The following is a 57,671-nucleotide window of genomic DNA, read 5'->3' as shown; positions in this document are numbered from 1 at the left end:
ACCGTACGGCCGAGCGTTCGAAGGTGATAAATACATTGGTGAATGCGGCGAAGAATGGGAAAAAAGTAGTTGTCTTATTAGAGCTCTTTGCCCGCTTCGACGAGGAGCAAAACGTGGAATATTCCGAACTCCTGCAAAGGGAAGGCGTAAAGGTTATCCCTGGCGTTGATGGGCTGAAAGTGCATAGCAAGCTGGTGCTTGTAGAACGCAAAGACAAAAGTTATGTATATATAGGTACCGGCAATTTCAATGAAAATACTGCCCGTATCTATGGCGATTTCGGGTTGTTTACCTCCAATCAGCAGATAGTTGCCGATACCCGTGCGGTATTCGATTTCCTGCTCAATACGCACAAGCACTTCAAATGTAAGCAACTGATGGTTTCGCCTTACTATATGCGCAACCGGTTTTATCAATTGATAGAAAAAGAGATAAAGAACGCAAAGAATGGGAAAAGGGCGTATATATATGCCAAATTCAATAGCCTTACGGACGAAGACATTATCGAAATGCTATACCGGGCAAGCCAGGCGGGGGTAGAGGTGCGGCTGATAATAAGAGGTGCCTGCTGCCTGCAACCGCAAGTAGAGGGTGTAAGCGGGAATATAAAAGCGATAAGCATAGTAGACCGCTATCTGGAGCATGCACGGCTTTGTATATTTTGCAACAATGGTGATGAGAAGGTCTTTATTTCCAGTGCCGACTGGATGACCCGTAACCTCGACCGTCGTGTGGAGGTTGCCGTGCCGATACTCGATAAGAAAATCAGGGAAACACTTTGTCGGGTGTTCGATATACAATGGGCTGATAACGAGAAAGCCCGCGATCTGACCGTTTTGGGTCAGAACAACTATGTGCCGAAAGGTAACAACAAGCTTTGCCGGTCTCAGTTGGCACTTTATACTTTTTATAAGAAGATGGAATAATGATATTTAAACAGACTATGAAAACTATGAAAAAGACATTTGTTAAATATTCTATCATATTTCACGAATATATGAAAAATCATTTTGTGTTTACGGCAGGTGTCGGCTATGCATTCTGAAAAATGAAGCGAAATAGGCAATAAGTAATTGAACTCAGTAATAAAAATAGCCTTTCCAATTTGAAAAGGCTATTTTTTATCTTTAGTAAAAAGTTTTGGATTATTCAGTCTTCGATATCGGTATCTGGCGTTTAACTCCCTGGCTCAGTGATATCATTGTTTCGGTAGCTACTACTCCCGGAATATCCTGAATCCTGTTGTTCAGCAAGTCCATCAAATGCTCGTTATCCTTGGCGTAAAGCTTTATCAGGATAGTAAACGGCCCTGTAGTAAAATGGGATTCTACTATTTCTGGGATTTTATTCAATTCCGGTATTACTGATTTATACATCGAACCTTTTTCGAGTTTTACCCCGATATATGTACATGTATTGTATCCCAGTACTTTCGGATTGACAAAATAACCGGAACCGACTATCACATCCATCTCTATCATGCGCTGAACACGCTGGTGTATTGCTGCACGCGAAACACCACATTCCAGAGCTACATCTTTGAATGGGATCCTAGCATTTTGGGAGATTATTTCCAGTATCTTTTTGTCAAGTTTGTCTATTTTTTGCATGATATAAGAGCGTTAAAGATTTATTCTAAATTCAAATATAAGCTGTTTTTTGCGAAAAATAAAACTTTTTGTTCAAAAAAATACGTTTTTGATATTATCCGTCAGCCTAATCCTTACTTTTTGACTTATTTTTTAGTTTCGATGCTTAACAGTTCTACGTCGAATACAAGAGTAGAGAATGGTTTGATTGCACCTCTGTCTTGTCCGCCGTAAGCAAGGTCGTAAGGAATGTATAGTTTCCATTTCGAACCTACAGGCATTAGCTGCAATGCTTCTGTCCATCCTTTGATTACTCCACCTACATTGAATGTAGCAGGCTCTTTTCTTTCTACCGAGCTGTCGAATACAGTGCCATCCAGCAATGTACCATGGTAGTGTACTTTTACTACGTCTGTAGCAGCTGGTTTAGGGCCGTTACCCATTTTTTCTACTTTGTATTGCAGTCCGTTAGGAAGAGTTACCACGCCTTCTTTTGTTTTGTTTTCGTCAAGGAATTTTTGTCCTGCCTCTATTTGTGGTCCATATTGTTTTTTCAGTTCTTCCTCTTGTCTGGCACGCTCTTTTTCTTGTGCTTCCTGCATTTTTGCATTGAATACAAGGTTTGGATCTGCTACCACAAAGTTATCACCTTTCATAGCGGCAGCCATAGCAGCAACGAATGCGTCAGTGTTCACTTTTTCTTTCGAATCGGGACCATATACCTGAGCGATGAAGTTCGGGAACATCATGTTGTTTATCTGGTTACCGATTGCTATACCCATATGGTATGCCGACTGAGATTTTGGTGCTTTGATGCTTTCTTTCATTCCTTTCAAGAATTCAGCAATGTTGCGGTTGTTTTCTTTAGTAATCGAGTCGATTTTGAAACGCATTTCCTTTGTCAGCGAGTCGGTTTTCAATCCGAGGGTATCCATCGCAATTTGTCTTCTGTAGCGCGCACTGATGCTTGCTGTGTCAGATATTAGCCCAGATTGTTGCAAGTGCATAGAAAGCCCTTGTTCGTACAGGCTTGCTCCATATGCATATGACAATGTATCAAGGTCTGTCTTCAGAGATACGTTTGTAGAAACGCTACCTCCACAAGATGTAAAAAATACTCCCATGGCAGCAAATAGGCCGAGAGCAACAACTTGAATTTTTTTCATTTTCTTGTTAAATAAATTAATTAAACAATATCTAAAATTTCTACTTCGAATATCAATGTCGAATTTGGCTCTATAGCCTGTCCTGCTCCTGCTTTACCATAGGCTAGGTCGGAAGGGATAAACAGTTTCCATTTCGAACCTACTGGCATCAGTTGCAGTGCTTCTACCCATCCCGGTATTACTTGGTTTACGCCGAATGTGGCTGGCTGTCCGCGTTCTACCGAACTGTCGAATACAGTACCGTCTATCAGTGTTCCGTGGTAGTGGCATTTTACCTGGTCGGTAGCTTTTGGTTTAGCGCCGTTGCCTTCTTTCAGTATTTCGTATTGCAATCCGCTAGGCAGGGTTACTACACCCGGACGGTTTTTGTTTACGGCGAGAAATTCTTCTCCTGCTTTAAGGTTAATCTCCAGTCTTTCTTCCTGCAATTTGGTGAAATAATCGTTCATCACTTGTTTTGCTTCGTCGTACGACATTGCTGGTTCTTTTTCATCCAATACGTCTTTCAGGCCTTGCAGAAAATCTTCTGCGTTTATTCCTTTGATTCCCGAAGTGATGAAATTGTTTCCAATGCTTAACCCAAGGGCATAGCTGATTTTGTCCATATTCTAATATTATTAATTTAAACTAGCCTTGTAAATCAGATTGATAAATACAGATTGGTTTTAAGGCTAATAGTTTTTGTAACAAGTCACAAAAGTAATTCTTTTAATGATACTTTAATAGATTTTAAGCCCGAAAAAAACTATATTTGTGGGGTATAGTTACATTTTTTAATAGTTTATGAAGCATATCGTTGTTTTAACAGGAGCCGGGATGAGTGCCGAAAGCGGAATTGCAACTTTCAGAGACTCAGGAGGCTTGTGGGAGCAACACTCGATAGAAGATGTTGCCACCCCCGAAGGGTTTTGTCGCAACCCTCAACTGGTACTCGATTTCTACAATGCACGCCGCAAAGCAGCATTCGAAGCCATACCGAACAAAGGGCATACGGGACTGGCGGAAATGGAGCGGGAATATAAGGTTTCTGTAATTACCCAAAATGTAGATAGCCTGCACGAGAGGGCGGGAAGCACAGATGTGTTGCACCTGCATGGCGAACTGGACAAGGTACGCTCTACTGCCGATCCGTCTTTGATATATACTTTGACGGCCGATAATCCCGAAATCCATTTGGGCGACAAGTGCGAAAAAGGTTCGCAGCTGCGTCCTCATATCGTATGGTTTGGCGAGGCTGTTCCGATGATAGAAAAGGCAATGGGTATTGTTCGTGTAGCTGATACTCTTGTGGTTATCGGTACTTCGCTGAATGTGTATCCGGCAGCGGGACTGCTCAATTATGTGAAAAGTGGTACACCTATATACCTGATAGACCCTAACGAGGTAAAGGCTTCTTATCCGGGCGTGCATTTTATCCGCAAGGGTGCATCGGAAGGAGTGGAAGAACTGAGGGGTTTGCTGGAAGGGTTAAAATAAGTCCGATACAGGGAATTGTACCGGACTTATTCATTTATCTTTTCAACTCTAGTAAATACTCAGGGCAAACGCATGAAAAAATGATATTCCAGTTTTGACTACTGTAGGGGCGAATTATCATTCGCCCGCAGATTTTCCCTATTCCGGGCGAATGATAATTCGCCCCTACAAAGTTCAGAATTGAGTTTGGATAAATTTCATGCGTTTGCCCTGAGTAAATAATTGATTGTAGTAAAAATTTCAAGGTTTTTTTTCCCCTTCCCCAAAAGACTTTTCTATAAGTTTTTCATTACAGTAGAGTCTTCGTTTTAATAATCGGGTAAAACCTCATTCGTGAAGTTGATGATATTACAACCACTTCTTTTTCCTGAAATACACAAGAATGGTAGCTACAGCCAACACCATTAATCCTATCGAAAATTCATATCCATATTTCCAATGCAATTCCGGCATAAAGTCAAAGTTCATACCATATACGCTGGCTATAAGGGTGGGTGGCATAAAAATTACCGATATCACAGTAAACATCTTGATTATCTTATTCTGTTCGATGTTTACAAAACCGAGGAATGTATCTTGCAGGTAGTCGAGCCTGTCGAAACTGAAACGTATATGTTCCAACAATGAGTTGATATCCTTTATGAGAATAGTAATCCTTCCATGCAATTCTTTTGGAATAAGCTCGCTTTTCAACATGCTGGAAACGGCACGCTGCTTGTCGATGATGTTTTCGCGGAGCAACATGGTCTTTTCCTGCAATTCCTTGATCTCCATCAAGAGTTCTTCATCGGCCTCCTGTATGCTGATGCTGTTACTCAGTTCGGTAATCTGCTGAGTCATATTTTCTATCATATCGGCATCTATTTCTATCCGGGTTTCCAGAATGGCCACAAAAACATGGTAGCCGGTAGGATAGTTGCGCGGATTGGCCGATATTTTCTTTATCGTATCCTGAAAGGAAGTAAGGTCTTCGCCGCGTACGGTGATCAGTATGTCGTCTTTGAGGATAAACGATACAGGTTCGCGTTCGAAATTGCCCATCAGGAAGTTGGAATTGACAACCAGTGAGTCGCCAGTCTCCATATATCGCGACGACATCTCGATTTCCACCATTTCTTCCTCTTCCTGAATGTATATTTTCAGGTAGTCTTCCAGTTCCGATTCTATTTCTTCGTCTACATTATTAAGGTCTATCCAAAGAAATTTCTTGATAGGTGTAGTCTTTAAAAATTCAATGCTACGGCTCATTCGTATAGCATTGTCTTTGTGGTAAAATAGTTTTACTTCTGACATGAGCTCTCCGATTTTAGGGTTATTTGCTTCCTTTTATTCAGCCTCTTTCACAGGGGCTTTACCACAACCGGCAAGCAAAAACCAGATTCTTAATCTTGTTTCTTCACACTATTACTCCCGGGCAGATGCGCTGCAACAATGTTGGTCAGCTTTTCGAAATCTGAAACCGAGAGCCTTTCGGGTCGTTCGTCGAATATTGGACTGGCATAGGCCTCATTATCCTTCCCTAGTAGTGGCTTTAATGAATTACGCAGTGTTTTTCTCCGTTGGTTAAATCCTGTTTTTACAACTGTCTTGAATAGTCTTTCGTCGCAATCCAGGCTGTTTCGTCCGTTTCTAACCAACTTTACTACTGCCGATTTTACTTTGGGAGGAGGGTCGAATACTTTTTCGCTCACAGTGAAAAGGTATTCAATATCGTACCATGCTTGTAGCAGTACGCTGAGGATACCATATGTCTTGCTCCCGGGGCCGGCAGCTATGCGTTCTGCCACTTCCTTTTGCAACATTCCCGAGCAGCATGGTATCTGGTCTTTATATTCGAGTACTTTGAAGAAAATCTGGGATGAAATATTGTAGGGATAATTACCTATTACACAAAACTGGCCTTTGTATATATCCGATAGGTCGAGTTTCAAGAAATCGGCCTCTACTATCTTCCCTTTCAGTGCAGGATAATGTTGGTTGAGGTATGGGACAGATTCTTTGTCGAGCTCTACTGCGGTCAACTCTTTTTCTTTTTCCAGAAGGAATTGTGTAAGCACGCCCATGCCCGGCCCAACCTCTATAACGGGTACTCCGGCAAAGTCGTCGAGAGTATCAGCTATACGGCGGGCAATGTCCAAATCTTTGAGGAAATGTTGTCCTAAGAATTTTTTTGGTTTTACTGCCGGCATACTTTATTATAATTATCCTTATCTTTACAGCCGCAAAGGTAATGTTTTATTGCCAGAAAATACCTTTTGTTTGCATTATTAAGTAAGAGAAAGTGAAATACATCTCTATTTTTGTCGGAAAAATGGATTTAACAACTATTTGACTTACGAAAAGATAGTGGTAACAGAACCGAAGGTCTTTAATTTAACTACAACATAGATGGAAAATCCTGAAGTGCCTAAAGCGCCTAAGAAATCTTTATTAAATACTCTTGTGAAAATTGTATTGCCTCTCCTTCTGGGGGTGGCTATCGTTTATTACCTGATAAGTAAAATAGACCCTAAGGAATTGTGGGCTGTGCTAAAAAGTGCCAACTGGGCTATTCTTGCGTCTTCGCTTATCTTCGGGCTGTTGGGTAATACGATCAGGGGATACCGCTGGGAGTTGTTTATAAAGCCGCTTGGGTATTCACCTAAGGTGTCGGTTCTCAACTTCGCTATCTATGGCGGTTATGCGGTGAATTTTGCTTTGCCTCGTGCCGGGGAGATATGGAAATGTGGTATAATTGCCAAAGAAGAAAAAATTCCGTTTGTAAAGCTCTTTGGTACAATGGTACTCGACCGCATATTCGATACGGTGACTGTGCTTATAATCTGCCTTGCGGGTTTTCTGCTCAATATGCAGTTTTTTATCGAACAGCTTCAGCATAACAAGTCTACGCTCGATCTTATAATTATGATTCTCAAGTCGCCGGTTTTATATATTGCTTTGGTGGCGGCAGTGATTACAACCTATATTGTATTCAAGTTCTTCAAAGAGAATGTGATAGTCCGCAAGATCAAGGAGTTTGTTTATAGTATGATAAATGATATGAAGGCCATCTGGAAGATGAAAACCAAAGTGCGCCTTTTGCTTTATACAATCGGCATCTGGGGTTCTTATTTCCTGTATTTCTACATAACGTTCTATGCTTTCGACTTTACTGCCGACTTGGGCATTACTGCCGGATTGATAGCTTTTGCTTTAGGTAGCCTCAGTATGGGTATTCCGTCCAACGGGGGGCTTGGTCCTTGGCAATTAGCCGTTGTTGCTGCCCTGATGCTTTACGGGGTTAGCGAGTTGAATGCTACGGCTTTTGCAACAGGGGTATTTGCTGTACAGTCTGTATGGGTTATCCTCTGCGGACTTGCAGGTATAGCTATTCTGGCTCTTAGGAAACAGAAGGCGTAAGGCCGGTTATTCCTTTTCCTTTACATATAAATTGGCTAATCCATCGGAATAAGCTGCTTTGCGAGACTCTGTCATATCTTTTACCACATCTATAAATATATAATCGTAGTCGAGCGTATCAGCACTTACCAGTTCAAACTGGTTTCCATAAGTGATTTTGCTTTGGTCGCTTCCTTCCCTCAGTGCCTCGAAGCGGAAAAACTCCTCAGCCCACCATGTAGAGATATAGCAGCTTTTATGTTCTTCTATTATGGTGTGGCGTATAGCTGTAAATTCTTTACCAAAAGTATGCGCCCTGTAATATTCATGTTTGCCGTAATTGATAAACAGGAATATTTGTAATGCTACTATTCCAGCCATCAAAGCCGTTTTCGGTACTTTGTTGATATAATCGGAGAACGAGATGCCGATAAGGAAAATGATAATGAAGCTGTAATATGCAAATGTCCTTTCGAAAGGGATGACTCCATGCAATATCAGTAAACCAAAAGGAGCAGCAGCCAAAATGGCGAATATTATGAGGTTGGATCTATCACGTTTCTTTATCAATAAGGCTAAAGATACGATAAGGGCAATCAATATTATCCATCCTTTTATCCCACTGGCAACACTAATAAGGGAATACAAAAATTCGGGTAACCTTTTCAATACGGTAAACCTGCCGATAGGACGCACAATGTCGTTGCCGATCAAGACTTCGATGCCATCGAAAATAATAATGGGCAGATACAGCAGAAAGACCGATGTGCCTGTTATGGCATTGTATAATATCTGTTTCTTTATGTTCTTGTAGTTGAATACGAATATGATAGCATTTACTGTAAGGAAAGGGTATAAAAACGAAGGCATAGTATAAAAGCCCAGAATGCTGCTTATCGAAAACATTATCCATCCTCGTCTGCTATTGTTATTCTTTACAATATCGTATGCTGCAAACAGGCAAATAATGAAGAATAGCAAAATAAGATAATATCCCCGCGAAAAGAATCCGAAAGATATGGAAAAAGCCATCATCGGGAATAGTCCGCTAATAAACATTGCAACCTTTTGTCCGTAATATTTGTTTGTGAAGTAATAGGTGATAAGCCATGTGCATATCGAGCCTATAATGACAAATACTCTCAATCTGATTAATGGATCGGGTATAGGCAGCAGGTTTGCCAGATGCATCAACAAAGAGTGTAGGATATGATTGTTGGGAAACGGATAGTGGAACATGCAGTAGTAGACGGGTTTGTCTACAAAATGAAAATAGGTGTACGATTCGTCAAAATTGGTCAGAAGCTTTGCCGCATAATAAATAATTGTAATAGCGGGTATTGTAAATATTAATAGATTGACTTTGTGTGTTTTGATAAACTTCGTGATTTTATTTGTCATTTTTAGTGCGGATGAATAGAGTCTTATATCGTCGGTGCAAAAATACGAAAAACAATCCAGATACATTCCAGGGCGTCTGATATTTAGTCCTTATTTGCCATATTTAAACCTAATTTTAGAGGAAAACTTCTCGAAGCAATCCTTTAATTTATATCTTTGTTAGTAGTAAATACAATAATTTAAAATTCAAATTATGAGTAAAGAAATACTTAATCTAAAGCCGGCGCAGTTGTGGAAACACTTCTACGGCCTGACTCAAATTCCTCGTCCGACAGGGCAAATGCAAGAAGTGACGAAGTTTGTGATGGATTTCGGCAAATCGTTGGGGCTGGAAGTCAGGCAAGATAAAACCGGGAATATCGTTATAACAAAGCCGGCTACAGCAGGTATGGAAAACGCTCCGGTAGTGATATTGCAGTCGCATCTGGATATGGTTCCTCAAAAGAACAACGACGTAAAGCATGACTTTGCAAAAGACCCGATAGAAACAGTGGTTGATGGCAATATTGTAAAGGCAAAATCGACTACGCTAGGAGCAGATAACGGCATCGGTGCTGCGGCAATGATGGCTGTGCTCGAAGACAAAAGCCTGAAACACGGTAAAATCGAAGCCCTGTTTACAGTAGACGAAGAAGTCGGTATGGTTGGTGCCAATGGTCTGGAAACGGGATTCCTGAAAGGCGATATCCTGCTGAACCTCGATACCGAAGAGATCGGCGAGCTTTGCGTAGGTTGTGCTGGAGGGGTAGATGTAAATGCAGACTGGAACTTCAAAGATGCTGAAACTCCCGAAGGCGACATTGCATACAAGGTAACCTTGAAAGGCCTGCGTGGCGGGCACTCCGGTACGGAAATCCATCTGGGCAGGGCGAATGCAAACAAGCTGATGTTCTTCTTCCTGAAAGATGCGGTAAGCAACTACGAAGTGCGCCTTTCTTCTGTAGATGGAGGTTCGCTGAGAAACGCCATTCCCCGCGAAGCTGTTGCTGTAGTGACGCTGCCGAAGGAAGATGAAAAAGACTTCCTCGAACTGGTGAAAGAATACGAACAGATATACAAAGAGGAGTATAAGACTGTCGAGTTCAACCTGTCGTTTACTGCCGAAAAAGCTGAAACGCCAAAGACTGTAATCCCTGAGGAAATACAGGATGGACTGATCAATGCCGTTGTAGGTTGCCAAAATGGTGTTATCAGCATGCTTACCGACTTTGTAGGCATTGTAGAGACTTCGACAAACCTGGCTTCCGTAAAATCAGAGCCGGGACATATCGCAGCTAAAATGCTTGCCCGCAGTTCGTCGGAAACCCGCAAAGATGAGATAGCCAGCAGCCTCGAAAGCGTATTTGCATTGGCTGGGGCAAAAGTGGCTATCGAAAACGGCTATCCGGGATGGCAACCAAATGCTCAGTCGAAAACACTGAATATGATGTCGGAGTTGTACAAAGAGCTTTATAATGAAGACGCCCATGTAGTGGTGGTGCATGCCGGCCTCGAATGTGGTATTATACTGGCCAGTACTCCGGGGCTCGATATCGTTTCCTTCGGGCCTACGATCCTCAATGCTCACTCTCCTGACGAGTATGTTGAAATAGAAGCCACAGAGCGGTTTTATGAATATCTGCTAAAAACATTGGAAAGAATAAAATAGTTGTATCTAAGATTGTAAATGGGAGGTGTCCGCAGTTGAGATACCTCCCATTTCTTCACTAAACCTAAATACCTGATTGATCTTACTGTATTTCAATCTTTTTCACCTTATCTTCTGCTGCTACAGTTTGCTTTGGTAAAGTAACTTGCAGTATCCCATCGTTTTGAGATGCAGAAATATTCTCTATGTCAATATTTTCGGGAATAGAAAAACTGCGGGTAAATGACGTTTTTTTAAACTCGCGACGGAGCACTCTTTCATTTTCGTCTTTCTCTTCGCTATTGGCTTCATGCGCGGCCGAAATCTTAAGCACATCTTTTTCCACCTCTATCTTGATTTCTTCTTTCTTGAATCCCGGAACAGACAATTCGATATTAAAGGCATTTTCTGTTTCCGATACATTTGTTGCCGGAAGGCTTCCTTCTGCTAAATTCTTGAATACATCGTCGTTTATATAATTAAAGAATGTAGGGAAGAAACTTCCGCTTCTGTCAAATCTTCTAAGTTGATTTCTCATAATTTTATCCTCCTTGAATTTAGTTTTACATTGATATATTTTCATATCTGATAGGTAAATTGCTGATTTTTATACGCTTCACTCCATAAACACAAAAAAGGTGTCCTTTCTTACTTTTGGGACACCTTTTAGCTTGCTTTTCTGTAGATATTCTATTCTTCTTCTTTGAACCAACCGGAATACATCAGGTAGTTTTTTGCTATTTTCTGGTTTATTTCCTTTGCCTGATCCGGGTCTACCTTCTTAACGAATTTAGCCGGTACACCGGCATAGATGCTGCCAGGTTCTACCTGCGTGCCACTAAGCACTACCGAGCCTGCGGCAACGATTGCGCCTTCGCCTATTACGGCATGGTCGAGTACAACGGAGCCCATTCCTATCAATGCGCCGTTTTCTATCTTTGCTCCGTGTATCACCACATTGTGACCTACAGATACATCGTCGCCGATTTCCACTACCGATTTTTGATATAGGGTATGCAATACGCTGCCATCCTGTATGTTTACGCGGTCGCCTATGCGGATGGAATTTACATCGCCCCGCAATACGGCATTGAACCATATGCTGCAATCTTTCCCTATTACCACGTCTCCTATTATGGTGGCATTTTCTGCCATATATGTGTTTTCGCCTATTTGGGGTGTAAAACCTCTAACTTCTTTTATCAGTGCCATTTCAGTTTCTCATTCTTTTGTATAGTGGTCGAGTATTTTCAGCATGTTGTCTTTATCAACTTTTTTTGCTATTATCTTTTTGTTTTTGTCGAGTATATATGTAGATGGCACTCCGCTGGTGTCGTAATACATCCAGTATTCGGATTTATGCCCGGCATCAGCGCAATTTATCCAATCCTCAAGGCCTTTTTCTTCGATGAAGTCTGCCCATTTTTTTTGTTCCATATTAATATTAATGGCCACCATCTTTAGCCCTTTATCCTTATATTTTTTGTAAATCTCTTCGTTTATTATAGGCATTTCGGTGCGGCAGTGTCCGCACCCCGGATCGTAGAAGTATAATATAATATACTGTGCGTCAATATCGTTTGTGTGTATAGAGTCGCCGCCGATGGTTTGTAATCCGAGATTGTGGGCAACCATCCCTATGCGGTTGTGTTTGCCATACTCGTACATCCGTCCCAATTCGGTCATCTGTTCGGTAGTGATCCATTCTACTTTTTTCCCGATTATGTAATCTTCGTACAGTTTCATCCAGACGTTTTCATCACCCATTACCTTGCTCGCAAGCGATTTGTTCATTAGTTTCGATAACATTTCTTTGTAGCAAAAATCATTGCCCTGTGTCTTCGATACCAACCTGCTGGCAGCTACGGGGATGGAGTCGAAATTCGCTTCTACCCAATGTTGCATATAGGTATCTATATAGCTGTTGAAATAATTAGTATTCCAGAAACGAGGGTCGGTTAAGTCTATATTGTCGAAGAAATGGTTCTTGCCATATTGTATGTTCTCTTTATATTCCTCTAGCGTAGTTACTTGCGGATGAAGCAACTTGACGGGCTGCATTCCTTTTATGAAAGCACTGGCCCACGTGCCGGCATTGACTTTTATCAGGTTTTCGGTAAATTGTGCCGACTGCCCTTTTGCCTGTTCTATTTGTTTTTCCAGATTATCTACCTCCATGTCGGTAAGATTCTTCCTGTTCTTCTGTTCTTTGTACAGGGTGTCCATCTTCTGGTTAAGGGCATCCATGCCATGCAGGTATTCCCAAAGAATCTTGGTGTCTTTACTGCCTTTTACTTTGTTTTGCAAAAGGTTGCCTGCCTTGATCTGTAGTTCGATGTCATTTTGCTCTTCTCCTATAAGTATATCTGCCCTGAAATCGGGTTTTATATACAGAAAGTATTGTCCTTCAGTCAGTTTTGTTGGCGAAGCAAAATGTCCTGCGCCATTTTTGTCCAGTAGTATAGAGTCTATGGCATAGGTTGTTTCTTTCCAGTATTGCCCCAGATATAATTTTTTATTTTTTTGTGTAGGGATTTCTACTTTCAGGCTGAATGCGTCTGTTTTGTTTTGAGCCTCCATTTTCGCAAGGAATAGGAGGCTCATTATTATCAGGATATTATATTTCATTTGTCTTTTCTTTTAACCATTCTTTTTCTTCATTGTCCAACAGCGGCGACAAACGGTCGTAAACCAGTTTGTGGTAGTTGTTGAACCATGAAATCTCATTTCCGGTAAGCATTTCCTTTATTATCGGAGCTTTGTCTATCGGGCATAGGGTCAATGTCTTGAATGAATAAAATTCTCCAAATTCAGTGGTTGTTTCATGCTGGGTAAGCACAAGGTTTTCTATGCGTATGCCATATTTATTAGCCCTGTACAGCCCTGGTTCGTTGGATGTTACCATACCTATCTGAAGCGTAGTAGGGTTTTCGTTCATCCGTATATTTTGCGGCCCTTCGTGCACATTGAGGAAATGGCCGATACCGTGACCTGTGCCATGCAGGTAATTCAACCCGTTGTCCCATAGAGCTTTCCGGGCTAGGATATCCAATTGGCTACCTCGTGTACCCTGCGGATAGATGGCTGTAGCTATGCCGATATGGCCTTTGAGCACCATTGTATAGTCCTTTTTCATTTGTTCGGTCAATGGCCCTACGGCTATGGTGCGGGTGATGTCGGTAGTGCCGTCGAAATACTGCGCTCCCGAGTCTACCAACAGAAAACCTTCCGGTTTTACGGGCAATGCGCTTTCCGGCGATACATTATAATGTACAATAGCCCCGTTTGGCCCGTATCCCGATATGGTATCGAAACTTTCGCCCACATAATTTTGCTGCTGGCTTCTGTACTCAACAAGCTTGCCCGGGATGTCAATTTCTGTGATATTGCCTTGTGGCACAGCATTCTCCAGCCACATGAGGAATTTGACGAGGGCAACGCCATCGCGTACCATCGCATTGTCGAATCCTTGTATTTCGGCACTGTTCTTTATGCTTTTCATCAAGTCGGCAGGGGAGGGCATGTCTACTATCCGTATCCCCGTCGGTATGGTGTTGTAAAGCTTGAAAGTAATCTTGCTGCCATCGAGGCAGGTCGGAGCTTGTATCTTTGCTGCATAATCGAATATTTTTTCATATTCGGCAACTATTACTCCTTCTGCTTTCAGGTAGTCTGCTACCTCTTTGGTTATCTTTTCGGGTTTTATAAATAATATCGTTTCTTTCCTCGATATGTATGCGTATGCTACGGCTACCGGATTGCATTTTACATCGTTTCCGCGTATGTTGAATGTCCATGCGATAGTATCCAGCGAAGCTATCAGCAGGGAGTCGGCGCCTTGCTCCTCTACGGCATCGCAGATGCGCGCGATTTTGCTTTTGGCCGATTCGCCGGTATATTTTTCCGGTAGTGCGAATATTGGGTTCTTCGGGATTTCCGGCCTGTCGTGCCATATAGAAGCAAAAGGATCGTAATCGGTTATTACATGCAGGTTTTTCGCATTCAGCTTGTGTATAAGGTTAAATGCGTCTTTCGAAGCATACACATTGCCATCTATACCTACATTCTCACCTTTCCCGAGTTCGGATATAAGCCATTCTTCGATGGATGGTGTTGCAGGCAGCCCTTCTTTGAACAGTTCTATTCCTGAGCCTTCCAGCTGTTGTGCTGCTTGCAGGAAGTAACGCGAGTCTGTCCACAGCCCTGCTTTTTCGCGGGTGATAACTACAGTTCCGGCCGAACCTGTAAACCCGCTTATCCATTGCCTTGCAGCCCAGTGCGATGCCGGGTATTCGCTCAGGTGAGGGTCGGTACTGGGTACTATGAATGCGTGTAATTCTTTTTCTTCCAGAAACTTGCGGAAGTGATTGATCCTTTTGTTTATAATATTACTCATTTCTTTATTATGTTTTTTAAAGAGAAATGGCAATGCTGCATTGTCTGTTAATTAATCGAGAATGGAACAGCTGCCGTTGTATTTAGCACCCGATTCTATTTCTATCGTACGGGTTTTTATCTCTCCGTTTATGTTTGCTCCTCTTCTTAGTACAACATTTCCCGAACACGAAATGTTGCCTTTCTGGTTTCCCAGTATTTCGATGTTCGAGCAATTGATATTTCCTGTTACAAGTCCGTTGGCTCCGATCACCAACTTTCCTTTGCAATTTATTTCGCCTTCTATTGTGCCGTCTATACGGATATCGTTTTCTGCAATTATATTACCTTTTACCTGTGTGCCTAATGCAAGTGTGCTGTAAGAGTTTGTTAGTGTAGACATAGTTTGTTTTGTTTTTGTAATGTTTTATATCAGTTGAATATTTGTCTTTTTTCGATACGAATTGATAATATGAACTAGCCTATTTTATTATCGGAGAGCAAACTTAGCGAAAAATAAGGAAAAATTAAACAGTTGTAAATTTAAAATAACCAATCTTTATGGTTTTTATTATCTGACGCCAATCAGTAGTTAAATTATACGCTCTTTTCTATAATATTCATTTTGGCATTGTTCCTGACAGTTACTAAGGGGGTAAAAGGACAATAGGGCATAGAAAATTCTTTAGTATAGTTCTTAGCAACTTTTTTATGCTCTTTTTAGCGTATTTTCCACATTTTACTCTCGGTTTAGCCCGCTAAACCAGCGAGCAAAACACAAAAAATCCATCTAAAAACAGCTATAAAAAAGATTTGCTATAAAATTTAAACAGACTCTAAATATTTATCTTTGTCCTTTCAAAAAAAAGAAACCGATTTGATTATGGAAAGTTATATCCTTTTAGAGAACCTCAAAATATTTGCCCGTCATGGTGTTTTGCCGCAGGAAACGCTTGTGGGAAACGAATATATCGTAAACCTGAAATTGGCGGTCGACCTGTCGAAGTCGTGCCAAACGGATAATCTCGACGATACTATTAGCTACGCTGAAGTGTATGAAATAGTGAAAAAAGAGATGGAAATACCATCAAAACTTTTGGAACATGCAGCGTATCGCATTATTTGTAGTCTAAAGAATAGGTATGTTGAGATTAGCAAGGTGGAAATAAAACTATCGAAGCGCAACCCTCCCATGGGTGCCCAGATGGATTATGCCAGCATTGTATTGATTAAGTAAACAGACTATAACTAAATGAAGGTAAAAAAGATAACGGAACTGAACCGGATTTCTGTAGATGAATTTAAGGCGAAGGAAAAACTCCCTTTGGCTATAATTCTCGATAATGTGAGAAGCCTGAATAATATAGGCTCGGTTTTCCGGTCGTCAGATGCCTTCCTTGTCGAGCATATATATTTGTGTGGCATCACAGCTACGCCGCCCAACCCCGAAATACATAAGACTGCCCTGGGGGCAGAAGATTCCGTAGGTTGGTCGTACGTGGAAGATACGAAAAGCCTTGTAGGCCAGCTGAAGCAAAACGGCTATACCGTTTGCGCACTCGAGCAGGCACAAGGTAGCATTATGCTCGATAAACTGGCTCCCGATAAAAGCAAGAAATATGCAGTGATACTGGGAAACGAGGTGAAAGGAGTGCAGCAAGACGTAGTGGATATGTGCGACTGCTGTATCGAAATACCTCAGTTCGGAACAAAGCATTCGTTGAATGTCTCGGTTGCCGGAGGTATCGTTATCTGGGATTTTTTTTGCAAATTAACATAATACCTGCTGGATTTTTGTTAGTTTTGCACAATATAACTTAATATAGTAAGCTATGATTACAGAGTCGGATTTGCTTCTGCTTGAAAAAAAAGGAATTACACCGGAAGAACTTCAACAGCAATTAGATTGTTTCGAGAAGGGTTTTCCATATTTGGATATTCTTGCGCCGGCTTCTCTCGAAAGGGGTATATTGAAGATAACCCCCGAAGATGAGCTGAAATATATAGGTGAATGGGATGCATATAAAGATTCGGACAGGCGGATAGTAAAGTTCGTTCCCGCTTCGGGTGCAGCCAGCAGGATGTTTAAAGACTTGTTCGAATTTCTAGAAGCCCCCTACACAGAGCCGGCTTCGGATTTCGAAAAGAAGTTTTTTGAAGGCTTAGCTAAATTTGCTTTTTACGAAGACCTCGATGAAGCCTGCACAAAGAACGAAGGGAAAGGAATAGCATCGCTGTTGTCGGAGGGCAACTGCAAAGCCGTTGTTAAGAACCTTTTAGATAAAGATGGGCTTAATTACGGAAGCCTCCCGAAAGGATTGCTGAAATTTCATAAATATACAGGGTATTCGCTTACTCCCCTCGAAGAACATCTGAAAGAAGGCGTGTTCTATGCAAAGAATGAGAAAGGGGATGTAAATATACATTTTACAGTATCGCCTGAGCATAAAGCCCTGTTCGAAACACTGGTTGCCGACAACAAGGAGAAGATGGAAGATAGGTTTTCCGTAAAACTCGATGTTGCTTTCAGCGAACAAAAACCAAGCACCGACACCGTTGCAGCCGATGCCGCCAACCAGCCTTTCCGCGAAGATGGCAAAATGGTGTTCCGTCCCGGAGGACATGGCGCATTGATCGAAAACCTGAACGACCTGGATGCAGACATTATATTCATCAAGAATATAGACAATGTTGTTCCCGACAAATATAAAGAGACTGAAACCAAGTATAAAAAAATATTGGCAGGAGTGCTTATCAGCACCCAGGAGAAGATATTCAAATATCTGAACCTGATAGATTGCGGTAAATATACACACGACGAACTACTCGAGATACTCTATTTCCTCCAAAACGAACTTAACATAAAGAACCCGAATACAAAGCTGCTCGAAGATGCAGAGCTCGTCCTTTACCTTAAGCGTAAACTCGACCGCCCTTGCCGTGTATGCGGTATGGTGCGCAATATCGGAGAGCCAGGAGGAGGCCCTTTCCTGACGATGAATCCGGACGGGACAATATCTCCACAGATACTCGAAAGTTCGCAGATAGATATGAGCAACCCCGAGAAAAAAGAAATGTTTCAGAAAGGGACTCACTTCAATCCTGTCGATATCGTTTGCAGTGTAAAAGACTACCGGGGTTACCATTTCAACCTCAAAGACTATGTAGATTATAATGCCGGCTTCATATCCATAAAATCGAAAAATGGAAAAGAACTGAAAGCTTTAGAGTTGCCGGGATTGTGGAATGGCGCAATGTCGGATTGGAATACAATATTTGTAGAAGTGCCTATAAGCACGTTCAATCCGGTGAAAACTGTAAACGACCTGCTTCGCGAGCAGCACTTGCAGTAAATGATGAGATAAGGGAGGCTGTTAATTTCAAATTTGAGATGTATTAAAATATATTTCAAATTTGGTAGCTACTGAAAAAAGAAATATCTTTGTGGCACATTTTTTATTGAATTTTAAATAACATGGGTTTGTTGAGGAATTTAAAGTACAATAGAATAATATTATTCTTATAACAAAACTTTTACAAAAACTACCATAATGAGACTTTGTTTAATTTCTGCTATATTCCTTCTGATTCCGATGCTGCTTTGGGGGCAGGTGGAGAAAAAGGGAGAACCGCGCTCGGGAGTAGTGTTCTACTCGCAGGCACCTATGTATGTCGCATATAAATCCGGTGAAACAAATAAAGGTAATGCATCTTCTACAGCTATGTATGTAGAAGGTTCTATGCGTTATGTTGACAATTCTCGTATCGACCAAAAAGGACGTACGGTTTTGACCGGTGACTTTGTTATCTCTAAATCTAAGGCCGAGGATGCTGCTTATAAGAACCTATTTATAAATGTAGGTGCCGAAGGTGATATTGCAGAAGGAGTTGTCGCTTTTATTGGCGGTGGCGAAACTGTTAAGGTAAACTCTGTTGATACAGAGCGGGGAACTCGCCAATGGATATATTACACTCCTCTTACCGCAGCGGCAGCAGATAAGTTTGATGCAAAATCAAATCCGATAAAGTTTCCGACATTGGAGGTGAATAAAAATTACGGTTTGAAATATAATACTGAGCTTTGGGATCGGGCGAATGTAGTGACTGTAGATACATCTGCCGCCGTGGAAATGAATTACCTGAAGATTAATACAGACCTTACATCGGATGGTTCAAGTGCAGGAAAGAGAAATCGCCTGGAAGTGATGACTAAGTCGACTGGTAACAGAACGGTAAGTGGATATCTGAAAATTAATAATACAGTACAGGGCGTAGAAGGCGGTTCGGTAAATGACGCGGTATATAGCCAGGTGAATTTTGCAGTATTCGATAATGATAGTGAAAATATAATTGTTGATAGTCCGAGAAAGGTGCGTCTGGTAGGTTTCTCTCCTCCATTCGAAGAACTGCCTGCCGACTATATGTTTTATCAACTTTTGCTTCCGGGTGTAAATCTGTTTTTGCCGGATGGAAAGATGGATGTAGATAACGACCCGCGTACAAAACTGCAGAAAGGTCTTGGCTACTTTATTGCATCAGAGGTTGTTACGGATGGGGATCAAGATGCGACTGCTGGGGATTCTATAAATATTACACCACGTTATAGCTTTTATAATAGTGGCAATATTGAGAAAAAGAATAGATTCAAGGGGAATTATTTATTTAACCGGATGGTATTCCACGATAATCTGTCATATCCATATTATGCTGCTAATAATTATAACGCTCAGGATGTAATCGCTCGAAGTGTTGGAGTAAAAGCTGGTTTTAGCCGGCATACATATAAAACATTTGCAGATAACGCTGTTGTATTCGATGCAGGTTTGGTAACAGGATATAAAAACAACGGTAGTGGAATAGCTGATCTGTCAGATCGTTTGTTTGGAGGACTAACAAAATCCGGTTGGGATGCAGAAAAAAAAGAACGTTCGAAATTTAAAATGTCTACCGCCGAAAAGTTTAATATACAGCCGGTTGATATTACGATAAATGATGGATTCAATTTCTTGGGCAATCCATTTATGTTTCCTATTTCCTTAAATCCACTGCTTGGGTTCGAGCCGGGAACAGAAAATAATATAGCTTCATATGCTACTTCTTCTGACGGAGCGACTCCATATGATGTCAGCGAATATTTTGGAACGGGTTTTTATGCTGTGAGGCCAACTGGCGCGCCGCCTGCAGATAAAACCTGCCTAGCAGCGAAGTATTGGGTTATCAATAATGCTACGGTAGAGTATTTAGGGCAGGATCCTAATATTGCCGGTAGGGCTAAATTTAAGTATGAAATTTCTTACGACTATGTAACAAGAGGTGCTGGGGCGACAGTTATTTCTTCTGCAAATATTGCAAATCCGGCAACTTATGTGATTTCTCCTATGCAGATGTTTGGTATAGAAGTGTCTATAAAAGGAGCAACATCGACAACTATGACTTTGGATCCTAGTAAGTTGGTTGTTTGGAATCAGAGTGCATTACCAAAGAGTAGTACAACAGAAGTATCTGATATGTTGAGAGACTGGTTTGTGGTAGAAGCATACGACCACGAAACTAAGGTAGGCGACCGTGCAGCAGTTGTCTTCAAAAGTGATGCCCGTTCAGACGCTAATGACCCTTATTACGATACAGGAAAAGGTGTAACACGTACTATAGCCGACTTTGAAAGAAAAATAACAGATACTAAGAGTTTTACGAAGTTGAGTGATGTTGAAGAAACACTTCCGGAAGGTTTGATATATACAAAATCGACTGACAACGTATCTTTGTTAGGTAATGGTGTTCCGTTGAAAACAAAAGAGATCCCATTGTTCTATGATGCTCCTTCTACAACGAAAGAAATTACATTAAATTTCTATGGGGTAGAAAATATGGAGTCTATCGATGGAATCTGGCTTACAGACAGGAAGTTGAATAAAACAATGCAGATCTATCCGGGAGATAACTATCCGTTTGTTTCGGAGCCGACAGATAATGAGTCGGTAGTGGGAGGCAATCGTTTCATCCTTCAGTTTTACGAACCGGATATTATTGACGATAATGATGATGGTGACGGTGCCATGGAATCAATCTATTCTTATTACGCAAATTCGACTTTACATATTAAAGGCTTAAACGAAATAGATTTAGGTAGTAATGTGTATATATATGATATGCAAGGCCGTCTGATGGGACGTACCAAAATTGACATTGTAAATAGTGGAGAGAAAACATATGCAAAACCCCTAGGTTTAGGAACATATATTGTGAAAATCGTAGGTGCTCGCAACTATACTGCAAAATTTACAAATTTGAACCGATAATATAAACAAAACTGCGCCTAAGAAATATAGTATAATGAAAGCTAATAAAAAGATATTATTTTTATTCTTAATATTGGGTCTGTTTGCCCTCCCTTTTGTTTCGGCTGAAGCGGAAGAGACAAGCCCGCCGTCTACAGAAGTCGGATCGTCGCAATTACCTTCAGTAAAATATTTGCAGGAGGCAAAGCGATCTATGGCTACTACGACTACCACTTCATCTTCGGCATCGTCTGCTCGTGCGATTGCGCCGCACTCGATATCTACATGGGCAGGACCTCCTGGTGGGGGGACTGGTGGCGGAACAGAAGTCGGTGGTGGTGAAGGAGATCCAACACCTCCAGAACCAGGCCCTATAGGAGATGTTTCTATTCCTATTCTCTTTTCCATATTGTTGTTGTATCTGTTTTATAGGAGGACAACAACTTCTCGAAACCGTAGCTTGTAATAAAAATACGCAAATTATAAAAAGAGGCTATCCTAGGAATGGGATAAGTCTCTTTTCTGTGCTTTTATCCGGAGATTCTCGTATTTAAATCATAGGGGCAATGATTATATCTCTAATTTATATTTAGCCGACAACAACCTTAAGAACGAAGAGATTTGCGAAATGGCAGCCTGTGTTTCGCCAGAAATTTCTTTATTTTGCAACTTCATCAACAAATATCCATAAAGGGCAGAGAAACAGGTTTCTATCTCCGGCACATCTTTTTCCGGCGATTTTGACCTGAGTTCGACAATGAACGGGAGAGTCTTGTAATAAGTTTGGCTATACTCTGTTTCGTTTGCCGAGCGAAGTAAATTCTGATGAAGATCGGTGAGTGTAATTATAACATTCTTATTTATTTGCAAATGCCCTTTCTCTTGGATGTTCTCACGCATCATCATGTCTATCAGATGCATATACCATTCCCTGATTTCTTTTATAGTTTCTTCTGGTTGTACGAATTTCGATATTAGGTTTTTATCTATAGCGTCTATATCGAATTTGTAGGCACGTATCATATCTTCTATCTGCCACATATAGAGCAGGTATTCGCCGATGTTTTCTTCTTTTAATTGTTGAGCAATAAGCATATTCATAAAATTAATTCTATACAAAAATAGCTAATATCCCTATTATTGTTGGGAGAATAGTATCTTAAAATACGATTGATTGTTAAAATAATAAGTAATAATTAGTTTAAGGTGTGAACAAAACCGGAGCCAGCCTTGTTTAAGTATCAAAGACAGGCACGAATTTACTTTTTTCATAGTGTGTTAGATAGATTGTTTAGTTGATTTTTTGTACCTGTTTTTTATCATAGTATATGTTAGTTTTATATTAGTGTTAAGGTCCGGGAAGAGATGGTTGTGAAACCGTCTCTTCTTTTTTTTAAGCCGTCTCTTTTTTAGCTTTTGGTCAAAATTTGCATAACTATTCCCCATTGTTTGTATATTAGCACTATGTTTGACATAAAAATAATAAACACAGGCTTTATTATGGCCGATGGCGGGGCGATGTTCGGAGCTATACCCAAAAGGGCATGGCAAAGGAAGTATGGTGCTGACGAGGATAATCTATGCCGGTTGGCCTTGCGTTGCCTTTTGCTTATTTCCGATAGCAGGAAAATATTGGTAGATACCGGGATAGATCCCAATCGTTTACATGAAATCCCTTATTACCAACCCCATAATAATATAAATCTGTCTGACGAATTGGCTGCATATGGGCTAAAGAATGAGGATATAACCGATGTCATACTTAGCCATCTGCACTTCGACCATTGCGGCTATGTATGCCATAAGGAAGCCGATGGCAGGATATCTCCTTCATTTCCTAATGCTAGGTATTGGTTGAGCCGGAAACAATGGGATAATTGTTTGAACCCAAACCGGTTGGAAGCCGCTTCTGTTTTTAAGGAAGACATACAGTTTCTTTCCGACAATAACAAGCTTGCTCTTATCGACGAAGATGTCCTGCTGGACAAGAATATTCATCTAAGGCTGTTCGACGGGCATAGCCAGGGGCAAATAGTGGTATATGCAAATATGAACGGCGAGGTATATACTTTCCCCGGCGACTTAATACCAACTGCTGCCCATGTTGCCCTGGAGTGGATTTCAGCCTATGATATTTGTGCTTTATCCTCTTTGAACGAGAAACTTAGGTTTTTGTCGGAAGCTGCTGATAACGGATATACTCTTATTTATTGCCACGATGTAAGAAAAGAGAAAGGCAAAGTGAAAAGATTAAATGGCAACTTTATTTCTGTTTAGGATCAAATTGTGTATTTTTACTTCTCTTAATAATCAAAATAAAAGGATTGAATGAAAACACTGGGAAATATTATATGGGTTATATTCGGAGGTTTTATGATTGCGCTAGAATATTTTATCGCAGGCTTTCTCTTGTTGATAACTATTATAGGCATACCTTTTGCAATTCAGGCATTTAAGCTGGGCGTACTTGCCCTGTGGCCTTTTGGTAGTAAAGTTGTTGAAAGTGAGACGTCATCGGGATGTCTTAGTCTGGTAATGAATATAATATGGATTGTTATAGGAGGATTTTGGATAGCTCTCACTCATCTATTCTGGGGTGTACTCTTTTGTATAACAATAGTGGGTATTCCATTTGGTAAGCAACATTTCAAGCTGATTCATCTGGCTTTAGTACCTTTCGGGAAGAAGATTGAAAATGTCTTTGGTTGATATATTACAATGATTTAACACAAACTATACTTTTACGGAATGAAAAACTGGAAATTTTACATTTTGTCTTTCTTTGCCTTGTCCCTTGCATGTAAGATAACCGGGCAAAGCAGGATGAACAACAATCCGCAGTTGCAAATAACAGCACAATCGGAGAAATTGCGCAGTGCTACAGGATGGAAACAGGATATAACAGGTAATTGGATATCCAATGCAAATGTGATTTCGGATAGTCAGGTGAATGACGCTAACAGAGGCCGTATTCCTCAGAATTTCAATTGGCTACAGTTCGTATCGCTAAAGCATAACAACCGGATTATATACGCTGTGTTGTATGAGAATGCGATGAATGTATCTGAAACAAAGAACGAGCGGCGCGTACATTTCTTCTTTATCACCGAAAAAGATTATGCCGGGCTTGTAGCCTCAGTAAAGAAAAAAAATGCCGAGACAAAGGCGATATCGTCAACCTATTACGGATATATATCAGATAACGACGGTGACTTTACTCCCCAGAAGCTATTTAAGCAAATGGTACAAATATTGTCTGCAAGCAACCAGCAGCAATATAGCTTTGCCGTCAATGCCCAACATGTAGACAACGAAGATGTAGTCCGCTTCCGTTTGCCGGAACAATTCTCGGAGACGAAAGGGAATCTTCTGGATAATTATTTCGAAGTGAAATATATTGATTTCGATAAAATATTGTTACCAGCCCCATCGGTTGCAGAAGAGAAAGGAGAGTTTGATCTTGGTGCGGTAGCTCCTGTAGCCACTGTTGCTCAGGTTGGCAATACAGTTTTGCCACAACAAGGCTCCCGAGAGGATGATATTGCCGACCGGTCGGCTAACGTAACAGAACCGGATGATACAACTACTCCTATCAGTGTTTCGCAAGCAGATGCCGGGCAGGCATTGTCCGATACTATTGTAGAGGAGGAGCTTGTTTTGGACAGGAAGAACAGGGAAAGAGCCCGCCTGTCTGCTCCTATTGCTGCCTTGGGAGGGATTCAGGGTTGGTATCATACCCCCGACGGAGATTGGGTGAACGATAAGAGCCACCTGTACGATTTCGAAACAGTAGGACGCTACGAAATGCGCAACCTTACTTATAAGGAGAATAATTATGTATTGATAGTAAGGCATGAGAAGTATGCCGGAGAGGTGTATTATCTGGTGTCAAAAGACGATTACCTGCAAGCTGTAAACAATTTGGAGTCGTCTTCTATGCTGGAATTGCCTGTTATAGCTTATGCCGGTATAGGCAACAGGCTCGAAGATGTAGTTGAGATATGCGAGAAAGCTATTGATGCACCGCAGAAAGAAGATGCTATTATCTTTAACGACAAATATCTGGTAGTGCAGTACCGCCTGTCGGCAGCTAAGAATATTTCCCGTTTCTTTATCTTCCTGAGGGAATGTTCGCGTTATGGGTCGGCCGATGCGCCCGAAAATTGTTTGAACAAGGTTTCGATGAATGTAAAATATGCTGATGAGCATTTATTGATGACCGATCAGCTATTTTCGAAGATGTATTACGAATCGTCTTACAACAACTTTATAGGTTTCTTCAGGAGGCCATTGAAATGAAAAGTTGATAATAGCAAGAGAAAAGACCCGGATGCCATTCCGGGTTTTTATTTTGCCTTAAAGCCATCCTGCAAACTTTCTCCCCGGGCTTCTATTTCGTCTAGTCCGAGATATTTCATCGATATCGGAGTCTTTTCTACCGTGCAGGGAAACGGCTCGTCGAAGCATACAAACCTGCCGTACGGCAGTTCCGGCGATTCGCTGATGTATATGGTCAGTCTGCCCAATTGATAAGGATAAAAGGCATCTACATAAGTGTGCTGCGACTTCAATAGCTCTTTATACGGGTACTGTCTGATCAGTGTATTCCACATAGGGCGGGCATCTTGCCGGTCGTTGCTGAGCGAAAACATTTGCGTAAAGCGCAGCGTACGTGTTACAGGCCAGTAAAGCATTATCAGCGAAAAAACGGTAAGGACCAAAATACCTGTTTTCGGGCATCGTTTTTCTTCTTTCAGTGATAAAAGCAGGAAGATGTCGTAGAAGATGACGACAAACAGGATGCCGCCCATAAAACGCGGGTCGGGTCCTCCGGTATACCACAAGCCGAGCAATGCCAGCAATGTGAGGTAAATGAAAAAAATATTCCTGCTCAAATACCTCTTTTTCACAAAAGCATATATCGTAAGAAATGGAGATATAGCTATCCCTCCTATATACAGGAAGCACAACAGCCACTCTTTCAGCCCCGACAGGCAGAATTGCCAGTTTATAAGCCATTCCAGCATATCGTTGAAAGAGCGTACGCCACACCAGTATATAAAGTCGCGTTCGGCAATCAACACATCCTCCGGTACTTTCCAGTCTACAGAGAAAAGGTCGATTTGATGGAGCGGAAATATCAGATATCCTGTTATTATTACATTCCGTATCAACCACAATGCAATGACTATAATCGACGACGGTAGTATGAAAGAAAGCTGCTTGTAATCTTTACCTTTCAGTAAAAGGTATAAAGGGTATAAAGACAACAGGCACAATGGCAACATCGACAACTTGAAAGTTACCATTGCCACCGGTACAAAAATCAGAAAAAGTATATCTTTTTTCAATCTTTCGGGATACAACAAAAGCTTTGCTATCAGGTAAAAAGCAACTACATTGGGTATTGCATCGGTCGATGTAGCTGTAAATGTATAGCCGAAAGTGAATATATAGGCTGTCATTATCAGTAAGAGGGCAACACGCCTTATCTCATATCCCGATTGTATTATTTCCTTTATTATCCAGCACAAGACATAAACCAACACCAGCACATGCAGGCTATACACAGCCTCACTGAAAAGGAATCTGAAACTGAAAAGGGCAGATAGTAACAGGTAATTGGAGTTGAAGCCATAACGGTGTTCCAGATTAGCCAGCCCCGGTACTGCGGAATATTCTTCATTCCACCGTATGTTTTGCTGATGGTAATATAGCGAGTCGAATACTCCCACCTGCCACACAATGACCAGTATCAGGCTTACGATTGGTATCAGGAAAACAAGCCATTGCAATATACCGTAGTGTTCCTTTTTCTCTCTTATGCTGTCCCATAACAGCCGCAGGCGATTTCGCTTCACGATGCCATATAGCAGGCCGAAAAGAACGAATGCCAACAGTGTATATTCATTGGTAGGCAACCACAACGACAATAATGAAACAGGTATAAGCGCAACACACATTCCCACTACGAAAATGTCCGTCAGTCCGTATTCCTCGTGTCTTTTGCAAAGTTTGTTATAGAGTGAAATGAACAAGTCTCCCACCGAAAGGAATACTATAGAAATAATTATCCACGATAATATTACAGCAAGCATTTATCTCCGAATTATCCTGCAAAGATAAGCATTTTGTTTCATATACTTACTGGTTGTAGTCGCACACAAAGAAAAAGGTGTGGTCGCCTACCGTTTCCGGCTCTACATTGAGCCATTTTATAATCCCCTTTGCAGGCTTGGTTTTAGTAATAAGCTTTCCCGATGAGTCATAATCCTCTACACTCAGTATCCTGAACCGCTTGTTGGTGCATTCGTACAGGCAGTCGTATATGCAATAGCTGAAATCGTTCCATTTTTCGGCTTTTTCGGCCTTGTTTATTTTTGCTAATTCATACCTTATCCTGTTCACATATGCTTTTCGTCCTTTAGATGTAATATACACCCTCTTTTCCCGGGCATACGATATTGCACCTTCCTGCCGTATATTTGCCGTATCGACGTATATTTCTTCCGATCCGGTTACTGCTACATTAAACCATTGGGCAATGTTTTTAGCATTGCTTTTTGTCTGTACCGATTTGCAGCCTGTGGCTAAGATTAGCGAGCATGCAATGAAGTATAAATATTTTTTATTCATAATTTACCGGTTAATTTAGTTTACTGAACAAAGATAGAGTTTAATCCTATTTTTTATGAGAAACTTTATAGTTAATATTATTATCTTTGTTGGAATAAAGAAATAAAAGTGAAAAATATATCTGTATTTTGCGGTTCATCGTCAGGTTTCGACCCCATATTTATGCAACAGGCTTCATTATTGGGGCAATGTGTGGCACAACGTGGATATGGTGTTGTATATGGCGGTGCGAGCGTTGGGCTGATGGGTGCAGTAGCCAATAGTGCAATGCAGGCCGGAGGTAAAGTCATAGGGGTAATACCGGAGTTCCTGAAAAAGAAGGAAATTGAATTTGACGGTTTGAGCGAAATTCACGTCGTAGATACCATGCACGAACGTAAGGCATTGATGCACGAGCTTTCTGATGCTGTAATCGCACTGCCCGGAGGATATGGTACGCTAGACGAACTATACGAAATACTTACATGGGCGCAACTGGCGCTTCACAAGAAACCTATCGGGCTATTGAATGTGAAGGGCTACTACACCCCTCTGGTAGAAATGACAGCAAAGATGCAGGACAACGGATTTTTGAGAAATGATTACCAAAATCTACTGATAGTAGAAGATGATATAAGCAGGCTTTTGGACAAACTGGAAATGTTTGAGCCGGTAGAGAACGACAACTGGTTTGAAGCGATAAGCTGATTTCCTTTTTTTTGACGATATTAAGAGCCTGTTTAAATTTTAGCGAAAATATTTCTTATAGGTTCTTTAGTATGATTCTTAGCAACTTTTTTATGCTCTTTTTAGCGTATTTTCCACATTTTCCTCTCGGTTTAGCCCGCTAAACCAGCGAGCAAAACACATAAAATCTATCTAAAAATAGCTATAAAAAAGATTTACTATAAAATTAAAATAGACTCTAAAATAATAATACAAACGACAGACGACATGAGATTACCTTTGGTTTTACTTATTACCCTATTGGGTATTGTGGGGCCTATGCACGCCCAGAAAACAGAGAGAGTGACAAAAAAAACAACAAAACGTAAAGCTGTCACGAGCAGGGCATCTTATACTTTCTACATAATGGACAAGATAAATGAGATGGATAGCATATATAGTGAATACGAAAACGCCGTTCAGGTAGTATGGTCGGAAAGGCTCGACCATAAGATACTGAACAAAAGTGCCGCCCCTTATTTAGAGCAATTGACACATATCAAAGAGTTGGTTTCCAGACAAAAACCATTTGCCGATGGCGAAGAGTACAAGCAGGCGACTTTGACTTATCTCGAAGCTGTACGCGAAAAAGTGGAAACGCTGGAAAAAATGGGAGTCTTGGGAGCCAATGCAAATTCAGACCTGAACGAATATTACGATGCTTACCAGGCATTTAATGATGCTACCAACAAGGGAATAGAGGCACGGAATCATTTGCGGCAGGTAAAATATACATACGAAACCGGGAAGCCGGCGAGAACAGGTATGCAGTAAAATAAAAACAAGCTATAAAACAATGGCGTTGAAGATAGGAGACAAGATACCCGGTATATTAGGTAACGATCAGGACGGGAACGAAATAAAAGCATCGGATTATGCCGGTTCCAAATTAGTGCTGTATTTTTACCCCAAAGATAATACTCCCGGATGTACAGCCGAGGCTTGCAGTTTCAGAGATAATTTCTCATCTTTGCGTAAGGCCGGTTATCAGATATTGGGTGTAAGTGTCGATGATGAAAAATCGCACCGCAAGTTTATCGAAAAGCAGCAATTACCCTTTCCGTTGATAGCCGATACCGACAAGAAACTGGTAGAGACTTTTGGCGTTTGGGGCGAGAAGACACTTGCCGGACGAAAGTATATGGGCACGTTCCGTACCACCTTTATCGTCAACGAATCGGGCATTATAGAAGACATTATCGGGCCGAAACAGATAAAAACAAAAGAGCACGCTCAGCAAATATTGCAACAATCGTAGAATTACAGAAAATAACAACAGGTAAAAAAAAGAATGGCAGAAGAAAAAGAGAAAGAAAAAGCAGCGCCTAATGCAGAGAAAATGAAAGCCCTGCAAGCTGCAATGGACAAAATAGAGAAAAGCTATGGCAAAGGCTCCATCATGAAGATGGGTGACGACAAAATCGACGAAATAGCTGTAATACCAACAGGCTCGATAGCCCTGAATGCAGCACTTGGAGTAGGGGGGTATCCTCGCGGAAGGGTGATCGAAATTTATGGGCCCGAATCGTCTGGTAAAACCACCTTGGCAATACATGCCATAGCAGAAGCCCAAAAAGCCGGAGGTATAGCAGCCTTTATTGATGCAGAACATGCTTTCGACCGCTTCTATGCAGAAAAGCTGGGTGTAGATATCGAAAACCTATGGATTTCGCAGCCCGATAGTGGTGAACAGGCTCTCGAAATAACAGAACAACTGATACGATCGTCGGCCATAGACATTGTAGTTATCGACTCGGTAGCTGCCTTGACTCCTAAGGCTGAACTCGAAGGCGAAATGGGTGATTCTAAAATGGGATTGCAAGCCCGCCTTATGTCACAGGCTTTGCGTAAGCTGACAGCAGCAATCAATAAGACAAGCACCACTTGTATATTTATCAACCAGCTTCGCGATAAGATAGGTGTGATGTTTGGTTCGCCGGAAACAACTACTGGGGGTAATGCCCTGAAATACTATTCTTCTGTACGTCTCGATATACGCCGTATCGGGCAGTTGAAAGACGGCGACGAAGTGAAAGGTAGCCAAACAAGGGTGAAGGTAGCGAAGAATAAAGTAGCACCTCCTTTCCGCAAAGCAGAGTTCGATATCATGTATGGCGAGGGTATATCCCGTGCGGGCGAGATAATAGACCTGGGAGCCGATCTTGGCATTATCAAGAAAAGCGGTGCGTGGTACAGTTACAAAGATACAAAGTTGGGGCAAGGCCGCGAAGCAGCCAAAGATACGGTAAAAGATAACCCGGAACTTGCCGAAGAGCTTGAAACTTTAATATTTGCAGCACTGAAGGACAAAAAATAGAACTTGCCATCGCGCAAGGCTAAGTATTGAAATCTTTTCAAACTATCTATCCGTAAGAGGTAGAGGTTTGAAAAGATTTTTTATTTGTTGTTATCCTGCTTTCGGTCGAATATTTTTCTGCGTATGAGGGTATCTCCCATCAGTAGCAACATGCATATTGCCCCAATGGAAGTTATCAGTGGGTCGAAGTGCAATGACGGTATGCTTGCGGTTAGTTGTTCCCAGTGATCCGGATCTGTATTGACCGATAAATCGAAGAATGAGAAAATAGAAACTGTAACTATTATCGCTGCGGCTATACCTCCCGTGGTAGCCAATATGTTTACTATCAGCTTCTTTCTCTTTTGTTTCTTTGATACAATACGGACTTGTTTCATCAGCCTGCTTTCGAAGCTTGCAGAGGGCTCATCCAGTTCGGTATGTTCGAATAAACTCTTGAATATGTCTTTGTCGTGATCTTTCATTGCTGTATGAGTTTATTTAGTTCAAAGTTCATTATTTTTCTTATCCTGTACAACTTTATCTTGGCATTCGATACAGATAGTCCCGTGATATCGGCTATTTCCTGCATGCTTTGGTTGTTCATGTAGTACATTGTGATTAGTAACGCATCGCCGGGTGGTAGTTTTTTGAGTATGATGTCGAGATATTTCAGCAGTTCCTCTTTCGATGTTTCTCCGGTATTATATGAAGTATCGTCATCGGGAATATTTGCCGAGTTGTCTTCTAAAGTAGCAAAGTGAAATTTCCGTTTCCTGAGTTCCGATATGGTCACATTATAGGCTATACGATAGAGCCATGTGGCAAAACTCGATTCTTCGCGAAACTTATCCAGCGACTTGAATACCTTTATAAATACCTCCTGCGTAATATCCTCGGCTTCGGTTCGGTTGGCAACGATTTTATTGACAATGGTAAATACCATTTTCTCATATCGGCGCACAATATATACAAAGTCGTTGGTATGCCCATCTATGACTCTGCGCACGTGGAGAATGTCGTTGAAATCAGTCATACCTGTATGACGCAGTAATATAACATAGGTTACAAAATTATTAAAAAAAATATTTCTGCAATTTTTTTCGGAAAAGTTTGTAACCATCGGGTAGATGCTGCGTCAAAATAGGCAAAGAAACAAAACAGATTGTATAACTTTTTAAATATTTACAGATATGGTTAATTTAATTCCTATGGTTGTTAGTGTTGCGTTCTTTTACTTTACCTACAAGATATTCGAACTGATTGTAAGACGTAAGGAAAGGATGGCGATGATAGAAAAAATGTCGGAAGGTTTCAATTTTTCAGCATTAGGCGATATGAAGTCCGTGCCGTTTTTCAGGACAGAATCCGGTGGTTCGTGGACTATCCGTATCGGGTTGCTGCTGCTTGGCATAGGCTTGGGCGTTACCATTGCATCTGTTGTCGATATGGTAGCTACCCCGTCTTTGATATTGGAAAAAAAACAATACCATGATTTCCGCAATGCTATTGCTGTGCTCTATCTGGCATGTGCATCTGTATTCGGAGGTGTAGGCCTGGTCACAGCTTATTTCATAGAAAGACGGAAAGCGAAGTAACGATTGTTTATTAGGTTTTTATTCCGAGAGTTACCATGAAAAGTGGTAGCTCTTTTTTTCTGTTTAAAAAATATCTGAGGTAAAAAGATTGTTTTTGTTAAAAAAAACGAAAAGCAGAGGTGGATAGTGATAAAAAACTAATAATAGCGTCAAGTGTGAATAAGTAACTATAATTAATGCGCACAATCCTATGAAAATTCGTATCTTCTTATTGGTCGTATTGATACTTGGCGTATCAATAGCCAAAGCCCAGCATTCTGTGCCTGTCAGTGTACAGGTAAAGGGGCAGGTGATTGACTCTCTTACCAGCGAAACCATTCCTTTCGCTACTATCAAAGTGATGGATAGCAACAAGCCCTCGGTGTTGGCGAAAGCCGTTGCCGCCGACGAAAATGGCAATTTCAGCTTTTCCCTCAACAAGCAGGGCAACTATATTCTCCAGGCAGAGTATATAGGAAAGAAAACCCTGGTGCAAAATCTGGAAATAGGCACAACAAAGACTATAGACCTGGGCAAGTTGCTGCTCGCCGACGATAGCAAAGCCTTGTCGGAGGTGGTTATTACAGCACAAAAACCTTTGGTGAAAGTAGACCTCGATAAGATAACATATAGCATGGAAGACGATCCCGAATCGAAGACAAATAATGTGTTGGATATGTTGCGCAAAGTACCTATGGTGACTGTCGACGGAGAAGATAAGATACAGCTCAAAGGATCGTCCAATTATAAGATATACCTCAACGGCAAGCCCTCGAATATGATTTCGAGCAATCCCACCGATGTGCTCAAAAGTATGCCTGCCAATACCATAAAAGATATAGAGGTGATAACCGATCCCGGAGCAAAGTATGATGCAGAAGGCGTTGCCGGGATAATAAACATCATCACGCAAAAAAACACGTCGATGGGAGGCTATACAGCCACTATCAATTCGCGTGTCGACAACCGTGGAGGATTCGGGCTGGGAGGCTACCTGTCGATGAAGGTAGGCAAGATAGGCTTTACAGGCAACTATAATTATTATAAATGGCGTATGCCCCAAGCCGATTATAAATCATATACCGAGTTCTTCGATGCCGGCATGGACGACGGTAAATACTTTACTCAAAACGGGGCTTCGAAGAGCAATGGAAACGGGCAGTATGGCTCAGGCGAATTGAGTTACGAAATAGATACCCTCAACCTCATTAATATCGGCTATAACCGTTATGAAGGAAGTTCGCGAACCCGTTCCGACTGGTTTAACCAAATGCTCGACAGCAGGCGCGACTTGCTGTATAATTACAGGCAGCAGGGCAAAAGCAAGAACGTATATGGAGGTACGGACGTAAATGCCGATTACCAGCGCACTTTCAAGAAGAAAGACCAGCTATTGACCGCTTCGTACAGGTTTAGTTACAGCCCGAGCGATTCGAATGCCGATGTAGAGATAAAGGATGGAGAGGGCGAGCTTCCTGCCACAGCCGTTACCAATAGCCAATATACCGATGCCGATATGAAAGAGCATACCTTTCAGACCGATTTCGTTACTCCGTTTGGCAAAGTGCATAATGTAGAAGCCGGGGTTAAATATATTATCCGCCTCAATCAGAGCAATAGTGGCTACGATTTTCTGGGGGCTTCGGGTTGGGAAACACTGCCCAAAGGAAGTTCCAGCGAATTTGAGCACAGGCAGGATATCCTTGCCGCCTATGGTGGATATAGCGCCAAGTTTAAGAAATGGGGAATTAAAACAGGCTTACGCTACGAAGCAACATGGCTTAATGCCGAATTTCCATTAAGTGCAGAACAGAATTTCAAAACCGACTATTCCAACCTGGTTCCTTCGGCTACGGTTACCTACCAGCTAAAACCGGCACAAAATATACGGTTGGGCTACAATATGCGGATTTCGCGCCCGGGAATAGGGCAGCTGAACCCATACGTCAATTCGTCCAATCCCAACTTTATAGTTGTAGGTAATCCTGAACTGGATGCTGTGAAAACCCACTCGTTGAACGTAAACTATGGTTATTTCAGCAGGAAGCTCAACCTGAATATGAATATGTCGTACAATTTCAGCAACAATGGCATAGAAGACATCACCACATCGGAGGGCGGGGTGAATACCACTACATACGGCAATATCGGCGAGCGTAAAAACGTTCAGTTGTCGGCATATGTGAACTGGTCAGCGACCGACAAACTGCGTATTTATTCCAATCTGTCGGGAGGATATGTTGATATACAGACAAACAAAGATGCCGCACTGCCACAAAATAAGGGAAGCTTGTCTAATAATGGCTTTTCGGGCAATATGTATGCGGGAGTGCAGTATTCGCTGCCTAAATCGTTCCGTATATCGGCCAACGGAGGAGTATTTAGCCCATACATCAGTTTAGAAAATAAGGGATCGTCATTTACATTCCATACCTTATCACTCTCCAAAGGCTTTCTCAACGATAAACTCACAATACAGGCGCATGCCCGCAACCCTTTTATGGGAAAGAGAGACTTCAAGAATGAACGCCATGCCTGGAACCTGTATTCGGAAAATACTAATACACAGCGTATGAGGGCGTTTGGTATCTCTATCTCGTTCCGCTTCGGGGAAATGAAGGCACAAATAAAGAAGACTAAACGCAGCATTAACAATGATGATGCTATGTCGTCGGGCCAGCAAAGCGGGCAAGGCGGAGTTCAGGGAGGAGGACAAGGACAGTAGTAGGTAATACCTTTAACAAAAGTCAGGGAAGCTCTTATTACAGAAAGGGCTTCCCTGATTTTATTTGTCAAAAGCTGTTATTCATCTATCCGGCCGGTGGCTTCTTGTTCCGAAGGAGGTATTGGAGTGGTATCTGCGGCTTTCGCAGTTTCGGTTTCGGCATCTTTTGGCTTATACCATTCTACCTTGCGCAAAACAAACATCACGATTGCCAAAGCGACAAACAAGCCTACTGCACCAAACAACAGAGCCATATTTTCCTGTTGCAGTATTATATACAGGTAGGTATAAAGCCCGACGAAAAATATGCCCATAATCATAGTCTGCTTCAGGTTTTTGAACATTGTAGACGAATATGCAGTTACCAATATCGTAGTAGCTGAGGCCGATATCAAATACGAGAGCGAAAAACTCAAATGCTCCGATATAGCCAGTAGCAAGCTATAGAACAGCACCAAGGCACAACTTACAAGCAGATATTGTACTGGATGAATCCGGCGTTTGCTCAATAGTTCAACAAGGAAAAACACAACAAATGTCAATACAATAAACATAATGGCATATTTCACCGAGCGCATCGTCATCTGGTATTTATCTACGGGGAATTTAAATTCAAGGCCTAATGATGAGCCTGTTAATTGATCATTTGTTCCTGTCCACATTTGCACATAGTTGCGATTGTAATCAAACACGTCCCAGCGGGCATCGAACCCGTTTTTGTCTATCACCCTGTTGGTCGGCAGGAAATCGCCATCGAACGAAACCGTATTCCACAGGGACTTGAGATGGACGGTAGTTTCTTTCCCTATCGGAGAAATATAGAACCCATCCGAGCCATTGAGGGCAAGGTTGAAGTCGAACTTGTATTCTTCTGTATGCGGATTCAACGCGACATTTACGGTTAAGCCCGATTCGATGACCGAGTTAGCCTTTACTCCCGGTTGCACCATCTGAGGTTGCCCGTTTACATTGAATACAAGCTTGTTCTTTACCCCTTGCAGATAGGGTATCCCTATCAGGATGAAAGCATTGTTCCACATGACAGCGTCGTCCTTTATGTTCAGTTTTGTATAATCGGGCTTGGTAAAACTTCCGCTGACTTTGAGATCCGACTGATATACTAATGTCTTGAACAAAGAGCGTTTGCGTTCTTCTGTCTTCACATCGCCTTCCACATGATAACTTTCGGGCAGGAAATAAGCATAGCCTATTATCGGAGCCTGGTTCTTGTCTGTGCCTGCGCGATATGGCAATACCAGTACAGGGCCTGTCAGTTTTTGCACTCCTCCCCATTTTGTGTTTATATCGTCCTGGGCTACTTGCTGATTCTCTTCGCGTTCTTCTATCAGCGATTGTATCAGGTTGATAGGTAGCAGCATAAGCACAGCCATGATAGCAACTACAATAATTTTGACAAAAATCATGTCTACATTTGTTTTCATAAAGCTTAAAATTTAATATGTAAAAGTTCTTTGAGTTTCAAAGTGTGTAAATAAAAAAAATTATGATAAAGGATTAATCAATCTTTCCAGAGCGTCGATATGTGCTTTAAAAAGCTTTTCGCCTAACTGTGTTACCTTGTACGATGTATTCGGTTTCCGCCCTATAAACTGCTTCTTCACCTCTACAATGCCTTCTTTTTCCAGAGCTTTGAGATGGCTGGCCAAGTTGCCATCCGTAACATCCAGCAATTCTTTCATCGTATTAAAATCGACAGCATCGTTGACCATCAGCACCGACATGATACCTAGTCGTACACGGCTGTCGAAGACTTTGTTAAGTCCCGAAATCAAATCTTTCATAGTCAACCGTTTTTAACCGACTTCATGTCATATTTATAATACATAATTATGCCATACAATATATGTAGTACGCCAAATCCCAATGCCCAGAATAACAATCCGTTGTAAACAAAAATGCCGGCAAAGAGCCCCAGTATTATTTCGCATGCTCCAAGCATCTTTATATCCCTGTATGTGCGTGCCCCTGCATATATCAGCGACAACCCGTAGAAGATAAGCATGGTAGCTGCAACCATGCGCGTCGCGTTCTGGAATATGAGGATGATGCAAAACAGTCCGCCGACAACCATCGGAACTCCAAAATCCTTCAATATCTGGATTGTTACAGGCATCCAGAATTTAGAGCCGTCTGCTTTAGCTTTTTTCAGGCTGAAATACAGTCCTGAGGACGTTGCTAAAACCAGTACGATCACTGCCAGTATGATGAAATCGTAGAGCAGCGAGCCTGTGAAAGTATATACTTTCGACAAGATCAGATGCCCCACGCCGGCGCCCAATAAGGCGAACAATCCTGCCGAAACCCCCGACATGCCGCTAAGCGACAGGAATTTACTCGACCGTTCCATCATAGAACGGATATGCTTTATATCGTCTAGCTTTGTTTCCATAAACATCTACTTTGAAATGCAAAGTAAGTGTAATAATTTGAATAATACAATAGTCTATTCTTATTATTATTGCGAATCAGCAGTTGGGATCTAATAGTAAAATCGTTTTTTTATACTGCATAAAAGCAATTTTGAGTTAAACATTTCATCATTAGCTCATCCTGCCGCGCCCTCCTGGGCTTGCCCTCCCTTTTGGCATTGCCCAAAAGGGAGCAAAAGGCTAGTGCTTCGTTCCTCGGCGACCTGCCATCGGTTTGCCGGCTGAAAGGGATAAACGGGCTTTGCCCCATCCCTTTCTATGCCGCCTTCACCGGACAGGTTCCCGCCTGCGGAACTAATGCACATCCGCTGGCGCACGACTAGAATTGTCGCAAACCCTTGTCTGGCGTCAGCCCGCGCCATTAGCTTTGCGTACGGGGCACCCACGCGATGCAGGCGGCGTAGAATGAAGTGGGGGTGCTGTTATGCAACTTTGCTAAGCCAACAAAAGGCTTGCTGTTAGTTCACTTCATTCAGCCGGCAAAGCGCAAAGTGGGTCGTACGGCTAAGCGAGGCGCAAAAGAGTTTTTGGTTCCTTTTGGGGCTTAGGCCAAAAGGAACGCAAGCAATCTCTGATTGCGCGCAGTATAAAAAAGAACATATAATTTAACTACTGATTGACATTATTATTGCATTTATGCTTTCCGACCGATATCTTACCCGATAATTCTCCACAAACTTTATCTATAAGATTTAGTAATAATGCAATATACAAAAAGTAACAGTGCGAAAACCGGTAAAATGTGTTACCTTTGTTACCTTTTTAATATAAGTCGCTGATTACAGGGAAGCAAACCTGCAAGCAAGAGCGAAAAAGTAACAACAGATAAATATGGAAAAAGTGTTACTTTTGTTACTTTTTCCGGAAAAACAAAGTAAAGTATGGCAGATTCGAATTTTATAGACTACGTCAAAATATACTGCCGCTCGGGTAAGGGCGGACGCGGTTCAACCCATTTCCGTCGTGAGAAATATATCCCAAAAGGCGGTCCCGACGGGGGTGACGGAGGACACGGGGGCGACATCATCCTGCGTGCCAACCGCAATATGTGGACGTTGCTCCATCTCAAATTCCAGCGCCATATTCTTGCCGGACATGGCGAAAGCGGGTCGGGTAGGCTGAGTACCGGAAAAAGCGGCGAATCGAAAATCATAGAAGTGCCGCTCGGAACGGTTGCCTACGATGCCGAAACGGGCGAATACCTTTGCGATGTAACCGAAGACGGGCAGGAAGTAGTACTGTTGAAAGGTGGTCGCGGCGGACGTGGCAACAACCATTTCAAGACTCCGACCAATCAGGCTCCGCGCTATGCCCAACCGGGTGAACCGTATCAGGAAAGGCGGGTTATCTTTGAGTTGAAAGTACTGGCAGATGTCGGCTTAGTTGGTTTCCCGAATGCAGGTAAATCCACATTGCTTTCGGTGGTCTCGGCTGCAAAACCGAAGATTGCCAACTATCCGTTTACTACATTAGAACCAAAGATAGGAATGGTAAGCTATCGCGATTACAAATCGTTTGTAATGGCCGACATTCCGGGTATTATAGAAGGGGCGAGCGAGGGCAAAGGCTTAGGGCTTCGCTTCTTACGCCATATAGAGCGCAACTCTTTATTGCTGTTTATGGTTCCTGCCGATTCGGACGATATACACAAGGAGTACAGGATATTGCTCAACGAACTGGCACAATTCAACCCCGAGTTATTGGACAAACGCCGAGTGTTGGCAATAACTAAAGCCGATATGCTCGACGATGAGTTGATGGAGGCTCTCGAAGAAGACCTGCCGCAAGTACCTCATATATTCATTTCTTCTATAACAGGATACAACATCGTACAACTGAAAGACCTGCTTTGGCGCGAGCTGAATGCTGACGGGGAATACCAGAAGTCGTTTACCATCTCGCACCGAAATCTCGACATCAAATCGCTCGGTTTCGAAGGTGGTGATGACGAAGACCTGCCGGAAGATGATTATGAAGAAGAAGACTGGGACGAGGAAGAAGAAGGTTTCGACCCTGAGTTTTACTACGAAGAGGGAGAAGACTTTGCTGGTGATAAGGATGATGAATGATGAGAGCCATCGGGTCTGACAATCTTTTAAGCTTCGATAAGCTATCGGAATATCCATCTTTACTACATTTTACAACAACCGTAGAGGGTGGGGTAAGCGGTGGCAACTATGCGACCTTCAATCTGGGCATGTATTGCGGCGATGATATAGATCATGTTGCGGAAAATAGGGAGCGTTTAGCCGGAATAATCGGCATAGGGGAGGAGGACATATATGTTCCTTATCAAACGCATGAGGATAAGGCGGTTGTTATCAATGAGGAATTTCTGCAAAAGAGCGACCTCGAAAAGATTCAGGCTTTGAACGGTGCTGACGCCCTGATTACCAATCAAAAGAATATCTGCATTGGTATAACTACTGCCGACTGTGTTCCTATCCTTATTTACGACCCTGTGCAGAATGTATTTGCCGCCATCCATGCAGGGTGGAAAGGTTCGGTGTTGAAGATAGCCGGAAGTACGGCAAAAGCAATGGTTGAGCAGTTTGGCTGCAAGGAAAGCGACCTACTTGCAGGTATTGCCCCGTGCATATCACAGAAGCATTTCGAGGTGGGAGAAGAGGTTGTAGACGCTTTCCTATCTGCCGGATTTGCATTCGAAGACATCGCTTACCGAAACAAGGATACAGGCAAAGCCCATATAGATTTGGAGAGAGTGAACGAACTCACGTTGTTATCTGCCGGTATTCTTCCGGAAAATATAGAGAAAGCGGGGCTGTGCACATACTCAAACCCCGATAAGTTCTTTTCGGCACGGAGGCAAACCGTACACTCCGGCAGGATGATTACGGGAGGGGTGTTGGTCGGTTGATATTATTCGGTATATCGGGTATTCAATACCCAGTTTAGAACCATTTCTCTGTCGAATATTTTCCCTATTATCTTATATTTGGAGTCGTTTAGTGGATTCCTGCCGATCAGCGGTTCCGACATAACGCCGGTTTTAGGTTTGTAATAGTTGGAATGTACAAAAGACATCTTGCCATCGCGATAGTAGATATAGCCCACGTGGCAATCGAGCCCGACAATATACAGGCCTTCGCCTTTTTGTTTCAGGTAATCGACTACTTCGCTCATCGGACTTTTGTGGAAACGCTTTATATCTTTTTCCGCAGAAAGCTTCTTTACCATATACTCCGATGCTTGCTGCGCCCACTTTATACGGGGGATATTGAACCCCATATCCTGGAGGGTGGTAGAAATGAAATAGCCACAGGCAATAGCCCCGTTTTGCGGAGTGCGTGTATGCCCGTTGAAATCCCAAGGAGTATTGTACCACGAGTGGAAGAAATCGTCGGAAATCGCCAACAGGTACATTTGGGCTTCATTTATTATGCTATCCTTATTATTCGTTTTTTGATAGGCTGAATAGAAAGACTTCCTTTTGTTGGCAACCTCCTCCTTTAATGCAGGGTATGGTTTCAGAAGCTTTGTGGATATTGCTTGCGATTCAATGGATAGTGCCTGTGCGTTTGAGTAGTACGAAAGTGTTAAGAGAATGAATAATAAGGGGGGTAGTTTTATCATTATGGTGTATGGGTATTAGTGTCAACCGGTATTTGTGTTTTTTATATAAAAGAACGTTTTTACTGTTAGATTCCAATTGCTGATTCGGATTATGAATAAAGGGTTGTTTTGTAATAGAGTATTTTCTCACCAAAATCCATAAAAAAAGGATGCTTTATTAAAAAAAACATCCTTTTGTGGTTATTTTATCCTGAATCAATATCTGTAGTGGTCGGGTTTGTAAGGGCCATCTACGGGAACACCCAGGTAATCAGCTTGCTCCTGAGTCAACTTGGTGAGTTTTACTCCGATTTGCTCCAGATGCAGGCGTGCAACTTCTTCGTCGAGATGTTTTGGCAAGCGATATACGTTGATGTCATAATCCCTGATCCAAAGTTCGATCTGTGCCAAAGTCTGGTTTGTAAACGAGTTGCTCATCACAAACGAAGGGTGGCCGGTCGCGCAACCAAGATTCACCAGGCGGCCTTCTGCCAACAGGAATATCGAATGTCCATCGGGGAACGTATATTTGTCCACCTGTGGCTTGATATTGATATGTTTGATGCTAGGGTAGTTAACCAGCTTGTCCACCTGTATCTCGTTGTCGAAGTGGCCGATATTGCAGACGATGGCCTGATCTTTCATCCGCGACATGTGACCAATGGTTATGATGTCCTTGTTTCCGGTTGTGGTAACGAAGATATTGCCTTCCGATACGGCATCTTCCATTGTTGTCACTTCGAAGCCTTCCATCGCAGCCTGAAGCGCGCAGATAGGGTCTATTTCGGTAACCAGTACCCGTGCACCGTAAGAGCGCATTGAATGAGCACAGCCTTTGCCTACATCGCCATAGCCTGCTACTACGACAACCTTGCCCGCAATCATCACATCGGTTGCCCGTTTGATGCCATCGGCCAGAGACTCGCGGCAGCCGTACAAGTTGTCGAACTTAGACTTGGTAACCGAGTCGTTTACATTGATGGCAGGTACGAGCAGTTCGCCGCGTTCCATCATCTGATAGAGGCGATGCACACCTGTTGTAGTCTCTTCCGATACCCCTTTCCACTCGGCTACAGTCCTGTGCCAGCGGTTCGGGTCTTCTTTCAGGATGCGGGAGAGGGTATTTAGTATGACGTGTTCTTCCTGGCTGGATGCTTCTTTATTGAGGAAGTCGGGATTTTCTTCAGCTTTATAGCCCCAGTGGATCAGGAGTGTGGCGTCTCCGCCATCGTCTACTATAAGGTTAGGGCCTTTTCCTCCTGGGAAGTTGAGTGCTTGTTCTGTACACCACCAGTATTCTTCCAGCGTTTCGCCCTTCCATGCAAAGACAGGGATGCCTGCGGCGGCGATTGCGGCAGCGGCATGGTCTTGTGTAGAGAAGATGTTGCAGCTAACCCAACGGATATCTGCTCCCAATTCTTTGAGTGTTTCTATCAGGACTGCTGTCTGCACTGTCATATGCAGCGAGCCCATAATACGGGCGCCCTTCAATGGCTTTTCTTTGCCATACTTCCGGCGAAGCGCCATTAATCCGGGCATCTCGTGTTCGGCTATTTCAATCTCTTTCCTGCCGAAGTCGGCAAGGCTGATGTCTGCTACCAGGTAAGGCAGGTTGGGGATAAGTTCTTTCGACATTATGTATTTTGATTAGATGTATTCGTCTCCGTATTTGAGCTTCACGTCTGTAACAAACTGTTTGATACGTTGTTCTTCTTCTTTCTTGCATATAAGCAAGACGCCATCGGCTTCGGCAACTATGTATCCTTCCAGTCCTTGTATCACGGCTAGTTTTCCTGCGGGCAGTGTAACTACGTTTTCCGAGCTGTCAAAGTATAGCGTATTGGCTATCAGGGTAGCATTTGCATTCTCGTCTTTGTCGGATATTTCATATAAAGACCCCCATGTGCCCAGGTCGGACCATCCGAAGTCGGCAGCTTGTACATAGACATTGCCGGCTTTCTCCATAATGCCGTAATCTATTGATATATTGGGGCAGAAAGGAAATGTTTCGTTTATGAACTCCTTTTCTTTGTCTGTTCCGAAAAGGCTCTTTCCCTGATCGAACCGGTTGGTTATTTCAGGCATATGTTGATGGAAGGCTTTGAGTATGGACTTGGTGTTCCAGATAAAGATTCCTGAGTTCCAAAGAAATTCTCCGCTTTCGTAGAATACTTTAGCCAGTTCAAGGTTTGGCTTCTCGGTAAATACTTTAACCTTGTTTACGTTATCTAGCTTTTTGTCGCTCATTTGGATATATCCATAGCCGGTTTCAGGCCTACTTGGACGTATTCCTAACGTCAACAGCGCATCGTTCTTTTGTACGAAGGAGAAGGCGTTCTGTATGATAGAGAGGAACTCATCTTCTTTGAGAATCAAATGGTCTGATGGTGCTACGACGATGTTGGCATCGGGGTTGAAGGAATTGATATGATAAGTGGCAAAGGCAATGCAAGGAGCGGTGTTTCTGCGCATTGGCTCAAGAAGTATTTGGTTTGGCTTCAATTCGGGAAGTTCGTCCATTACCATCTGGGCATATTCGTTGTTGGTCACTATGTATATGTTCTCGGGTGGTAATATCTTCTTGAAGCGGTCGACTGTCATTTGTAGTAGCGAACGGCCTGTCCCAAAGAAATCGAGGAATTGTTTCGGGCGAGCTTCGCGACTGAAAGGCCAGAAGCGGCTGCCGATGCCTCCGCTCATAATTACACAGAAATTGTTTTTGTTGTCCATATCTGCTAGAATTTATGCAAAAATACATTATACTAAGCTATAAACAAAACAAAAGAATAACAATAACTCTAAAAAATAAATAACTATTTTTCAGAAAAAACTCGTTGAAATGTTTGATATCAAAAAAATATATGTACTTTTGCATCCGCAAGCCCAGATGGCGGAATTGGTAGACGCGCTGGTCTCAAACACCAGTGGATTCATTTCCATGCCGGTTCGATCCCGGCTCTGGGTACTGAGGAGGAGAAAGTTGAAAAACTCTCTCCTTTTTTAATTTCTATACCTCTTAACTCGTTGGTTTGGGATCAATGTAAAAATTTGAGGGATTTAGCTAGCCTTGTTTCGATATGTGCACGATTAGGATTTGCAAGTATATTTATTCTTCCTTTTTTGAAAATACACCACATTTGCACCACATCTTTTTGGCTCACCCCGAAAACTACATCTTCATCCCATTCATCCCACATTGTAACAGTAAACGTTTTTTTTGTTATTACATCAAATAAATTCATCACGATATGCCTGCTTCTGGTTAATAACTGTTGGCGGGTATCTCCGTTTTTCAAAGGCCTTAAGAATATATTTGCGTTTTTCTATTTTTGCTAATGCCATTACTTTATTGTCCAGATCAAGAGTAAATTGGCTATCTTTTAAACCGATCTCGAACTAACCTTAACACTGCATGATTAATGCATATTTTTGTCTGATAATCCATATTTAACCTTTAAATAATCATAAAAATAATTTAAAGAACCTTTATTTGCACTACACAAAAGTTGCTCTATGCCGATTTGTTCTTTCAAGATAATTAAATAATAATAAATATTCATAAATCTATGCCAATGAAAAAAGGAATATTGCTAATCCTTATTTTCTGTAGTGCTTTTATTTATGTAAAAGCAAATGATTATCCGGTAGATTACGTAAACCCATTGATGGGAACATTATCTAAACATTCGTTATCAACCGGGAATACATATCCGGCCATTGCTTTGCCGTGGGGTATGAATTTTTGGACTCCTCAAACAGGTAAAATAGGTGACGGATGGGCGTACACTTACGATGCAGACAAAATAAGAGGATTTAAGCAAACTCATCAGCCAAGCCCTTGGATGAACGATTACGGGCAGTTTGCTATTATGCCAGTTACAGGAAAGGTGGTTTTCGATCAGGATGAAAGAGCCAGCTGGTTTTCGCACAAAGCCGAAACTGTAAAACCTTATTACTACAAAGTCTATCTGGCAGATCATGATGTTGTGACAGAAATTACTCCAACTTCCAGATCAGCTATGTTTCGCTTTACATTTCCTGACAATGACCAATCATATATTGTTGTAGATGCATTCGATAACGGTTCGTATGTAAAGATTATACCTGAAGAAAATAAGATTATAGGTTATACAACCAAAAACACAGGAGGAGTACCCGACAATTTTAAAAATTACTTTGTAATCGTTTTCGACAAACCCTTTACATATACAGCTTCCGTATCAAAAAATAATATTAACACTTCTGCCAAAGAAGTAGCCAGCGACCATGCCGGAGCTATCATCGGCTTTGCTACAAAGAGGGGTGAAAAAGTACATGCACACGTGGCGTCGTCATTTATCAGTTTCGAACAGGCCGAACTCAATTTAAAAGAATTGGAGAATAAAACATTCGAAGATATAAAAGAACAAGGCAGGAATGAATGGAACGGGGTATTAGGTAAGATTGTAATTGAAGATGACAACATTGACAATTTAAGGACCTTCTATTCCTGCCTTTATCGCACAGTGCTCTTCCCTCGAAGTTTCTATGAAATAGATGCTCAGGGTAAAATAATGCATTACAGCCCATATAACGGAGACGTTTTGCCGGGCTATATGTTTACCGATACAGGCTTTTGGGATACATTCCGTTCCCTGTTCCCTTTTCTCAACCTGGTATATCCTTCGATGAGCGAAAAAATGCAAGAAGGTTGGGTCAATACCTATAAAGAAAGTGGCTTTCTGCCAGAGTGGGCAAGCCCTGGCCATAGAGATTGCATGGTAGGCAACAATTCGGCCTCTGTAGTTGCAGATGCTTACCTGAAAGGGCTTCGCGGATATGATATCGAAACTTTGTGGAAAGCTGTCGTACACGGAGCAAACGATTACTTAGATCGCACAGCATCAGGGCGTAAAGGTTATCAATACTATAACAAACTGGGATATGTGCCATATAATGTCGGCGTTCACGAAAGTGCAGCACGCACGCTCGAATATGCTTATGACGACTGGTGTATCTATCAGTTGGGCAAAAAACTGGGGAAACCTAAAAAAGAAATAGACATATTTGCCAAACGCGCAATGAATTATAAAAACATCTTTGATCCGAGCCATAAATTGATGAGGGGTAAAAACGAAGACGGTGTATTTCAGTCACCCTTCAATCCTCTAAAGTGGGGTGATGCTTTCACCGAAGGCAATAGCTGGCACTACACATGGTCGGTATTTCACGACCCGCAAGGATTGATCGACCTGATGGGAGGAAAAGATGGCTTCAATCAGATGATGGATTCGGTATTCAATGTGCCACCTTTGTTCGACGAAAGTTATTATGGCGCAGTGATTCACGAAATACGTGAGATGCAAATTATGAATATGGGCAACTATGCACACGGCAATCAACCGATACAACACATGATTTATCTATACAACTATTCAGGTGAACCCTGGAAGGCTCAATATAGGTTGCGCGAGGTGATGGATAAACTTTATACTCCTACTCCCGATGGTTATTGTGGCGACGAAGACAATGGGCAGACCTCAGCCTGGTATGTGTTTTCCGCTATGGGATTTTATCCGGTATGCCCCGGGACCGATCAATATATATTAGGCTCTCCTTTATTCAAAACGATGACTGTTCATCTCGAAAATGGAAAGAAAATAGTTGTTAATGCGCAAAATAACGGCAAAGATAAACGCTATGTAGAGTCTCTCGATATTGATGGAAAAACCCATAATAAAAATTATCTGACACACGATTTGTTAATAAATGGAACAACTATAGATTTCACAATGTCAGCTACAGCAAACAAAGGCAGAGGCACTAACCCAAGCGATTTCCCTTACTCTTTTTCAACTGCGAAATAAAACTATAAAACAGAAAGAAAAACAACATAACTGTAAATCTCTTTTATGTACAATAAAACACAAAATATTGCTCTAGTCTCACTCTCTTTGTCTTCTGAAAATTTGGGAGTTAGATATATTTTTATTAGAGAGAGAAAAAGAAAGAGAGAGAGAAACCAGTTAAATTACAAAAAAGCACTAATACAGGCAATAGGAAAATTCCGTTGCCACAGGGTAAATATTCGTTTACATTCATAACTGCATGGTTATGAATGTAAACGAATATTTGTTTTTTTAAGATAAGTCAATTCTTAATTTACGATTTAAAAGATATGCATGGTTGACAACCATCAATTTTACAACCGATAATCAATACTAAATAGCATTAAATCCTACACCTGATAATTTATTAAAAAACCTTTATTTAATCTCTTTAATCTTAATAATGCAGATGACATGAAAAGAATTAGAATCTTAAGAACTTTTATGTTCGCTTTTTTGCTGGGTACTATAGTGTCCCTTGCAAGTTCTTGTAGTGATGACGATGACTCTACAATAGTAGGTTATGGAACTGTCAGCGGTACTGTTACCGACCTGATGGGATCGCCTATTTCGGGAGTCGAAGTTACTATTACTGATGTGGAAGGATCCGCAACAACCGGATCTGATGGGAAATACACTTTTTCTAATGTGTCGATGGAAAAGCATGCTGTATCCTTTGCAAAGGAAGGCTATGTAACAATTAGTGCTACGATTCTGGCTAACTCGTTTGACGAGAACAAAGTAGCATCTATAAGCCTATCGATGGTGGATGCCAAATCTAAAATTATAGGTAAACTGTTAGATGGCAACAATAATGGCCTGCCTCTTGCCGGAGTTACCGTAAGTATTAGTGCCGAAAAAACTATGGAAAGTGCCACTGATGGTACGTTTGCTCTCGAATATTTGTCAGTAGACGACTATACAGTAACATTCACCAAAGCTGAATACGTAACAGTGAAAAAAACGGTATGTAAAGCCGATTTCGTAAATAATGTGGCTGACCTGGGAACCATATTGATGAGTGGTTCTGAGCCTTTGCCGGGATTAGGTATTAACGATTTGCAAAATGCAGATAAATGGTACTACAATGAATACCGTGGTGGTGGTAACGCCGATGCTTATCCGCATTGGGATTGGGCTTGTAACTATTTCTGTTCAATGACATTTGTTGGTAATTGGGAAGAACAATGGGAAGGTACAACATTGCGTATCCAAAATGATGGAAAGCAACGAGAAAACCCTGCTAACCTAGATACCTTCGATTCATTTACATATGGTAGTAAGCTAATTACAGAAGATAACAAAATCCTTTCATTAAGAGTACGTACGCATAATGCAGATGCAGCCTCTCCTGCATACTTTGGTGTACAGGTAGTGGATCTTAGCCAAGCAGAACCTACAGCTAAAAAAGTTGGTGATACTAAAACTTATGGATCGGGTGATTATACTGATTTTGACTTCGACTTGAGTGAATACGTAGGTAAAGAAGTTGTTATAGCTATTGGTATATATCGTAAAGAAACAGGAGACTACTGGAAACAACTGGTGCTTCGTGCCATCCGCTTTGCTAACCAAAGAGTAGAAGGCTGGGGTTGGTTGCCAGAAAAAGAAGTTGTAGATGGATGGAAACTAACTACAGAAATGGTACGTTCCACCATGGTACATACTAAAAAATCATTTACAGGTATTAGTCCGAAGGGAGCTGGTAGAGACGTAAATATGTCATCAGGATACCCTGCGGCTTATCAATCATGGCGCGCAGTGTCACATATCGGACATGAGTGGGCATATATGCCTCTTAATAAAGACCCTGAAGTGACCCCATCCGAAGGTTATTTGATTAAAACAAAAGGTGGAGATGGTGTTGTAAATACCAAAGTACCGGAATCTTACTTCTATTCTAAATATGCTATAGCAGCAGGAAGTAATAAACTGACACTTAAGACCCGTAATTTTGGTAGTAACTATACTTACTTCAAAATATCGGCAGTTGAAGAAAATGGTACTGTCACCCATCTATCGCCGGAATCAAACACTGCGACAGAAGCAGCGGCTGCTGCGGATGGATGTTGGAAGTTTAAACACGACAAGGGTGGAAAAGATAATCCTAATGATTACGCCTCATTTGTTTACGACCTTTCGCAATTCGACGGAAAGAATGTAGTACTGACCTTCGGTGTGTATAAAGGTGAACAAAATGGAGACGAAAGTAAACTTGTATTTTATAGCGTTGATCTGAATTAATAAAATAATATTGCTCCCTGCGGGTCTTTTGTTCACTGGTGTATGCAAAAGACTCGCAAAGGGAACAAAAATACCCCAATAATATGAAAAAAATAGTAATTACAATCCTTTGCTTCCTGTTCGTAATAAGTGCTTGCAGCGACTCAGACGATGGATCGGGTAGTGGAGAAAAACCGGGAACTGCTGCAACCCTTGCCGAACAGAATATCCTTCGGGCAATGGAAATAGTAGATAATGCTGTGGAATGCTACTTTGAGGGAGCGGGAATGAAGATGGCACGATATTATAACCCATACACCGGGTTGCGCTCCGAAGAGGTTGGCAGTGTTTGGATGTACACCAGCTCTATAGAAGCAGTAAACGCAATATTACATGGACTGAAAGCCCATAAAGAGCTTGGCAACGCCGAACTTTACAACAAGCATTTCATCCGTTACACCGAACTATTGCAAACGTTGTACGAAAATGCAGCTTATTACAAAGGGACGTATATATTGACCTCATATACACAAACTAAACAATGGTCGGTATATGCTGTACCCAGAGGGGGCGACAAAGGACATGCCGATGTAGTAGGCGACAAAAACAAGAATAATGTATATGACGACCAACAATGGCTGATACGCGAACTATTGGAAGCGTACAAATTGACAGGAAAGGCTGATTACCTAACAGAAGCCGAATACCTTACCGACTATGTGTTGGATGGCTGGGACTGTACCTTGGATAACAATGGTAAAGAAAATGGCGGAATCACATGGGGCCCCGGTTACGTAACTATGCACTCGTGCAGCAATGGCCCAATAGTAAGCCCATTGGTATGGTTACACGAATTATATAAAGGCAAAAACGACGAAATTACATACAGGTACATCGCCGCCGACAAAAGCCGCAAAACGGCATCTGTGAAAAAAAGTGATTATTATCTGGAATTTGCCAAAAAAGTATATGAATACCAAAAAAGCCATTTGTTGCGCCCCGATGGTGTATACGACGATATGATGGGTGGCTGTAGCAGCGGAGATGTACTTTATGAAACTATAGATGGACGAAAATACCGTGCCCATACACAGCTTCGCGATCGTGTAGGACCGGCAATTTCATACAATAGCGGAACAATGCTGTCGGGAGCAGCAGACCTGTACCGGGTAACCGGCGATAATGGGTATCTCGACGATGCAAAAAAACTAACAGACGCAAGTTTCTCACACTTTGCAAAAGCCGAACCTTCTAAACCGGGATGTTACACTTATGATATAAATGGTTTCAGCAATTGGTTCAATGGAGTGTTAATGCGTGGATATGTAGATGTATATCCGTCATACAAAAATGCAGCAACAGCAATTGGAAGTTTTCAGAAGAACCTTGACTATGGGTATGAAAATTTTGCCTATAAAAGCTTTTTGCCTACGAATTTGCTGGTAGGCTGGAGTCGTGACAAAGGCAACAACAAGTCGGAGGCTATGTTTACATTTGCCTATGCTGCAGAGTATGCCACGTTAGCACGTTACGAATTGGAAAAGGAAAACTAACTTAAATTATTATTATTATGATAGAAACACGACAAATGAAAAAAATGCACTCCTTGTCTTCTTGCATTTTATTGGTGCTATTTCTTGCATTCGCACCTGTATCGTTGTGGTCGCAAAATAGAACCATATCGGGTGTAGTGATGGATGAAACCAACGAGCCCGTTATTGGTGCTAGTGTGGCGATTAAAAACACGACAGTAGGTGCCATTACCGATATTGATGGCCGGTACACAATTGAAGCGCCATCCGATGCTGTCTTGGTTTTCAGATTGTTGGGTTACACCCCAAAAGAAGAAAAAGTGAATGGACGCAGCCAGATCAACGTAACAATGAACGTTGACGAAACTACTCTCGACGATGTGATAGTAGTTGGTTACGGAGTACAGAAAAAAGTGACCTTAACAGGAGCAGTTGCTGGTGTCAAAGGTGAAGAAATGATAAAGACCAGGAATGAAAACCCTCAGAACATGCTTACCGGAAAAATTGCCGGGGTACGTGTATGGCAAAAAAGCTCTGAGCCGGGATCGTATAAAAACAATTTCGATATTCGCGGTCTGGGCGCGCCACTGGTTGTTATCGATGGTATTCCCCGCACAACAGATGATTTCCAAAGGTTGAATGCCAATGATATTGAAGATATCTCTGTGTTGAAAGATGCCTCTGCCGCTATCTATGGGGTACGTGCAGCTAACGGGGTGTTGCTGGTAACTACGAAAAAAGGATCGAAAGACGGGAAAACAACAGTTACTTACAATGGCTCGTACACCCTGCAAGTGCCATCAAAAATGCCAGAACTTGCCGACCCGTACGAAACAATGATATTGTATAACGAAAGGAACAATAACATAAAGAACAATGGTGCTTATGCGCCTATGTATGACGAAAGTTGGTTCGAAGCCTTCCGCAACGGAACAAAACGTACCACCGATTGGAACTCGTTGATCTTTGCCAGCAGCGCACCTCAAACCCAACACGATATTAGTATTTCCGGCGGAAATGAAAAAACTCAATATTATATTGGTGCCGGTTATCTATATCAGGAAGGTTTCTTCAAAACAGGGGATTTGAATTATGAAAAGTTCAATGTCCGTTCTAATATAACGACTAAAATAGCCAGAGGATTGACTGCCGAACTTAACCTGAGCGGCGTTTTGGACGAACGCAATAGCCCATACGAAGAATCGCATCAGATCATCCGTTCTTACTGGAGGCAAGGCGTACTATTTCCAGCGTATGCCGACCCGGCAAATACGATGTTGAGCTACGTAGGATTGGAAGAATACGAAAACCCTGTGGCATGGATTGATTCGGAAATGTCGGGTCATCGTAAATATAAGCAAAAATACTTCCAGTCTTCGGCATCTGTTACTTACGATCTGGGAACTATAACTCCGGTATTAAAAGGATTATCATTGAAGGGGCTATTTAGCTACGATTACCGTATGGATAATAATGAGAGGTTCCGTAAGGAATACTATCAATATGCCTATGACGAAGCTAATGATGTATATAACAAGCAAATATATTCAAAAGGTTCTCCATCCCGTATGCGCCGCGAAATGTATGATAAACAACAAACCTTGGGGCAATTTCTGATCAACTACAACCGTACATTCGGAGAACATACTGTAAGTAGTGTATTAGGCTGGGAAGGACAAAAACAAACCGGAGATAACTTCTATGCTCAACGCGACCTTGCTTTCGGAACACCATACCTGTCTTCGGGACATGACGATGATACACAAAAAGGTGGTATGTCCAGCGGCAAAAATGATGTTTATGACCATACTTATTCTGCGTGGATTGGCAGGTTGAATTATGCATACGGAAGCCGTTATCTGGCCGAAGTTCAGTTCCGTTACGATGGCTCATCCAAGTTCACTCCGGATAACAGATGGGGATTCTTCCCTTCAGCTTCTTTAGGCTGGCGCGTGTCGGAAGAACCTTTCTTCAAGGAAATAGCTGCACTCTCTTTTGTAAACCAATTGAAATTCCGTGCAAGCTACGGGGAAATGGGATACGATGGTTCGTTGGAATATGACTGGGCAACGGGTTATGAATATCCTGCAACAAGTCCGAACGGAGAAAAGGGATACTATGCAGAATGGGCACCGGGCTATATATTTGGAGGTAACTTTGTAACAACTTATAACCCTCTGGCTCTGCAAAATCTTAACTCTACATGGTTTACAGCAAAAACATTTGATATTGGTGTCGACTTCGAGGGATGGAATGGACTATTCGGATTCTCATTAGATTACTTTAATAGAAAGCAGGAAGGCCTTTTCGCCCGTAATACAGGAGAACTCCCAACAGTGGTAGGTGCTAGAGCTCCGAGAGAAAACCTTGACAGCGAACGCCATTTCGGTCTCGACCTGGAAATGACACACCGCAACAAAATAGGAGACCTTTCGTATAAAGTGAAAGCCATAGGTACAATTACCCGTCAGAAACGATTGGTTGGCTCAGAAAAAGGCCCTTGGTCAAACTCTTATGACCGCTGGCGTAACGATAACCTGAACAACCGTTACCAGGGAGTACAGTCTGGTTATGAATCTGCCGGACGTTACCAAAGCTGGCAAGACATATGGACATATCCAATCTATAAAGAAAGTGCCCTTCTGCCAGGCGACTATAAATATCAGGACTGGAATGGTGACGGCCAAATCAATGGTTTAGATATGCATCCTTATGCTTTCGACCAAACGCCGTGGTTGAATTTCAGTTTGGGGCTTGATTTTGCATATAAAAATTTCGATTTGAATATCTTGTTCCAGGGTTCGGCTCTTGGTTCTATGATATACCAAGAAGCCCTGCGCGACATATGGGGTAGTAACGGAGGAGGTGCTCTGAAACAATACCTTGACCGTTGGCACCCTAAAGATCCTAATGCGGATATCTATGACCCTAGAACCGAATGGGTCAGTGGGCACTATAAATATACAGGACGTCCTTCTTCTGACGAAAATTCAGAGTTTAATCGTGTAAGTACAGCATATCTGCGTCTCAAAAGTATTGAATTAGGTTATACTCTTCCTAAGATTAAAGCATTGTCGTCGATGAATTTACGCCTATTTGCCAATGCTTACAACCTATTTACTATAACAGGAGTGAAATTTGTTGACCCGGAACATCCTGATGATGAAAAAGGAAGGTTATACCCTCTTAACAGGACCTATACAGTAGGTATGTCTCTTTCATTCTAAGAATTTTATTAAAAGTTACAACTAATAAACTTGATATATATATGAAAAAAATATTAATAATATCCCTGCTCGGTTTACTTTGTTTTACCGCTTGTGTGGATTTAGATGTACCGCCCAAAGGCCTTGTTACAGACGAAGACCTTCTTACAAACGATGCCGGTATGGACATTTATATGGCGCGTATGTACAGTAAAATGCCATTCGAAGAATTCAAATATATGGGAGAATGGGGATTCAGGTTCAATTCATGGCTGGGAGCTATGGGTATAGAAGCTACAGGCGAAGCCCTAAACAGAGATGGTATCTGTAAAACCTTTAATGGTGAGGCAGATGCATATTGGGGTATGGCATTCGAACAATTGCGCCTAGCTAACTATTTGATTGAGAACCTTCCGACCTACAGAAGTAACTTTGCTGAAGAAACCTACAACCATTACATGGGAGAAGCGTATTATGTACGGGCATTTACATTCACGGCTATGGCAAAACGCTTTGGTGGTGTGCCGTTAGTAACCAAAGTGATCCAATATCCGGCAGACAAATCAACCTTGGAAGTTCCTCGTTCCAGCGAAGAAGATACTTGGAATCGGATACTTGACGATTACGATCAGGCTATTGGACTAATGTTGCCGGCAAGCCCTAAAAGCGGATATTCTAATAAATATGTAGCATTAGCATTTAAGGCAGAAGCTATGTTGTATGCTGGTAGTGTAGCCAGATATAACGAAACTGTAAGCCAACGCCTGACCGGTTTGGGTAAAAAAACAGGTGTACGTGTTATGGGTTTTGCCGAAGACAGATGGCAGGCGGCTGCTAAAAAATATTTTGAAGAAGCATATAAGGCAGCCAATGCGATTATTACTGATGGCAAGTACGAGCTTTACAAGAATAAATGGGAAGCTAATAATAAAGAGGCTCAGTACCAGAATATGGTAGACATGTTTACTGATAAGAACAGCAAAGAGAATATCTATGTAAGGGAATATATGTATCCTACCCTTACTCACGGATACGATGCTTATAGCCAGCCATTACAATTCCGTACGGCTCTGTCTTCCGGCACTTGCCCTACATTAGACTTCCTCGAACTGTTTGAAGGGTTTGACCGCTATCCTAACGGTACCGTAAAAGTTACCACAGGTAGTTCAAACACACAAGGAGAATACATTATGTATGATAAGCCTATGGACTTTTTCAAGAATGCAGAACCTCGTTTGCGCGCTTATGTAATCTTCCCTAGCGATATGTTCAAAGGGCAGGAAATTGAAATCAGGGCAGGTGTATACACTGGTTCAACCCCTGTAAAACCCTTCTTCGACGACTATTCGTACTCTTCTGCTGAAAGGACATATTCTCATTTGAATATTGCCAATAACGCACCTAAAACATTATATCTAAGCTCTACTCTGGAAGGGCAAGTGACAGTGAAATATGATGGTAAGGAAATAACAGCAGCAGGTAAAAATGGTCCATTCTACTCTCAGGGAGAGTGTGCAATGACCGGAATGTATGGACGCAAATGGCTTAATTCTGATCCTTCTTTTATTTCAGGTGAAGGAAAATCTGAGCAACCGTTTATACTGATACGTTATGCCGATGTACTTCTCACTGCCGCCGAAGCTGCCGTAGAACTGGGAAGGCTTGGCGGAACATCTCCCGACGGAAGTAATATGTACGATGTTGCAACCAAAGCAATAAACGACATCCGCGAACGTGCCGGGGTGACAGAAAAGGTTGCTACCCTTAAAGCTGACGAAGCCAGCCGTAATATTGTACGTAAAGAAAGACGTAAAGAATTGGCTTTCGAGCATAAAACAAAATGGGACTTAAGGCGTTGGCGTGTACAACATTACGAAAACCGTAGCGACTTCTGGGGCGAAAAGAGGGATAAAAGCATTTTCTCTGGTCTGGACGGTTACCGCTTCCGTGGACTTTATCCATTCTTCTCTACACAAACAGGTAAATATTTCTTCGATGCGCGTTTCCAGATGGTAGCTTTGAAAACATTTAACTATACCCCAAGAGATTACTACTTCGAAATTCCAACAGCAGAAGTAACTAAGAGCCCTGTAATTGATCAGCAACCAAACAGATAATGATAGAAGAACAATTAATAATTAAGAATATAAAGAATATGAAAAAAATAGCATTTTGTACTTTGTTTTGCGCGCTGTTTTCATTCAGTTCCTGTGGTTTGTTTGAGGTAGACAACTATGATGAACCGAAGGAAACACTGTGGGGAGAAGTAGTAGATGTTGCTACCGGAAAACGTGTACTTACCGACCAAGGAAAAGACGGAACTTATATACGCCTGACAGAACTTAGCTGGGGCGAAAATGTTCAACACAATCCTGATTTCAACTGTATGTCGGACGGAACATTCCAAAATACAAAAATATTTAAGGGGTTATACCATATCGATGTTGTCGGAGCCTTTATCCCTTTATTAAGGGAAAATGAAAATGGTACGCCTCTTGCCGACGATACCCAAACGACGGAGATAAAAGGGACTACCAAAGTGAGGTTTGAGGTACAACCTTTCCTTAACATCGAATGGGTAGGTGAACCTACAATAAGCAATGGTAAAGTTACAGCCAAGTTGCGTATTACACGCGGAGTATCAGAGGAAGAGTTTCGCAGTAAAATAGAACCTATGGGCGGTTACGAAAGTAATTTCCTTAATGTAACCGATGTCCGCCTATTTGTTAGCTACTCGTCGAGTGTTGGCTATGGAACAAGCATGGATAATGATGAATTCGACCCATGGTCGGGAGAACTTAAGTATTCCGGATCTGAGTTTAACCCATCGTTGGGCGAAGTTATCACTATCGAATCCAAAGGAAGCATCCCTTCGGGGCGCACAGTGTTTGTCCGTGCAGCAGCACGTATCAACTACGCAACTCCTAAGGGCAGTGGTACAAAACGTTACAACTATAACGAAGCCAAGGAGCTGATGGTTCCGTAAATCAGCATATTCTTAAGGTTTAGAGCTATTCTCAAAATAGCTTTAAACCTTAATTTCCTAGCAGTTACTTTAATTTTTGGTAATCAATCGCCCATGAAAAAAAATCTACTAATCATCTGTCTTTTGGCTTTGGCTATTCTACTCGAAGCTCAAACAAAAGACAATATCAAAACAACATTCCAAACCTCCCGCGAGTGGAGGCCCACTATCGACAACAGGGCCGATGCCGTTATGGTATATGGCGTAGGCGGAAACCCTTCCGACAAATCGAAAAGAATCTCTTTTGAAGAACGTGTAAAATCCTGGCGCGACAGAGGCTACACCGTTCATTTTATGACGGGTATAGCGTGGGGCGAATATCAGGATTATTTTACCGGACAATGGGATGGCAAATGGCATCTCGACGAAGGGCAGGTAACACAAAAAGGAGATACGATATGGCACGGCCATATGGTGCCCTATATTGTCCCATCAAGAAACTTTCTGAAATACCTCAAGGAAAAGCATGTTAAAAGGGTTATAGATGCCGGTGTTGATGCCATATTCATGGAAGAACCCGAGTTTTGGGCACGCGCCGGATATAGTGATGCCTTCAAAAAAGAATGG

51 protein-coding genes and 1 tRNA gene (2 of these 52 cut by a window edge) are annotated in these 57,671 nt (G+C 41.9%); 29 read left to right on the top strand and 23 right to left on the bottom strand.

Annotation, left to right across the window (positions count from 1 at the left end; translation table 11 throughout):
* Positions 1–926, top strand: the 3' end of a protein-coding gene (ppk1, locus tag D0T57_RS01435; protein ID WP_163270129.1) for a polyphosphate kinase 1. The gene continues 1,108 nt to the left of window position 1, outside the view; 926 of the gene's 2,034 nt are visible here — the last part of the coding sequence; its start codon lies beyond the left edge, outside the window; its stop codon occupies positions 924–926.
* Positions 927–1,145: 219 nt separating this feature from the next.
* Here the strand turns inward: ppk1 and D0T57_RS01430 are convergent, their stop codons facing one another.
* The 3 genes from D0T57_RS01430 to D0T57_RS01420 form a co-directional block, all read right to left on the bottom strand.
* Entirely contained in the window at positions 1,146–1,610 is a 465-nt protein-coding gene (locus D0T57_RS01430) for an Lrp/AsnC family transcriptional regulator (protein ID WP_163270127.1), read from the bottom strand.
* Positions 1,611–1,735: 125 nt separating this feature from the next.
* Positions 1,736–2,755: an FKBP-type peptidyl-prolyl cis-trans isomerase gene (locus D0T57_RS01425; RefSeq protein ID WP_163270125.1), complete on the bottom strand. Its 1,020-nt coding sequence runs from the start codon at positions 2,753–2,755 to the stop codon at positions 1,736–1,738.
* A gap of 20 nt (positions 2,756–2,775) precedes the next feature.
* On the bottom strand, positions 2,776–3,360 hold the full coding sequence (locus D0T57_RS01420; RefSeq protein WP_163270123.1) for an FKBP-type peptidyl-prolyl cis-trans isomerase: 585 nt from the start codon (positions 3,358–3,360) through the stop codon (positions 2,776–2,778).
* A 178-nt stretch (positions 3,361–3,538) separates the two neighbouring features.
* On the opposite strand from D0T57_RS01420, the gene D0T57_RS01415 reads away from it, so the two are divergent.
* Positions 3,539–4,231 carry an NAD-dependent deacylase gene (locus tag D0T57_RS01415; protein WP_163270121.1) on the top strand — a complete coding sequence of 231 codons (693 nt, stop codon included), beginning with the start codon at positions 3,539–3,541 and terminating at the stop codon, positions 4,229–4,231.
* Between the two features lie 348 nt (positions 4,232–4,579).
* Here D0T57_RS01415 and corA read toward each other — a convergent pair whose 3' ends face one another.
* Both corA and rsmA read right to left on the bottom strand, forming a co-directional pair.
* The gene (gene corA, locus D0T57_RS01410) at positions 4,580–5,524 is read right to left on the bottom strand and encodes a magnesium/cobalt transporter CorA (RefSeq protein WP_163270119.1); all 945 of its coding nucleotides are present in this window, start codon (positions 5,522–5,524) and stop codon (positions 4,580–4,582) included.
* An 89-nt stretch (positions 5,525–5,613) separates the two neighbouring features.
* Positions 5,614–6,420 carry a 16S rRNA (adenine(1518)-N(6)/adenine(1519)-N(6))-dimethyltransferase RsmA gene (gene rsmA / locus D0T57_RS01405; protein WP_163270117.1) on the bottom strand — a complete coding sequence of 269 codons (807 nt, stop codon included), beginning with the start codon at positions 6,418–6,420 and terminating at the stop codon, positions 5,614–5,616.
* Between the two features lie 199 nt (positions 6,421–6,619).
* On the opposite strand from rsmA, the gene D0T57_RS01400 reads away from it, so the two are divergent.
* On the top strand, positions 6,620–7,630 hold the full coding sequence (locus D0T57_RS01400) for a lysylphosphatidylglycerol synthase transmembrane domain-containing protein (protein ID WP_163270115.1): 1,011 nt from the start codon (positions 6,620–6,622) through the stop codon (positions 7,628–7,630).
* 6 nt (positions 7,631–7,636) lie between these two features.
* Here the strand turns inward: D0T57_RS01400 and D0T57_RS01395 are convergent, their stop codons facing one another.
* On the bottom strand, positions 7,637–9,010 hold the full coding sequence (locus D0T57_RS01395; RefSeq protein WP_163270113.1) for a hypothetical protein: 1,374 nt from the start codon (positions 9,008–9,010) through the stop codon (positions 7,637–7,639).
* Positions 9,011–9,203: 193 nt separating this feature from the next.
* Between D0T57_RS01395 and D0T57_RS01390 the strand changes: the two genes are divergently transcribed.
* Entirely contained in the window at positions 9,204–10,658 is a 1,455-nt protein-coding gene (locus D0T57_RS01390) for an aminoacyl-histidine dipeptidase (protein WP_163270111.1), read from the top strand.
* A gap of 82 nt (positions 10,659–10,740) precedes the next feature.
* Here the strand turns inward: D0T57_RS01390 and D0T57_RS01385 are convergent, their stop codons facing one another.
* The 5 genes from D0T57_RS01385 to D0T57_RS01365 all read right to left on the bottom strand — a co-directional run bounded on the left by D0T57_RS01385 (position 10,741) and on the right by D0T57_RS01365 (position 15,414).
* Positions 10,741–11,175, bottom strand: coding sequence for an Hsp20/alpha crystallin family protein (locus tag D0T57_RS01385; RefSeq protein WP_163270110.1), 435 nt, complete (start codon positions 11,173–11,175; stop codon positions 10,741–10,743).
* A 152-nt stretch (positions 11,176–11,327) separates the two neighbouring features.
* Positions 11,328–11,849: a gamma carbonic anhydrase family protein gene (locus D0T57_RS01380; RefSeq protein WP_163270108.1), complete on the bottom strand. Its 522-nt coding sequence runs from the start codon at positions 11,847–11,849 to the stop codon at positions 11,328–11,330.
* Between the two features lie 9 nt (positions 11,850–11,858).
* On the bottom strand, positions 11,859–13,265 hold the full coding sequence (locus D0T57_RS01375) for a peroxiredoxin (RefSeq protein ID WP_163270106.1): 1,407 nt from the start codon (positions 13,263–13,265) through the stop codon (positions 11,859–11,861).
* Positions 13,255–15,033 carry an aminopeptidase P family protein gene (locus tag D0T57_RS01370; protein WP_163270104.1) on the bottom strand — a complete coding sequence of 593 codons (1,779 nt, stop codon included), beginning with the start codon at positions 15,031–15,033 and terminating at the stop codon, positions 13,255–13,257. Before D0T57_RS01370 ends, D0T57_RS01375 begins: the two co-directional genes overlap by 11 nt.
* Before the next feature lie 51 nt (positions 15,034–15,084).
* A complete protein-coding gene (locus tag D0T57_RS01365; protein ID WP_163270102.1) occupies positions 15,085–15,414 on the bottom strand; it encodes a polymer-forming cytoskeletal protein in 330 nt (109 codons plus the stop codon).
* 480 nt (positions 15,415–15,894) lie between these two features.
* Here D0T57_RS01365 and folB point away from each other — a divergent pair, with 480 nt between their 5' ends.
* The 5 genes from folB (at position 15,895) to D0T57_RS01340 (ending at position 21,755) form a co-directional block, all read left to right on the top strand.
* Positions 15,895–16,248 carry a dihydroneopterin aldolase gene (folB, locus tag D0T57_RS01360; RefSeq protein ID WP_163270100.1) on the top strand — a complete coding sequence of 118 codons (354 nt, stop codon included), beginning with the start codon at positions 15,895–15,897 and terminating at the stop codon, positions 16,246–16,248.
* A 15-nt stretch (positions 16,249–16,263) separates the two neighbouring features.
* Positions 16,264–16,791 (top strand): RNA methyltransferase, encoded by a 528-nt coding sequence (locus D0T57_RS01355; protein ID WP_163270098.1) that lies wholly within the window; start codon positions 16,264–16,266, stop codon positions 16,789–16,791.
* Positions 16,792–16,843: 52 nt separating this feature from the next.
* Positions 16,844–18,364, top strand: coding sequence for a DUF4301 family protein (locus D0T57_RS01350; protein WP_163270096.1), 1,521 nt, complete (start codon positions 16,844–16,846; stop codon positions 18,362–18,364).
* A 198-nt stretch (positions 18,365–18,562) separates the two neighbouring features.
* Positions 18,563–21,310 carry a hypothetical protein gene (locus D0T57_RS01345; RefSeq protein ID WP_163270094.1) on the top strand — a complete coding sequence of 916 codons (2,748 nt, stop codon included), beginning with the start codon at positions 18,563–18,565 and terminating at the stop codon, positions 21,308–21,310.
* 193 nt (positions 21,311–21,503) lie between these two features.
* On the top strand, positions 21,504–21,755 hold the full coding sequence (locus tag D0T57_RS01340) for a hypothetical protein (protein WP_163270092.1): 252 nt from the start codon (positions 21,504–21,506) through the stop codon (positions 21,753–21,755).
* Positions 21,756–21,859: 104 nt separating this feature from the next.
* On the opposite strand, the gene D0T57_RS01335 is transcribed toward D0T57_RS01340, so the two are convergent.
* Positions 21,860–22,384, bottom strand: coding sequence for a DUF4924 family protein (locus D0T57_RS01335; RefSeq protein WP_163270279.1), 525 nt, complete (start codon positions 22,382–22,384; stop codon positions 21,860–21,862).
* Between the two features lie 369 nt (positions 22,385–22,753).
* Here D0T57_RS01335 and D0T57_RS01330 point away from each other — a divergent pair, with 369 nt between their 5' ends.
* The 3 genes from D0T57_RS01330 to D0T57_RS01320 are packed head-to-tail and all read left to right on the top strand — an operon-like array spanning position 22,754 to position 25,588.
* A complete protein-coding gene (locus D0T57_RS01330; protein WP_163270090.1) occupies positions 22,754–23,566 on the top strand; it encodes an MBL fold metallo-hydrolase in 813 nt (270 codons plus the stop codon).
* Between the two features lie 51 nt (positions 23,567–23,617).
* Positions 23,618–23,998, top strand: coding sequence for a YccF domain-containing protein (locus D0T57_RS01325; protein ID WP_163270088.1), 381 nt, complete (start codon positions 23,618–23,620; stop codon positions 23,996–23,998).
* Between the two features lie 39 nt (positions 23,999–24,037).
* The gene (locus D0T57_RS01320; RefSeq protein ID WP_163270086.1) at positions 24,038–25,588 is read left to right on the top strand and encodes a hypothetical protein; all 1,551 of its coding nucleotides are present in this window, start codon (positions 24,038–24,040) and stop codon (positions 25,586–25,588) included.
* 47 nt (positions 25,589–25,635) lie between these two features.
* Here D0T57_RS01320 and D0T57_RS01315 read toward each other — a convergent pair whose 3' ends face one another.
* Both D0T57_RS01315 and D0T57_RS01310 read right to left on the bottom strand, forming a co-directional pair.
* Complete coding sequence (locus D0T57_RS01315) at positions 25,636–27,387, bottom strand: hypothetical protein (RefSeq protein ID WP_163270084.1); 1,752 nt, start codon at positions 27,385–27,387, stop codon at positions 25,636–25,638.
* Between the two features lie 46 nt (positions 27,388–27,433).
* A complete protein-coding gene (locus D0T57_RS01310; protein WP_163270082.1) occupies positions 27,434–27,925 on the bottom strand; it encodes a surface-adhesin E family protein in 492 nt (163 codons plus the stop codon).
* Positions 27,926–28,033: 108 nt separating this feature from the next.
* Here D0T57_RS01310 and D0T57_RS01305 point away from each other — a divergent pair, with 108 nt between their 5' ends.
* From D0T57_RS01305 to recA, 4 genes are all read left to right on the top strand, one after another.
* Positions 28,034–28,612 (top strand): TIGR00730 family Rossman fold protein, encoded by a 579-nt coding sequence (locus tag D0T57_RS01305; RefSeq protein WP_163270080.1) that lies wholly within the window; start codon positions 28,034–28,036, stop codon positions 28,610–28,612.
* 246 nt (positions 28,613–28,858) lie between these two features.
* Positions 28,859–29,404, top strand: a complete 546-nt coding sequence (locus D0T57_RS01300) for a hypothetical protein (protein ID WP_163270078.1) — start codon at positions 28,859–28,861, stop codon at positions 29,402–29,404.
* 22 nt (positions 29,405–29,426) lie between these two features.
* Positions 29,427–29,888 carry a thioredoxin-dependent thiol peroxidase gene (gene bcp, locus D0T57_RS01295; protein WP_163270076.1) on the top strand — a complete coding sequence of 154 codons (462 nt, stop codon included), beginning with the start codon at positions 29,427–29,429 and terminating at the stop codon, positions 29,886–29,888.
* Between the two features lie 33 nt (positions 29,889–29,921).
* On the top strand, positions 29,922–30,947 hold the full coding sequence (gene recA / locus D0T57_RS01290; protein ID WP_163270074.1) for a recombinase RecA: 1,026 nt from the start codon (positions 29,922–29,924) through the stop codon (positions 30,945–30,947).
* Between the two features lie 80 nt (positions 30,948–31,027).
* On the opposite strand, the gene D0T57_RS01285 is transcribed toward recA, so the two are convergent.
* Both D0T57_RS01285 and D0T57_RS01280 read right to left on the bottom strand, forming a co-directional pair.
* The gene (locus D0T57_RS01285; protein ID WP_163270072.1) at positions 31,028–31,411 is read right to left on the bottom strand and encodes a hypothetical protein; all 384 of its coding nucleotides are present in this window, start codon (positions 31,409–31,411) and stop codon (positions 31,028–31,030) included.
* The gene (locus tag D0T57_RS01280; RefSeq protein WP_163270070.1) at positions 31,408–31,962 is read right to left on the bottom strand and encodes an RNA polymerase sigma factor; all 555 of its coding nucleotides are present in this window, start codon (positions 31,960–31,962) and stop codon (positions 31,408–31,410) included. The genes D0T57_RS01285 and D0T57_RS01280 overlap by 4 nt, the downstream gene beginning before the upstream one ends.
* Positions 31,963–32,119: 157 nt before the next feature.
* On the opposite strand from D0T57_RS01280, the gene D0T57_RS01275 reads away from it, so the two are divergent.
* A complete protein-coding gene (locus tag D0T57_RS01275) occupies positions 32,120–32,524 on the top strand; it encodes a DUF6249 domain-containing protein (RefSeq protein WP_163270068.1) in 405 nt (134 codons plus the stop codon).
* A 190-nt stretch (positions 32,525–32,714) separates the two neighbouring features.
* Positions 32,715–35,228, top strand: coding sequence for a TonB-dependent receptor (locus D0T57_RS01270; RefSeq protein WP_163270066.1), 2,514 nt, complete (start codon positions 32,715–32,717; stop codon positions 35,226–35,228).
* A gap of 77 nt (positions 35,229–35,305) precedes the next feature.
* Here the strand turns inward: D0T57_RS01270 and creD are convergent, their stop codons facing one another.
* The 3 genes from creD to D0T57_RS01255 are packed head-to-tail and all read right to left on the bottom strand — an operon-like array spanning position 35,306 to position 37,638.
* On the bottom strand, positions 35,306–36,670 hold the full coding sequence (gene creD, locus D0T57_RS01265; RefSeq protein ID WP_163270064.1) for a cell envelope integrity protein CreD: 1,365 nt from the start codon (positions 36,668–36,670) through the stop codon (positions 35,306–35,308).
* A gap of 60 nt (positions 36,671–36,730) precedes the next feature.
* Positions 36,731–37,030 carry a transcriptional regulator gene (locus D0T57_RS01260; protein ID WP_163270062.1) on the bottom strand — a complete coding sequence of 100 codons (300 nt, stop codon included), beginning with the start codon at positions 37,028–37,030 and terminating at the stop codon, positions 36,731–36,733.
* Between the two features lie 2 nt (positions 37,031–37,032).
* Positions 37,033–37,638: a hypothetical protein gene (locus D0T57_RS01255; protein WP_163270060.1), complete on the bottom strand. Its 606-nt coding sequence runs from the start codon at positions 37,636–37,638 to the stop codon at positions 37,033–37,035.
* Positions 37,639–37,830: 192 nt separating this feature from the next.
* Here D0T57_RS01255 and D0T57_RS01250 point away from each other — a divergent pair, with 192 nt between their 5' ends.
* From D0T57_RS01250 to pgeF, 3 genes are all read left to right on the top strand, one after another.
* Positions 37,831–38,001, top strand: a complete 171-nt coding sequence (locus D0T57_RS01250) for a hypothetical protein (RefSeq protein WP_185154605.1) — start codon at positions 37,831–37,833, stop codon at positions 37,999–38,001.
* A gap of 558 nt (positions 38,002–38,559) precedes the next feature.
* Positions 38,560–39,747 (top strand): GTPase ObgE, encoded by a 1,188-nt coding sequence (gene obgE, locus D0T57_RS01245; protein ID WP_163270058.1) that lies wholly within the window; start codon positions 38,560–38,562, stop codon positions 39,745–39,747.
* On the top strand, positions 39,744–40,556 hold the full coding sequence (gene pgeF, locus D0T57_RS01240) for a peptidoglycan editing factor PgeF (RefSeq protein ID WP_255490455.1): 813 nt from the start codon (positions 39,744–39,746) through the stop codon (positions 40,554–40,556). Before obgE ends, pgeF begins: the two co-directional genes overlap by 4 nt.
* A gap of 2 nt (positions 40,557–40,558) precedes the next feature.
* Here the strand turns inward: pgeF and D0T57_RS01235 are convergent, their stop codons facing one another.
* The 3 genes from D0T57_RS01235 to D0T57_RS01225 form a co-directional block, all read right to left on the bottom strand.
* Complete coding sequence (locus D0T57_RS01235) at positions 40,559–41,272, bottom strand: hypothetical protein (RefSeq protein ID WP_163270056.1); 714 nt, start codon at positions 41,270–41,272, stop codon at positions 40,559–40,561.
* Between the two features lie 195 nt (positions 41,273–41,467).
* Entirely contained in the window at positions 41,468–42,886 is a 1,419-nt protein-coding gene (gene ahcY / locus D0T57_RS01230; RefSeq protein ID WP_163270054.1) for an adenosylhomocysteinase, read from the bottom strand.
* A 12-nt stretch (positions 42,887–42,898) separates the two neighbouring features.
* Entirely contained in the window at positions 42,899–43,981 is a 1,083-nt protein-coding gene (locus tag D0T57_RS01225; protein ID WP_163270052.1) for a mannose-1-phosphate guanylyltransferase, read from the bottom strand.
* Between the two features lie 151 nt (positions 43,982–44,132).
* Between D0T57_RS01225 and D0T57_RS01220 the strand changes: the two genes are divergently transcribed.
* Positions 44,133–44,216: transfer RNA gene (locus D0T57_RS01220), tRNA-Leu, on the top strand.
* 70 nt (positions 44,217–44,286) lie between these two features.
* On the opposite strand, the gene D0T57_RS01215 is transcribed toward D0T57_RS01220, so the two are convergent.
* Positions 44,287–44,547 (bottom strand): hypothetical protein, encoded by a 261-nt coding sequence (locus D0T57_RS01215; RefSeq protein WP_163270050.1) that lies wholly within the window; start codon positions 44,545–44,547, stop codon positions 44,287–44,289.
* Between the two features lie 276 nt (positions 44,548–44,823).
* Here D0T57_RS01215 and D0T57_RS01210 point away from each other — a divergent pair, with 276 nt between their 5' ends.
* From D0T57_RS01210 to D0T57_RS01180, 7 genes are all read left to right on the top strand, one after another.
* Complete coding sequence (locus D0T57_RS01210) at positions 44,824–47,097, top strand: GH92 family glycosyl hydrolase (protein WP_163270049.1); 2,274 nt, start codon at positions 44,824–44,826, stop codon at positions 47,095–47,097.
* Positions 47,098–47,532: 435 nt separating this feature from the next.
* On the top strand, positions 47,533–49,362 hold the full coding sequence (locus D0T57_RS01205) for a carboxypeptidase-like regulatory domain-containing protein (RefSeq protein WP_163270046.1): 1,830 nt from the start codon (positions 47,533–47,535) through the stop codon (positions 49,360–49,362).
* Positions 49,363–49,445: 83 nt separating this feature from the next.
* Complete coding sequence (locus D0T57_RS01200) at positions 49,446–50,894, top strand: glycoside hydrolase family 76 protein (RefSeq protein ID WP_163270045.1); 1,449 nt, start codon at positions 49,446–49,448, stop codon at positions 50,892–50,894.
* Positions 50,895–50,911: 17 nt separating this feature from the next.
* On the top strand, positions 50,912–54,100 hold the full coding sequence (locus D0T57_RS01195) for a TonB-dependent receptor (RefSeq protein ID WP_163270043.1): 3,189 nt from the start codon (positions 50,912–50,914) through the stop codon (positions 54,098–54,100).
* A 41-nt stretch (positions 54,101–54,141) separates the two neighbouring features.
* Complete coding sequence (locus tag D0T57_RS01190; RefSeq protein WP_163270041.1) at positions 54,142–56,196, top strand: RagB/SusD family nutrient uptake outer membrane protein; 2,055 nt, start codon at positions 54,142–54,144, stop codon at positions 56,194–56,196.
* A gap of 38 nt (positions 56,197–56,234) precedes the next feature.
* Positions 56,235–57,065: a DUF3823 domain-containing protein gene (locus D0T57_RS01185; RefSeq protein WP_163270039.1), complete on the top strand. Its 831-nt coding sequence runs from the start codon at positions 56,235–56,237 to the stop codon at positions 57,063–57,065.
* A 93-nt stretch (positions 57,066–57,158) separates the two neighbouring features.
* Positions 57,159–57,671 carry the 5' portion of a hypothetical protein gene (locus D0T57_RS01180; RefSeq protein WP_163270037.1) on the top strand. 1,674 nt of this gene lie beyond the right edge of the window, so 513 of the gene's 2,187 nt are visible here — the first part of the coding sequence; its start codon is at positions 57,159–57,161; its stop codon lies beyond the right edge, outside the window.

It is taken from the genome of Dysgonomonas sp. 511 (assembly GCF_010501105.1).
In the GTDB taxonomy this organism is placed as follows: domain Bacteria; phylum Bacteroidota; class Bacteroidia; order Bacteroidales; family Dysgonomonadaceae; genus Dysgonomonas.
This window is presented reverse-complemented; position numbering and strand designations above follow the sequence as displayed.

Coding starts and splice junctions, on each gene's coding strand:
- D0T57_RS01430 (WP_163270127.1), bottom strand. CDS start 1,610: ATGCAAAAAATAGACAAACTTGACAAAAAGATACTGGAAATAATCTCC.
- D0T57_RS01425 (WP_163270125.1), bottom strand. CDS start 2,755: ATGAAAAAAATTCAAGTTGTTGCTCTCGGCCTATTTGCTGCCATGGGA.
- D0T57_RS01420 (WP_163270123.1), bottom strand. CDS start 3,360: ATGGACAAAATCAGCTATGCCCTTGGGTTAAGCATTGGAAACAATTTC.
- D0T57_RS01415 (WP_163270121.1), top strand. CDS start 3,539: ATGAAGCATATCGTTGTTTTAACAGGAGCCGGGATGAGTGCCGAAAGC.
- corA (WP_163270119.1), bottom strand. CDS start 5,524: ATGTCAGAAGTAAAACTATTTTACCACAAAGACAATGCTATACGAATG.
- rsmA (WP_163270117.1), bottom strand. CDS start 6,420: ATGCCGGCAGTAAAACCAAAAAAATTCTTAGGACAACATTTCCTCAAA.
- D0T57_RS01400 (WP_163270115.1), top strand. CDS start 6,620: ATGGAAAATCCTGAAGTGCCTAAAGCGCCTAAGAAATCTTTATTAAAT.
- D0T57_RS01395 (WP_163270113.1), bottom strand. CDS start 9,010: ATGACAAATAAAATCACGAAGTTTATCAAAACACACAAAGTCAATCTA.
- D0T57_RS01390 (WP_163270111.1), top strand. CDS start 9,204: ATGAGTAAAGAAATACTTAATCTAAAGCCGGCGCAGTTGTGGAAACAC.
- D0T57_RS01385 (WP_163270110.1), bottom strand. CDS start 11,175: ATGAGAAATCAACTTAGAAGATTTGACAGAAGCGGAAGTTTCTTCCCT.
- D0T57_RS01380 (WP_163270108.1), bottom strand. CDS start 11,849: ATGGCACTGATAAAAGAAGTTAGAGGTTTTACACCCCAAATAGGCGAA.
- D0T57_RS01375 (WP_163270106.1), bottom strand. CDS start 13,265: ATGAAATATAATATCCTGATAATAATGAGCCTCCTATTCCTTGCGAAA.
- D0T57_RS01370 (WP_163270104.1), bottom strand. CDS start 15,033: ATGAGTAATATTATAAACAAAAGGATCAATCACTTCCGCAAGTTTCTG.
- D0T57_RS01365 (WP_163270102.1), bottom strand. CDS start 15,414: ATGTCTACACTAACAAACTCTTACAGCACACTTGCATTAGGCACACAG.
- folB (WP_163270100.1), top strand. CDS start 15,895: ATGGAAAGTTATATCCTTTTAGAGAACCTCAAAATATTTGCCCGTCAT.
- D0T57_RS01355 (WP_163270098.1), top strand. CDS start 16,264: ATGAAGGTAAAAAAGATAACGGAACTGAACCGGATTTCTGTAGATGAA.
- D0T57_RS01350 (WP_163270096.1), top strand. CDS start 16,844: ATGATTACAGAGTCGGATTTGCTTCTGCTTGAAAAAAAAGGAATTACA.
- D0T57_RS01345 (WP_163270094.1), top strand. CDS start 18,563: ATGAGACTTTGTTTAATTTCTGCTATATTCCTTCTGATTCCGATGCTG.
- D0T57_RS01340 (WP_163270092.1), top strand. CDS start 21,504: ATGGCTACTACGACTACCACTTCATCTTCGGCATCGTCTGCTCGTGCG.
- D0T57_RS01335 (WP_163270279.1), bottom strand. CDS start 22,384: ATGCTTATTGCTCAACAATTAAAAGAAGAAAACATCGGCGAATACCTG.
- D0T57_RS01330 (WP_163270090.1), top strand. CDS start 22,754: ATGTTTGACATAAAAATAATAAACACAGGCTTTATTATGGCCGATGGC.
- D0T57_RS01325 (WP_163270088.1), top strand. CDS start 23,618: ATGAAAACACTGGGAAATATTATATGGGTTATATTCGGAGGTTTTATG.
- D0T57_RS01320 (WP_163270086.1), top strand. CDS start 24,038: ATGAAAAACTGGAAATTTTACATTTTGTCTTTCTTTGCCTTGTCCCTT.
- D0T57_RS01315 (WP_163270084.1), bottom strand. CDS start 27,387: ATGCTTGCTGTAATATTATCGTGGATAATTATTTCTATAGTATTCCTT.
- D0T57_RS01310 (WP_163270082.1), bottom strand. CDS start 27,925: ATGAATAAAAAATATTTATACTTCATTGCATGCTCGCTAATCTTAGCC.
- D0T57_RS01300 (WP_163270078.1), top strand. CDS start 28,859: ATGAGATTACCTTTGGTTTTACTTATTACCCTATTGGGTATTGTGGGG.
- bcp (WP_163270076.1), top strand. CDS start 29,427: ATGGCGTTGAAGATAGGAGACAAGATACCCGGTATATTAGGTAACGAT.
- recA (WP_163270074.1), top strand. CDS start 29,922: ATGGCAGAAGAAAAAGAGAAAGAAAAAGCAGCGCCTAATGCAGAGAAA.
- D0T57_RS01285 (WP_163270072.1), bottom strand. CDS start 31,411: ATGAAAGATCACGACAAAGACATATTCAAGAGTTTATTCGAACATACC.
- D0T57_RS01280 (WP_163270070.1), bottom strand. CDS start 31,962: ATGACTGATTTCAACGACATTCTCCACGTGCGCAGAGTCATAGATGGG.
- D0T57_RS01275 (WP_163270068.1), top strand. CDS start 32,120: ATGGTTAATTTAATTCCTATGGTTGTTAGTGTTGCGTTCTTTTACTTT.
- D0T57_RS01270 (WP_163270066.1), top strand. CDS start 32,715: ATGAAAATTCGTATCTTCTTATTGGTCGTATTGATACTTGGCGTATCA.
- creD (WP_163270064.1), bottom strand. CDS start 36,670: ATGAAAACAAATGTAGACATGATTTTTGTCAAAATTATTGTAGTTGCT.
- D0T57_RS01260 (WP_163270062.1), bottom strand. CDS start 37,030: ATGAAAGATTTGATTTCGGGACTTAACAAAGTCTTCGACAGCCGTGTA.
- D0T57_RS01255 (WP_163270060.1), bottom strand. CDS start 37,638: ATGGAAACAAAGCTAGACGATATAAAGCATATCCGTTCTATGATGGAA.
- obgE (WP_163270058.1), top strand. CDS start 38,560: ATGGCAGATTCGAATTTTATAGACTACGTCAAAATATACTGCCGCTCG.
- pgeF (WP_255490455.1), top strand. CDS start 39,744: ATGATGAGAGCCATCGGGTCTGACAATCTTTTAAGCTTCGATAAGCTA.
- D0T57_RS01235 (WP_163270056.1), bottom strand. CDS start 41,272: ATGATAAAACTACCCCCCTTATTATTCATTCTCTTAACACTTTCGTAC.
- ahcY (WP_163270054.1), bottom strand. CDS start 42,886: ATGTCGAAAGAACTTATCCCCAACCTGCCTTACCTGGTAGCAGACATC.
- D0T57_RS01225 (WP_163270052.1), bottom strand. CDS start 43,981: ATGGACAACAAAAACAATTTCTGTGTAATTATGAGCGGAGGCATCGGC.
- D0T57_RS01210 (WP_163270049.1), top strand. CDS start 44,824: ATGAAAAAAGGAATATTGCTAATCCTTATTTTCTGTAGTGCTTTTATT.
- D0T57_RS01205 (WP_163270046.1), top strand. CDS start 47,533: ATGAAAAGAATTAGAATCTTAAGAACTTTTATGTTCGCTTTTTTGCTG.
- D0T57_RS01200 (WP_163270045.1), top strand. CDS start 49,446: ATGAAAAAAATAGTAATTACAATCCTTTGCTTCCTGTTCGTAATAAGT.
- D0T57_RS01195 (WP_163270043.1), top strand. CDS start 50,912: ATGATAGAAACACGACAAATGAAAAAAATGCACTCCTTGTCTTCTTGC.
- D0T57_RS01190 (WP_163270041.1), top strand. CDS start 54,142: ATGAAAAAAATATTAATAATATCCCTGCTCGGTTTACTTTGTTTTACC.
- D0T57_RS01185 (WP_163270039.1), top strand. CDS start 56,235: ATGAAAAAAATAGCATTTTGTACTTTGTTTTGCGCGCTGTTTTCATTC.